Source organism: Mesorhizobium sp. M0340 (assembly GCF_040321535.1).
Lineage (GTDB): Bacteria > Pseudomonadota > Alphaproteobacteria > Rhizobiales > Rhizobiaceae > Mesorhizobium.
Genome location: NZ_JAMYRR010000018.1, coordinates 54,166 through 109,374, shown reverse-complemented (window position 1 = coordinate 109,374; position 55,209 = coordinate 54,166). Strand labels below are relative to the sequence as shown.

Sequence of the window (55,209 nt, the reverse complement as noted above, 5' to 3'; positions counted from 1 at the left end):
TGGCCCTGGGTGACGTCGACCGCGGTCTTGAACGAAGTGGTTATCGTCCAATAGATCGGGAACAGGCAGATGAAGGCCCAGAAGATGAGCGCGCCGTAGATGAAGACGCGGTTGGCGACGAAGCTCGCCGGCGAACGAATTTCGGAAGCGGCATAGTCCGTGGTCTGAACGCTCATCTTGCCGGCCCGATCAGTTGACGTTGCGCACGAAGCGGCTGGCGAATTTCAGCAGCCAGGTCACGAACATAATGATGATGATCAAATAGGCCATCGCCAGCATCGTGCCGTAGCCGACATTCGATCGATCGCGATATTCGCGGTAGATGAAGCTCGACACTGAATCGGTCGCGCCGCCCGGGCCGCCGGAGGTGACGGTGATGATGATATCGGCGAGCTTCAGCTTGAAGATGATGCGCAGGATGACTGCCGTCACCGACACCGGCAGCATCAGCGGGAAGGTGACCTGCCAGAAGGTCTGCCATGGGGTGGCGCCATCGACACGCGCCGCCTCGAGCACTTCGCGCGACATCGCCTGCAGACCGGCGAGCAGCATGATCATCATGAACGGGATGAAGGTCCAGGCGTCGAGCACCATGATCGAGATGCGGGCGGTGATCGGGTTGGAGAAGAAGGCCGGGTTTTCCCAGCCGAGATGCCGAGCCAGCGTTGCGGCAGGCCCGAAGCGGTATTCCATCAACGACTTTCCGATCATCCACGACACCGCCACGGGCGACAGCATCAACGGCAGCAGGAAGACGACGCGGAAGAATTTTCGTGCCCTAATCTGCGCGTTGAGCAGCAACGCCAGGCCGAAGGCGATGACATATTCGACGAACACCGCCAGCACGTAGAGCACCATGTTGAACAGCGCGTTGCGATAATAGGCGTCGTTCAGCATCTGCCAGAAATTGTCGAGCCCGTTGAACTTCCGGCCGCTGAAAGAACTGAGGTTCCAATCGGTCAGCGCGATGTAGAAGCCGAACAGCGTCGGGAAGATCACCATGGCAATGGTAAACAGCAGCGCCGGCAGCAGGAACAGCGCGCGCTGGCCGTCCTCGCCGCGCGTCAGCACCTGGCCGATACCGAGTGCGACACCCCACAGCACATAAGCGTAAACGACCGGCCGCCAGGTCTCGAAGCCGATGGTGTCGACATCGCTCTTGTAAAGGATTTGCAGCGCGATCACCGCCAGAAGGCCGAGCGTCGCAGCAGCCATCAGCGCCCAGCCAAGCCGTTTGCGGCTCCGCGATATCAGGTCGGATGGCACGGCGCCTGCCGGCCATTCACTTGTCGACAAAGTCTGGTCAGCCAGGGTCCGGTCAGCCACGCGTCTTGCCCGTTCACAGGAGGCTCGATGACCGGCCGAGCCGGTCGAGGCCAAGTCGGTCAAGCGGAGGTCCGGCGGCTTTGCGCTGCCGGACCAAGTTTCACGATCTCAGCCTACATGCCGAGCGAGGCCTTGTAGAGCTTGATCTGGTTGTCGCGGCCAATCTGGTCGGTGATCTTCTCCCAAGCGGCTGCGATGGCGTCGGCGCCTTCCTGCGCCTTCATCTTGCCGGCAAAGGTGTTGGCCAAAATGTCCTCGGCGGCGCTGTAGTACTGGAAGATGCCGGGGATACGCGGCTCGATCGCCGCGTTCGGATGGTTGTAGCTGTCGGCTTCCGACTTGAGATATGAGCTTATGAACGCTTCGTCGTAGCCCGCCGCCACCCATTCCGGAATGTTGAAATGCGAGTTGCGGTAGGGCTGGAAACCCGACGGATAGGCCGCGCACCAGAGCGACAGGTCCTTGCCGCCGAGATGAGCGGCGGCGGACCAGGCGGCCTTCTTTTTCTTTTCGTCGCTGTCGACGCGCGCCATGACGTAGACGCCCCAGCCGAGATAGGCGCAGTTCGGCGCATGGTTCGGGCCGCCGGCGAGCTTGTCCCACTGGCCGGTCTTGGAGTTATAGACATCGTCCGAGCCCGGCAGGATCGAGAAGCCGGTGACGTCCCCTACGACCGACGAGTCGTTGGTTTTGACGTTCGAGCCAGCGTCCCCCCACCAAACCAGCATCGACCCGGTGCCGCCGAGGAATTGAGAGAAACAGGTCTGGTTCGGGTCGGCATTGATCTGATCTTGCGGTTCGGAAGGCAATGCATCGATCACGTCCTGGATCGCGCGGACCCAGGCCGGGTTGTTGACGCGCGGTTTCATGGTGTCCGGATCGAATAGCCAGGCTTTGTCGTCGGGATGCTTGGCGTAAGCGCTGGCGCGGCTGCCGAGGAAGTAGAAGCCGAAACCGCCCCAGGGCTTGGGCGCATCGAGATAGCCATAGACGTCCTGGCCGTTCACCTGCTTGCCCTTGAGGAACTTGGTAACCGCCTGCACTTGCTGCCAGGTCTTCGGCACGCCCCATTCGCCTTCGCCGCCCCCATCCTTCCAGGCCTTGGCGAGATCGGCATCGGCGAACACATCGGTGCGGTAGTTGAAATTATGCGCGTCGCCGTCGACGGTCACACGATACTGCTTGCCGTTCCATGTGCCGACGGGGGGTTTCAGATAGGCCACCAGGTCGTCCATGTCGATCTGCGTCCTGACCCAGTCGGGCATCTCCGAAGTCAGGCCCTTGCCGCAGACGTCGCCTTCGAACGGTGCGCCCATTTCGACAATGTCGAAGTCGATAGTGTTGGTAGCGATCGCCTGCTGCAGACGCGGATTGTAGTCAGCCTGCGCCAGGTCGATCCAGTTGATCTTGGCGCCGGTATAGGTCTCCCACGGCTTCAGGAAGCCGCGAAACAGCACATTGTGCAGGTTCTGGTTGTTAAGGCCCATGAAGGTGAGTTCGACGCCGGCGAATTCGCCTTCCTTGACATTGGCCTTGGTGGCTCCCAGGCAAAGCTCGCCGACCTGCTGGAAATCGGCATCGGTCGGCTGACCCTTGCCGACGCCCGGAATCTGCAGGATCTGCGCGCGCAGGTCATCGGCGGCCGCGGCCGGGCGCGTCAGTGCGCCAAGCCCGGCGCCAGACGCCGCGGCGATGGCGGCCATGCTGGCCGCTCCCTTCAGCACGTCGCGGCGGGTGGCCCCGGCGCGGACAAGTTGGTTATAAAGGCTGACTTTCATCTCGTTCCTCCCAGAAGGTCAATCGTGAATTTGGTTCAGATGATGGAACGCCGATTATGTTCCCCAACGACAGCGACTCCCGTAAATAGCGGCCCGAATTCTCCCTCCCGCGACGCTTGGCATTCAGTACCGGACAAGCGTACCGGTGCGCCCGGAACAGGGTCATAAGCCGGACACTGTCACTATTCGCACAACGAAGTGCGGTGTCAACGTGAATGGGTTTTTTATCTATAAGAGACCGACTTGCCCTCGCCGTTTGCGTTGTTTAGCTTCACGGCAACCAAAGGGGGAATGATGGCTCAAGTCGCGATCCGCAATGTGGCCAAGGCGTTCGGAACCGTCAAGGTTCTGCACGATGTCAGCGTCGACATCGCCGACGGGCAGTTCGTGGTGCTGGTCGGGCCTTCCGGCTGCGGCAAATCCACGTTGCTGAGGATGGTAGCGGGGCTGGAAACAGTCTCCGGCGGCACCATCGCCATCGGCGAGCGCGTCGTCAACCATTTGCCGCCGGCCAAGCGCGACATTGCCATGGTATTCCAGAACTACGCGCTCTATCCGCACAAGACGGTCGAGCAGAACATGGCATTTGCTCTCAAGCTGCGCAAAACCGACCCGGCCGTGGTCACTGAGCGGGTCAAACGGGCCGCCGACATCCTCGACCTCAATCCCTACCTCAAGCGCTATCCGCGCCAGCTCTCGGGCGGCCAGCGCCAGCGCGTCGCCATGGGCCGCGCCATCGTGCGCAACCCGCAGGTGTTCCTGTTCGACGAGCCGCTCTCCAATCTCGATGCCAAGCTGCGTGTACAGATGCGCACCGAGATCAAGGAACTGCACCAACGACTGAAGACCACCACCATCTACGTCACTCACGACCAGATCGAGGCCATGACCATGGCCGACAAGATCGTGGTGATGCGCGACGGTCGCATCGAGCAGGTCGGCGCGCCGCTGGAATTGTTCGACCGGCCGGCCAACCTGTTTGTCGCCGGCTTCATCGGCTCGCCCTCGATGAACCTGCTCAAGGGCGTCGTGCGCAAGGGCGACAAGCCCGTCGTCGAGATCGCCGGGACGCCGTTCCCGATTGCTGCCAAGAGTGCCGTGGAAGATGGCCGCAATGTCGTCTACGGTGTGCGGCCCGAGCATCTCGAAATCCATCCAGATGGTGTTCCGGCGAAGATTTCGGTGGTCGAGCCGACCGGTTCCGAGACTTTGGTGTTCCTGCGCTTCGGCGAGGGCGAGATGGTGGCGCTGTTCCGTGAGCGCCACGACTTCAAGCCGGGCGACACACTGCACCTGAAACCGCGGCTCGACCAGGTGCATCTCTTCGACGCAGAGACCGGAAAGCGTCTCTGATTTCGCCCCAGCAAACTCGCGAGGAATACCATGCTCAAAGGAATCAATCCCCTGCTCAATGCCGATGTGCTGCAGGCGCTGCGGGCGATGGGTCACGGTGACGATCTGATTATCGCCGACACCAATTTCCCGTCCGATTCGGTGGCGCGCCAGACCGTGCTTGGCCGGCTGCTGCGCATCGATGCGTCGGCGCCCGACGTGGTCAAGGCGGTGCTTTCGCTCTATCCGCTGGACACCTTCGTCGACGACGCGGCCGCGCGCATGGAGATCGTCGGCAAGCCGGACGACATTCCCGCCGTGCAGCAGGAAGTGCAAAAAGAGATCGATGCCGCCGAGGGCAAGGCCTGGCCGATGATTTCGGTCGAGCGCTACGCCTTCTACGAACGCGCCAAGAAGGCCTATTGCGTCATCCAGACCGGCGAGCGCCGCTTCTATGGCTGTTTTGCCTTCCGCAAGGGCGTCGTGCCACCGGATGCGGAGTAGGGGCATGCCGGCGAAACCGATCGTCATGAAGCCGGTTGTCATATTGGGCGTCTTCGTCGCCGACACGGCCTACCGCGCCGCTCGCCAGCCGCGGATGGGCGAGACGATCCTGGGCACGTCCTTCACGCTCGGCCCCGGCGGCAAGGGCTCGAACCAGGCGGTGGCAGCCGGCCGGCTCGGCGCCGATGTCACCTTCCTTACCCGCCTCGGCGTCGATCCCTTTGCCGATATGGCGAGACAGACCTGGTCGCATGCCGGCGTGAAGAGCGCCGTCATCGACACGCCGGAAAGCTACACCGGTGCCGCCTATATCTTCATCGAGGAGACGAGCGGCAACAACGCGATCATCGTCAGCCCAGGTGCGGCGATGCTGATCTCGCCCGCCGATATCGAGGCAAATGCCGGCCTGATCCGCGCGTCCGGCGTCTTCGTCACCCAGCTTGAGCAGCCGATCGAGGCGGCGATGCGGGCGCTGGAGATCGCGCGCGGGGCAGGGGTGGCTACCATTCTCAACCCGGCGCCGGCGGCCAAGCTTCCGGACCGCATCTATACACTTTGCGACTATGTGACGCCGAACGAGACTGAGGCCGAGGAACTGACCGGCATCAAGGTGTCCTCCATCGACGATGCCCGCCGTGCCGCCGACAGTCTGCTGGGGAAAGGCGTTGGCGCTGTCATTGTGACGCTCGGCGAAAAGGGCGCGCTGCTGCACACGGCCGACCGTTCCGAGCATGTCGCAGCGGTCGCCGCCGGCCCGGTCATCGAGACCACCGGCGCGGGCGACGCCTTCAATGGCGGCCTGGCCGCAGCGCTGTCGAGCGGGATCGAACCCCTGCAAGCGGTGCGCTTCGCCTGCGCCGTCGCCGGCATCTCGGTCACGCGCCCGGGCACCGCGCCGTCCATGCCGACGCTGCAGGAAGTCGAAGCGCTGCTCGCCAAGGGGTGAAGCCCGGCGCTGCGGGATGAGACTGTGAGCAGGAGCGAATGGGTTAGACCCGGCTCTTGTCCGAGAAGCTATTGTCTTCTGGCTTGACCACAAACAGGCGGGCAGGTCGATGGATGAGGATCAATGCCAGAATTCGAAAGGAATGGACCTGGACTGGGTCACGAAAGAACATGATTTTTTGACAAATCAACGTCGACATTTCTCCGACATCAAGGGCACGTGACCCCAAGGGAGAAATGGCGCGAGTGACGGGGCTCGAACCCGCGACCTCCGGCGTGACAGGCCGGCACTCTAACCAACTGAGCTACACCCGCGCATGGACGAGCACGTGTCAGCCGTGTTCGTCGTTGGGGCGGTGGATAAGGGGTAAGCCACCGGGTGTCAAGCGGACCCGGACAGCATAACAGCAAACAGGAGAAGGTTTTTTGACAAGCCGAACTTTGTTGCCGAAACCGGCTCCCGGCCAAGCCACTGGCCGTTCATTTGTCCTTGCGAAGCCGGTCCTAACTGCTTAAAGGTCCGGCCCGGAGCGGGCGATTAGCTCAGTTGGTAGAGCGCTTCGTTTACACCGAAGATGTCGGCGGTTCGAGCCCGTCATCGCCCACCACTTTCCATCGACGTGTTCATTCAGGCATTGTCTTTTTGCAATGTCCGGTTCACACGCCTGCACTGTCAGAAAATCGTCCAACTGGCGGTTGGTAGACGCAACTATCTGGCATCGCTTATCATTTCCGCTTGATCGCCCCGCCGCATCGGAAAGACCGTGAAAGAATTCCCTCGGAAGCCTGACAATAACCAAGTAGCACGTGCTCGTCAGGCCACTGAACACGGAACCGCGCTGATTGAAGAGCTTCGCTACACGATCGCCCTGTCGCGCCGGCTGATCGAGGCGTCACATTCACTGCTGAAGAGGTCGCAGAGCCAGGGCAGGCGTCTCGAGAGTGATGGTATCGAGATTGGCTAATAGGCACGTGGTTTGTCGACGCTAAGGTCCCCGTCGTGCACATGGACCCTTCGATACTGAGTTGTCCCGGCACACGATCGACGCAACTAGTGGTTTTGTGGTTGTTGCGGTATCTCCGCTCCCAAACGCTTCACGGTCCGGGGTTGGGCGCATAGACAGTAGGACTTTGGTCTGATCGAACTTGTCTTTCCCGTGGGACCTAAGTCTGATCTGCTGGCTCGTCGGGTGGCAAACGATTGCGTTAAAGCTTACAGTAATTTAAGGGAGCACAAAAGAAAGCTAAAATCTTACTTGCACATGGGCATGGGCGGGCGCGAAAATATTCCTGGATGGCTTGCGAGTCATCTTCCGGATGATGCGGTGATCGCAGGAGATCTCGCCGATAAGATATCTAAGGAGGCTGAAGGAAACCGGCTTCCGGGCGAACGGGTTGTGGAGACAACCCGTAGCGCAGAAGACCCCTTCAAGAAGGAAAAAGGCGAACCGTATCGCCGCGCCACGATTGCGGGAATCTTGGCCAGCGGCTCATTCCTCGCGCTGTTGGTGTTAGCGATCTATCTGCTTTATGTGTTCTCGATCGTGGCCGGGGAAACGGTCGCGAATGTTCCCCTGCCGCCCACAGTGAACTAGTAGCCGCTCCGCCAACACTCGAATTAGCCCCGCACTGTGTTGATGCTGGTGACTTTCGTGTCTGCGGTGGACCACGCGAGGAAGGTTTCGTTCCCGCGGCAAAGGTGTTCACACGGGGCAACTGGCTGCTGCAGAACGGCAGCATTGTACTTCCATCGGCCTCCCGGTTCTTTGCAACTTAGGCGATTGGCTTGTCGCAGATCAGCCTGCAATCGCCGGAGCGTGAGCGATCAGTTTCGCCACATAAACACAACGCTTCGATGAATCAGCGTCCTGCACCACCTCAAATCCAATCGCCTTATAGAACTTCAGCGCACCATCGTTCTCCGGCATGACTTCGAGGTGAATGCCGGTCGAGCCGCTCGCAGCAAGGCGCTGCTCGAGGAAGGCCATCGCGCGCCTGCCGATGCCTTTCCCGCGCGCTTGCGGCAACAGGTCGATATGGCCATGCGACGGGTAGGCCGCCAGCGCAGGCGGAACAGCGAAATCGGGATGATGGACCCGGTGCCGCGCCCAGTCGCTGCCACGCCAGCGTGAGCTGTCGGGTCCCGGGTCTGCCACGCGCCGCTGTATGTCCGGGTACCAGTCTGATGCCAGGCTGGCATTGAAAGCGGCTGTTTCGGCTGCGCCAAGCAGATAGCCGGCCGCACCCGTGGGGCTATCGATAATAAAGGCCAGTTCGGGTTCGAGGACCTGGTAGGGAATGGTGTAGAGCAGGCCGAGCAGGTCCAGGTCGTCCTCTCGGCCGCTGGCGTCCTTGCCTGCATCGCCGGTCTTGAGACAGATCATCGCAAGTGCCGGATGATCGGCGGCGGTCGCCCGGCGCAGGAAGAAACCGCCACCGAAATCGAGGATCATGGCGGCAGCAGCCGGAAATCCTTGCCCTCGGGCAAAAGCTGCCCGCCGTCGACGATGATGGTCGTGCCGGTGATGTAGCCGGCGTCATCCGAGGCCAGGAACAGGAAGGCATTGGCCACATCGCGCGGGCTGCCGAGCCGGCCGAGCGGAATGGCGTCTTCCATGTTCTTGATGAAGGCCGCACCGCGGTGCTGCTCTATGCCTTCGGTGAGGATGTTGCCGGGCTCGACGCCGTTCACGGTGATGCCGTACCCCGAGAATTCGAGAGCCGCCGAACGGATGAGGCCGTTGATACCGGCCTTGGTCGCCGAATAGTGGCCATGACCGGGGCTGGTGACGTGCGGGCCGGTGATGGAGGAGGTGAACAGCATGCGGCCAAAATGCTGTGCCTTCATCGGCACCAGCACCGCGCGTGCGGCGATGAAGCTGCCACGCAAGTTCACCGCCATGACCCGGTCCCAATCGTCGGGACTCGTGTTTTCCAGCAATTGCCAAGGATAGATTCCGGCATTCTGCACCATGATGTCGAGCCGGCCGTGACGGTCGAGCGCCAGTGCAACAGCAGCCTCGGCATCGGCCATCTGCGAGATGTCGGTGCGAATGAAGGCGGCGCCAAGCTCGTCCGCAGTCGCTTGCCCGGCCTCAACCTCGGTATCGGCCAGGACCAGCTTCGCGCCCTCCTCGGCAAAGCGCTGTGCGATCGCCTTGCCGATCCCGCGTGCGCTTCCGACGATCAGCGCGACCTTATCTTCCAGACGGCCGGTCATGCCAGCCTCTGGCGAATGGTCTGCTTGAATGCATCGAGCAGCACGGCGGCGAGCACCAGCAGGCCGTGGATCACCTGGGTGAAGTTGGCCGGCAGGCCCATCAAATTGATCGCCGTGTTGATGGCCGAGAGCAGCAGCACGCCGGCATAGACGCCGGGCAAGGTGCCGACGCCGCCCTTCAGGCTGACGCCGCCGATGACGACCGCGGCGAAGGCATTGAACAACAGGCCGACGCCGAGATTGGCGGTTGCGCCGGAGGTGCGGATTGCCAGCAGCCAGCCAGCAAGACCGGCAATGGCGCCGGCGAGAACGAAGGCTATGACCAGGTTGCGGTTGACGCGGATGCCGGCGCGAAAGGTCGCAGTCTCGTTGCCGCCGATCATGACCAGGTGCCGGCCGAAGGGCGTCTTGGCCATGATCAGCGAGAAGACGATGAAACAGGCGATGGCGATCCAGGCGGTCAGCGGCAGGCCGCCCAGGCGCTGGATGGCGAACCAGCGGATTGCCGGCGCAAGGTCCTGTGCCGACCGGCCGCCGGAAATGACCAGCACCAGGCCGCGCACCCAGATGTAGGAGGCCAGCGTGATGATGAAGGCACTCATCTTCACCTTGACCACCAGGTAGCCGTTGATGACGCCGATGAGGCCGCCGACGGCAAGGGCGATGAGCAGCGAAACCGGAACCATCAGCCATTGCGGCTGCAACTGGATGCCAAGGCCGATGCCCGACGAGCAGAACAGAATGCCGACCGCCATGGCGCTGAGCGCCGCCACCGATTCGACAGACAGGTCCATATGGCCGGCGATGATGACCAGCGCCAAGCCGATCGACATGACGCCGAGCACGCTCGACGCCTCGATGATGTTCGCGAAAATGCCGAGCTGAAAATAGTTCGGGATAAGGATGGAAAAGACCACCAGCACGAAGACCAGCATGAACCAGACGAGATTGTCGAGGATGAACTCGAGGGTTTGGCGCGTGCGGGGGTTCATCTCAGGATCCGGTTGGCGCCGACCCCGAAAAACCACCCGGTTTTCGGACTATCAGGCGCGGTTGAAAATTGCTGCAGCATTCCCGTGCGCGTCCATTCGAACGCACCGGAGCTGCAGGGCAGGGCTCCGGGCCGGCATGGCCCGGAGCTTCTGGTGAGTTCGCTATTCGACCGGCTTTATGGTTTCGGTCGGCGGCTTCATGTTGCCCCAGAAGGCCGGGTTATCGACGTTTTCCTTGGTGATCGCAGCGCCGGGGATCTTGATGTTCGGCCCCCACGCTTCCTTGGTCAGGGTCGATTTCAGGCCAAGCACATCATATTCGCCTGGCTTGATCTCCTGCTGGCTGACCACCTTGTCCATGAACATCGCGACCGCCGCAGCCTGAGCGTAGAGCGGCTGCTCGACTTCGACATTGAGCCAGCCTTTGCGGATAAGGTCGAGGCCGACCGGAGCGCCGTTCGAGCTCATCAGCATGACGTCGCCCGGTTTCTTGCCGGCGGCCTCGAGCGAGGCGACGGCGGCGACCGAAAGATGCGCGGCGTGGCTGAAGATCAGGTCGATGTCGGGGTTGGCGAGCATCTGGTCGGCAACGATGGTGCCCGCGTTACTGGCCTCCCATTGCATGGCCGGCAGCGAGATGATCTTGACGTCCGGGAACGCCTTCATCTTCTCCTCGAAACCCTTCTGAATGTCGAGCGTGTAGGGGTCGCCCGGATCGCCGAGCACCTGCAGGATCTTGCCCTTCACCGAGCCGTTCTTCGCGGTCAGGAGCTTTTGCGCCTGATCGGCAGCGACGTAGCCGATCTCGACGGTTCCGGCCACCGAGGTGAAGTCGGACGGGGTCGAGGTTATCTGGCGGTCGAACTCGACGACCGGGATGCCGGCGGCACGGGCCGCCTCGACCGACGGCTTCAGCGCATTGAAATCGACGGCGGCAAGGATGATCGCCGCCGGCTTCAGCGCGATGACGTCGTTCATCTGCGATTGCTGCGCGTCGGTCTTGTTGTCGGCGTTCAGCGTCTTCATCTCGTAACCGACCTGCTTCAGGAACAGTTCCAGCGCGCTCACCGAGCCGGTCTGGAACTCATCGAGCAATGTCGGCACCATGTAGTAGACGGTGCCCTTCGACTGAGCGAATGCCGGCGTGAGCGTGGCAAAGGCCAGTGCCAGGATACCGAAGACGGAAAGAAGTATTTTCTTCATGTCGTTCGCTCCTCTTGCGCCGGACCCCTCATTTGTCCCTCAGTTCGCCGGTCCGGCACCGGCGAGCGTCTCTCCGGTGATCATGTTGATCACCGCGTCGGGACTTGTTTTGTTGCGTGCGACATCGCCAGCCACGACACCTTGCCGGATCACCACGATCCGATCGGCGACCTGGAAGGCCTGTTGCATGATATGGGTGATGATGACGACGCCGATGCCCTGGCTCGCCACCTGGCGGATCATGTCAAGGCCGCGCCGCGTCTGCTCGACGCCGAGCGCCGCGAACGGCTCGTCGAGAAGCACCAGCTTGCCGCCAAAATGCACGAACCGATTGAGCTCGATGGCCTGCCGCTGGCCGCCGGAAAGATGCTCGACATTGGTGCGAAGCGAGGGAATGCGGGTGCCGGCGCTGGCCAGTGCCTTTTGTACCACCTGCTCCATGGCGCGCTCGTCGAGTACCGGAATGCCGAGGACCTTCCTGGTGATCTCGCGGCCCATGAAGAAATTGGCGACCACGTCGACGTTGGTGCAAAGCGACAGGTCCTGGTAGACCGTCTCGATCCCAGCGGCCTTGGCCTCGGCGGGAGATTTGGCCAGGAATTCCCTGCCTTCGAACAGCATGCGGCCGGAGGTCGGCTCGAGGCCGCCGGCAATGATCTTGACCAGCGTCGATTTGCCGGCGCCGTTGTCGCCCAGAAGCGCCACCACTTCGCCCTTGCCGATCGAAAAGCTGATGCCTTTCAGCGCTTCGATGGCGCCGTAATTCTTGGCGACGTTGTCGAGCACCAGCAGCGGTTCACTCATGCCGCGATCCCCTTGTTATGCAAGAGATCCCGACCGCGTTCGCGTTCGGCGGTGAAGATCTGGCCGAAGCGCGGCGAAAGCACCCCCGAAACGGCAAGTGCGGCGGCGCCGCGCAACACCGCATGCTGGCCGCCGCGTGCGACGCTGACGCGGGGCGTCGTGCGATCGCTTCGCGCCGAGACCGAATTGGGCAGGTGCGCGGCCGCGCCGGCAAGCCTTTCGAGCAGGTCGGTGGATGCCAGTCCGCCGAGGATGATGGTTTCGGGGTCGAACAGGTTTTCGATGATGGTGACGGCGTTGCGGAAGATCGGCGCAATCTCGCTCACCCACTCGGCGTCGGCGATTTTGCGGCGCCGCAGCGCCTCGAGCGAGAGATACCGTTCGAGGCAGCCGCGATTGCCGCACGGGCACGGCTCGCCGCCCGGCACAGCGGGAATGTGGCCGATCTCGCCGGCATTTCCCCAGGCGCCGCGCAATGCGGCCCCATCATGCACCATGACGCCGCCGAGGCCGACACCGAAATAGAGATAATAATATTCGGAATATGCCGTCCCGAGGCCGTAGAGGCGCTCGCCGATAGCCGCCGCCGCCATGTCGGTTTCGAAAAAGGCCGGCAGCCCGGTCGAGGCGGCCAGCCGCTCGCGCAGCGCCACATCCTTCCAGCCGGTCATGGTGGTCGGCCCCACAAAGCTCATGGACTCCACGCCGAACGGTCCGGGCAGCGCCATGCCGATGCCGAGAACGCGGCCACCGGGCCGCAATGCCGTCAATTCGAGCACCATGGCGCCGATCAGGTCGAAAGCGTGGTCGGGCGTTGCATTTGGGGCTTCGCGGTAGGTGCTCTCGATAACATCGCCGCTTAGGTTGATCAGGGCGGCATTGATGCCCAGCGGGGTGACGTGGATGCCGACTGCATAGCCGCCTTCCGGATTGATGCGCAGCGTCGCCGGTGGCAGGCCGCGCCCCTTGGGCTCTTCGCGCAGCGACAACACGTAACCGTGCTCTTCCAGCTCGCGAACGATGGTCGACACCGTCTGCACGGTGAGCCCGACGCGTCTTGCAATGTCGCCGCGGGCAATCGGTCCGTGAAGGCGGATGGATTCGAGCACGATGCGCCGATTATACGGCCGCCCGAACTCCTGATTGGTTCCCCGCAGTGCCATGCCTTGTGCCCCCGAGAGAGGCTAGACTGGCACTGAAGATTTATTCAGTCAAATGGAATTCAAAAATAAAATTGACAGCCCGTGCAGAGCGAACCTGGCGGATGGCCGCTCAGAGGCATGGTCAATAGCGGATGGCACGGCGCTCCAGCAGAACCACGATTGCGAAGATCGCGATTGACAAGGACGACGACAGCACGATCGCCGCATAGAGCCGATCCGATTGATAGTTGAAGGTCGCCTGGATGATGAGCGCGCCGAGGCCCTTATCCGACCCGATCCACTCGCCGACGATGGCTCCGATCACGGCCGTGGCCGAAGCGATTCGTAACGAGGAGAACAGCATCGGCAATGCTCTTGGCAGGCGCAGGCTCCACAAGATCTCCCAGCGCGTGGCCGACAGCACCCGGAACAGTTCGTGCTCGTTGTCGCTGGCCGAGTCCAGCCCGCGGATCATGTTGACCAGCGTCGGGAAGAAGCAGATCACCGCCGCGATCACGATCTTCGGCGTCATGCCGAGCCCGATGGGAGCAGCCCGGCTCCCTAGAGGTACCGCTCGACCTTCTTGCCGACGGTCAGAAACCGCAGCGGATCGATTGCCTCGCCGTTGTGGCGGACCTCGTAATGCAGATGCGGGCCGGTTGAGCGGCCGCTGTTGCCAGTCTTGCCGATCATGTCTCCGGCATCGAGCTTCTGTCCGACGGCGACGTCGATTTCGCTGAGATGCCCGTAACGCGTCACAAAACCGTTGCCGTGGTCGACCTCGATCATGCGGCCGTAGCCGCCGTTCCAGCCGGCCTTGACGACCACGCCGGCTGCCGTGACCTTGGCCGGCATACCGATCGGCGCCCTGAAATCCATGCCGGAATGCAAGGCGGCCGTGCCGAGGATAGGGTCGGTGCGCACGCCGAACGGGCTGGTGACGCTATGGCCGGGCGCGGGGTTGGCGAGCGGCAGCCGCCGCGCTTCCTTTTTAAGATGATCCAGCGCATCAAGAGCCTCGTCCAACTCCTTGACCTTGCTGTCGAAGACCAACGAGCTGTCGAGTGGTATCAGCGGGCCACCGACGTCGCTCTTTTCGAAGTCGCTATCGACGGGCAGGCCGGCGGCCTCGAGCGCCTGCGAGATCGCGTCGGCGCTTTTGTAGGCATTGTCGGCAAGTGTGGCGATGCGGGTGAGCTGCTGGCTCTCGATGGCCTTCAGCGAGTTGTTGATCGAGACGAAGAGCTTGTCTGCCCGGTCGGCCGCGCTTTCGCTCGGCAGCGGATCGGCGCGGGTCGACCACAGTGAGAACGGCCTGGTGTCGTCAACGCCCACAGGAGCGGCAAGGGGGGCGGCAAGGGGGGCGGCAAGGCTGGCGACGGAATAGGCCATCGGCTGGATGCTGCCGGTCGCGGCGGCATGTTCGTCCGGCTTTGCTGTCGGCACGGGCGGCGTTGCGACCTCGTTTTCGGCTCGTTCGAGGATCGGCCCGAGGCGGCCGTGACGCAGGCTGAGCTGGCTCTGCCGTTCCAGCAGCTCGCTGACCTTGGTTTCCATCAGCTGCTGATCGAGTAGCTGGCGGCTGGTGATGCGATCGACCTGGCTGCGCAGTGCCGAGATGCGGTCTTCGTAGGCCTGCTGCATGCGCGCCTGCCGCGCCGTCGTGGCGCCGATCAGATCGTCGCGCAGCACCAGATAAGAGGTCGCCAGCAGGTAGCCAATGACGATCGCCGCTAGCGCCGAGCCGCAAAATGCCGCAAGCCACGGGTGTATGGTGAAATGCCTTATCTGGTCGCCCCGGGCGATGATGACCGTGTGGGGCTCTTTGCGTCTGCCGAAGACCGCTGACTGACTGGCTACGTTCACGGGACCAAGCTTTCGTTACGACACCAACGACGAGCCTGATTACACATTATTAGGGTTAACAAAGTTTTGCCGGATCGAACGACAGGCAAAGGTCTTCGCGCAAAACGGGTATCGCATTGCGGCGGCCTGGCGCAGCTCTCAAAGAGCGCGAACCGCGTTCAGCACCTCTTCGGCGTGCCCCTTGACGCGGACGTTGCGCCAGATCCTGGCGATGCGTCCGTCGCGGCCGATCAGGAACGTCGCCCGCTCGACGCCCATATAGGTGCGGCCGTAGAGCTTCTTTTCCACCCACAAATGGTAAGCCTCGATCACTTTGCGCTCTTCGTCGGCGACAAGATCGACGCTCAGATCGTACTTCGCCTTGAATTTGTCGTGTTTCTTGGCGCTGTCCGGCGAGAGCCCGATGACGACAGCGCCGGCCTTTTCGAACTCTGGCTTCAACTGCGAAAAGCCGATCGCCTCGTTGGTGCAGCTTGTGGTGTCGTCCTGTGGGTAGAAATAGAGTACGATGGGTTTTCCCAGCAATGCGGCGAGGCTGAGTGAACCGCCGCCGTCGCGCGGAAGATCGAATTGCGGCGCAACATCGCCCACGTCGAGGTCAGCCATACCGATGCCCTTGTTTGAAGTTACGCGCCAGGCTGCACGGATATAATGTCGAGCGGGGATTCGTCCACGATCGAATTCGTCTCAACGGAAGATTGCGTGGATCAGGAGCTACCGCAGCACGAGAAGATCAGGTTCAGGCGTGACGAGATCACCGACCTGGGAACCTTTCCGTCCGCGTGCCGCGTCCCGCCGCTCGGCCAGGCGTCGATCGGTCGCGGCGTCCGTTTGATGGCGCGGCTGTTTGCCGGCCTCGTCGCCCTTGTGCTGCTGGCTGCCGCCGGCGTCTACGCGATCGGCGTATCCGGCTTCGGCTCGGAGCGGCTTCGCGCGGAAGCCGAAACGGCAATCGAGAAATTGGCCGGCTTCGATGTCGACGTTGCCGTCGGACCGGCCCGGCTGACGCTTGACGGGTCGAGCTTCATTGCGCTGCAGGTCAGCGACGTCAGCCTCAAGACCGCCGACGGAACACCGATGGCCGACGCCGGCCGGGTCCGCTTTGGCATCCGGCTGATCCCGTTGCTTTCGGGCGAGGTGCGGCTGACCAGCGCCCGGATTTCCGACGCGCACATCGTCATGGCGGCAATGCCGTCCGGCGGTGACTGGACGGCGGAGCTGCGCAACCAGGACGGCCTCATCGATCCGGAAAAACTTTCCGCCGCCGTCTTCGCCAACCTCAACCGTGCGCTTGATGCGGTGCGCGAGGATTCGATGCGCCAGATCGATCTGCGCAACGTCGAGCTGGCACTGCCCGAGACCGGATCTGTCGAGTCGGTCACCATCGCCGACGCCTCAGTCTCGCAATCGGGACCGGGAAGCATGGAGTTTTCATCCGACGCGGATGTCGACGGCAGGGCGCTCACCATCGCCGCTTCCGCCACCCGCGATCCGGCGACGCGACGCATCACCATGCTGGACGCCAGCATCCAGGCAGCGGACGCCGACGCTGCGGCAGCAGGTGGCAAATTGGGTGCGATCGCCTTAAAGCTGGCGGGGTCGGAAGGGACCGGCGACAACGGTTCGCGGCTGACCGCTGCCCTGTCGTTGACCGGATCGGTGCTCGATCTCGGTTCGCGCGGCCTGCTTCCGGCCGATATCGATCTCGATGCGACGCTCGTCGCGGGGTCGAACAAGATCCAGGTCGACAGTTTGCTGCTGAAAACCGGCCGCTCGACCTTCGATTTCGCCGGTTCGATCGGGCCGAAGCCGGCTACCGGCACAGCCGGCGAGGAGCCATCCTATCGTTACGACCTCACCAGCGACGGTTCGACCCTGGCGCCTTCGGATTCGCCGGAGCCGGCGCTCAGCTTCATCGCCCGTATTGCCGGCGTCTACCAGCCGACGAGCCAAAAGCTGATCGCCGAGCAGATCGGCGTCCGGTCCGGACCGGGCAGCGAAGTGCTGGGCACGGCTTCGGTTTCATTCGTCGCCAACCAGGCGCCGGGCATATCGGTGGCGCTCAATGTCCACGACATGCCGGTCTCGCACGTCAAGCAATTATGGCCGTGGTTTTCGGCGCGCAATGCCAGGCTGTGGGTGCTTAAGAACCTGTTCGGCGGTCGCGTCGTCGATGGCAGCCTGCAGTTCCAGGTTGTACCCGGACGGCTCGGCAACGGCGTGCCGCTTTCCGCCGATGAAGTGTTCGGCCGGTTCCAGGTCGAAGGATCGCGCTTCGACACGGCCGGCCGCATTCCGCCGATCCGCGATGCCGTCGGCGTCGTCGGCTTCCACGGCAACGACGTCGACGTCGCGCTGTCGTCGGGTAGCGTCTATATGCCGAGCGGCCGCACCGTGGCGGCAAGCAACGGCACGCTTACCGTCAAGGCGGCGAACCATCCGCCGGTGATCGGCGCGCTCGACATCGATGTCGCCGGCGAGGCGCCGGCAATCGCCGAACTGGCATCGTTTGATCCGATCAACGCCATGCGCCATGTCGGCCTGCTGCCGGACGACCTGTCCGGCACGGTGACCGGCCACGTCAAGGCTGATATTCCGCTGCAGTCCGGTGTCGACTCGTCCAAACTCGATTGGCTGGTGGCGCTCGACTACAAGGACCTGTCGCTGGGCAAGCCGTTCGAGGGCCAGACGGTCAGCCATGCCGACGGCTCGATCACGGTCGCGCCCGACCGGGCGGTGATCTCGGCCAAGGCACTGCTCAACGGGATTCCGGCCGAGCTCGACCTGATTGAGCCGCTGAGGGATGGCGGCCCGCCGCGCAGTCGTAAAGTAGCGCTGGTGCTCGACGACAAGACGCGCGCCAGCGCCATGCCTGGCCTGTCGACGCTGCTTTCCGGAACCATCAAGGTGGCGATCGACAAGAGCGGCGCCGGCAACCAGAACGTGTCGGCCGACCTGACCAATGCCAGGCTGGACCTTCCCTGGGCCGGCTGGAGCAAGGGCCCCGGCATTCCCGCCAAGGTCGTCTTCGCCATGGCGAAGACCGGCGACACCACGACGCTGTCCAATTTCGAACTCGACGGCAAGACCTTCTCCATCGACGGCAGCGCCGTGCTGATTAACGGCGCCTTGTCCTCGGCCCGGTTCAGCAAGGTCACGTTGAACAGGGGCGACGACGTCGCCGTCTCGGTGAAGCGGTCGGGCAAGGCCTATGCGGTCGAGGTCAGCGGCAGCGCGTTGGACGCACGCTCGCTGATCAAGCAATTCACGTCCGATGTCGATACCGCGACGAAGACCACCGGCGTCGATGCGATCTCGGTCAGCGCCGACGTCAGCTCCCTGACCGGCTTCCACGACGAGGTGCTGTCGAATCTGAAGCTCGACTACAGCGCCGCCGGCTCCAGAGTGAACGGGCTCAAGGTGAGCGCCACCGCAAGTTCGGGAGCCGCGATCACCGTGAGCAACACGACCGGCGGCGGCCTGCGAACGCTCAACATGAAGTCGGCCGACGCCGGCGCCATACTGCGCTTCCTCAACATCTACGAGCACATGGAAGGCGGCTCGATCACGCTGGCGCTCACCGGGGCTGCCGACGGGCCGATGAAAGGCCAGGTCGACGCCAGGAATTTCGTTGTCGTCAATGAGCCGAAGCTCGCCTCGATCGTGTCGACGACGCCGGCGGGCGACAGCCGCAGCCTCAACGAGGCGGTCAAAGGCAATCTCGACACGTCGAGGGTGAAATTCGAGCGCGGCTTCAGCGAGATCGACAAGGGCAGTGGCTATCTGAAGCTGCGCAACGGCGTGCTGCGCGGCTCGCGCATCGGCACCACCTTCCAGGGCACGCTCTACGACCAGAACAACAACATGGATATGACCGGCACGTTCATGCCGGCGTACGGCGTAAACCGCATCTTCGGCGAACTGCCGCTGATCGGTGCGCTGCTCGGCAACGGCCGCGACCGCGGCCTGATCGGCGTCACCTACAGGCTCAAGGGCAACGCCAACAAGCCTAACCTGGAGGTCAATCCGCTATCGGTGATAGCGCCCGGGATTTTCAGGTCGATCTTCGAGTATCGGTGAGGTCAAAACCCAATTACCTCGAGCGACCGAGTTTTGATCTCAACCGGCCGCTCGTCCGCCCGCGAATTCACGCCCATGATCCAAAGGCGACTGACGTCAGCCCGGGCTTAAATGGCCGCTTTGCGCCGCAATCTCGGCCATTGAGGTGACTGTTACCATTGCCTGACAGCAGACATAGTTAGTGACCATGATGGAGGTCGCGGTTGCGCCATTTCTGGACATTCGGAACTAGCCATAAAGCAGACGTCGGTGCGAGTTCAGGATCACTCCTCGCCAGCGTGCCTTCGAGGAACGGCATTCATGATGGCCTCCGCCAGTTCTTCGAGGACGGAGGTATCGCCGTTCGATGCGGCAAATAGCCTGAACTCCGCTTCTGGTAACTCTGGCAGACCGTGGCTTTCGGGTACCCTGACCAGGCCGTTTCTCAGCTGACTGGCGATCATCGGCGCTACAGCAAAGCCTGAGATGGCAGCCGCCCTCAGGCTGGAGTTGCTTGCGCAGATCATCACCGTGCGCTGGCTGATCCCGGCCTTGGCAAGCCGTTCAAGAGCAACTTCCCTGTAGGGGCAAGGTTCCGGCAACACAGCCAACGGCAGCGGGTCCGGAAGATTCACGCCGGTACGATCCGCCCATGCCCAGACAAGAGGCTCGCGCCACAGGAGGCGCCCCATCTCCTCACCCTCACATTGTGATCCGAGCACCAGTTCGATGTTGCCCTCCTTCATCTTCGAGAGGAGCGCACTCGGAATCCCGACTTGCACCTCGACCTGCAATCCGGGGCGATCAGCGCCGAATGCCTGCAAGGCGCGAAGGATGGGGACCTGTGCGAAGTCTTCCGAGAGGCCGACGCGAACTCTGCCGTGAAAGGGTGCCTGCGCCAGATCGGCCAAAGCATCCCGGTTAAGGGCGAGCATCGCCCGGGCATAGGCGAGCAGGCGCTCGCCATCGGGTGTCATCTCCAGCGAGCGCGTCGTCCTGTTGAGTAAGGGCTTTCCGACCTGCTCCTCGAGACGGCGCAGGTGCCCACTGACGGCCGACTGCGTAAGGTTCAGTCGCGCTCCTGCCCGACTGAAGCCGCCTTCGTCGAACACGGCGACGAACGTCCTGAGCAGGACCAATTCCAACATATATTGTGATCCATGATGAATATCGTCGATAATCTCAATTTCTATATCGAATTGAAATATGACGCAATGTGGTTCATCACAATGAGCAAGGGTGGTCCATGACCAAGCTACTGCATATCGTTTCCTCGCCCCGCAAAGAGCGTTCCGCCTCGCGTGAGGTCGCCGACGCCTTTGTTCAAACCTATCGTGCTCGGCGACCCGACTTGGAGATTTCAACGCTCAACCTATGGGATGTCGACCTCCCCGAATTCGGTGAGGACGCGATGTTGGCCAAATATGCGGGGCTCAGCGGCGCGCCGCTTACCCCTTCTCAACAGCATGCATGGGCCACATTGCAAGAGTTGGCGCAACAACTGCACTGGGCGGATATTGTCCTGCTGTCGACGCCTCTGTGGAATTTCAGCATTCCTTACAAGCTCAAGCACTTCATCGACCTGGTATCGCAGAAGGACATCCTTTTCTCGTTCGATCCTGAACGCGGGTTCGGAGGACTGCTCCGGGATAAGATCGCAGTGGTCGTCTACGCGCGAGGTCTCGACTATGCAGCGCAATCTATCACTCCGGCGCAGCGCTTCGATTTTCAAAAACCTTATATAGAAGCGTGGTTGCGCTTCATCGGTATCGAAGATGTCCGCAGTCTAATTATCCAGAAGACCCTCTTTGGACCCGATATTGATCATGCGGCTCGCCAGGATGCGCGAGAGGCCGCGTCACGGCTGGCGGAAGACCTCCTGTCACGCACAACAGAGGCGATTGCATGATTATGAAGCGCTTGCTGCGGACAAGCGCGTTGATAACCCGTTCTGACCCCAGCTTGCACGTGCATCCCCGTCCACCCGGCATAACAACTTTGGAGAACGGACGTCCGCAACGTCGCCTAAGCCGGGGCAGGCGCACCGATTCTAGCTACGTCCGCTTTCAGGCAATGGATCAGTCCCGGCAAGGACCGTTTTGGATCAGATCAGGAGGCTGCTCGCGCGGAACTTAATGTCAGCTTGTATAAATCTCGCTTCTACGAGCAGGCGGCCCGCTTCCGGCCCCGAACAAGACGTTCATCGAAGCGCCGCAGAACGTCCGCAATTTGCGCTACCTGCTCCTTCCGATCGATGAGACGAATGGCATCTCGGCCATTCTCGGGAGCTAGCTGATTAACCTCGGCCGTGATTCCGAACCTAAGGTCCAGCGCCGCAAGATGAAACCGGTTTCGGAAAAGATCTAACAGGAAGGGCGGGCCCTGGTCAGACCGGCCGCACCAGAACGTGCTTCTTCTTGCCGAGGGACAGCTTTGCGACGTTTTCCGGCCCCAGATCCTGCAGCGTCACCATCCTGCGATCGTCTGACACGGGCTGATCGTTAAGGCGCATGGCGCCGCCCTGGATATGCCGCCGTGCCTCGCCGTTGGACGCAGCCAGCCCGGCGGTGACGAACAGCGACAATATGCCGACGCCGGCTTCAAGATCGGCCCTGCCCACCTCGACTGTTGGCAGTGTTTCGGCGAGCGCCCCTTCTTCGAACGTCTTGCGCGCCGTTTCGCTGGCCTCCTCTGCCGCCTCGCGGCCATGTAGCATGGCGGTGATTTCGGTGGCGAGGATCTTCTTGGCTTCGTTGATCTCCGAGCCGCCGAGCCGTTCGAGGCGCGCGACCTCGGCGAGCGGTAAGGTCGTGTAGAGCTTGAGGAAACGGCCGACATCGGCATCCTCGGTGTTGCGCCAATATTGCCAGAACGCGTACGGGCTCAACATCTCCGCATCGAGCCAGACCGCGCCCGAGGCGGACTTGCCCATCTTGGCGCCAGAGGAGGTGGTGAGCAGCGGCGTCGTCAGCGCATAGAGCTGCGCGCCTTCCATGCGATGGCCGAGATCGATACCGTTGACGATGTTGCCCCACTGGTCGGAGCCGCCCATCTGCAGCCGGCAACCGAGGCGCTTGTAGAGCTCGACGAAGTCGTAGGCCTGCAGGATCATGTAATTGAATTCGAGGAACGATAGCGACTGCTCGCGATCCAACCGGAGCTTGACCGAATCGAAGGCCAGCATGCGGTTGACCGAAAAATGCCGGCCGACATCGCGCAGGAAATTGACGTAGTTGATATCCATCAGCCAGTCGGCATTGTTGATCATGACGGCGTCGGTCGGGCCGCTGCCGAATTTGAGGTAGGGCGTGAAGTTGCGGCGGATGCCGGCGAGATTGGTCTCGATGTCCTGCGGCGTCAAAAGCTTGCGCGCCTCGTCCTTGAACGACGGATCGCCGATCATCGAGGTGCCGCCGCCCATCAGCGCGATCGGCCGGTGGCCGGTCTGCTGCAGCCAGTAAAGCATCATGATCTGGATCAGCGACCCGGCATGCAGGCTCCTCGCGGTGGCGTCGAAGCCGATATAGGCGCTCACCGTTTCCGTGGCGAAAAGCTGGTCGAGGCCGGCATCGTCCGAGGTCTGGTGGATGAAACCACGCTCGCTCATGGTGCGCAGGAAATCGGATTTGAAGGCGGACATTTTCTTTCCCGAAAAGCTTCCGGCCGAACGCGGCCCGGCTATGCATGAAGGCGGGCGTTTAGCACTCAAGCGCGATCAGCAAAAGTGGAATCCGGTTTTGCGTCCGATCACGCTTCGGATGGTTTTGCGCGATCAGCAAAAGTGGAATCCGGTTTTGTGTCCGCGCGGATAGCGTGCGGCCTGCTTGCGTCATTGTTTCGGCTGGCGTAATGAGGCGCCGCGCCAGCGGGGCTCTTCCTCTGGACCGCCCGGCATCGATCGAATGCCATATCCTGTGACAGAGTCGAGATGCCGGAGATATCCATCGTCATTCCTTGCCGGAACGAGGCGGCGAACCTGCCGCTTCTGCTCGACGAGATCGGCATTGCCATGGCCGGGCGGGACTTCGAAGTCATTGTCGTCGACGATGGCTCGACAGACGATACGCCTTCGGTGCTTGCAGCAGAAGCAGCGCTTCGCCGGTTTCCGCTGCGCCATCTCAGGCATGAAAAATCCGCCGGACAGTCGCTTTCGGTGCGCTCAGGCGCCTGGGCGGCGCGCGGCAATATCGTCGCCACCATTGACGGCGACGGCCAGAACGACCCCGGCTATATCCCAGTGTTGATCGACGCGTTGCGGCAGGCTGGTCCCGAAGTCGGGGCCGCGCAGGGACAGCGTCTGAAGCGCCGCGACAGCAAGATCAAGCAACTGGCGTCGCGTTTTGCCAACGGGCTGAGAAAAGCCATCCTGCACGACGAGACGCGGGATACCGGCTGCGGCCTCAAAGCGATTCACACCGACATTTTGCGGAAATTGCCCTTCTTCGACGGCACCCATCGCTTTGTTCCAGCGCTGGTCATCCAGGAGGGCTACCGCGTCGTCCATTGCGATGTCGTCGACCGCTCCCGCCGTCACGGCAAATCGAATTACGGCATCTTCGATCGCGGCCTTCAGGGCGTGCTCGATCTTGCCGGCGTCTGGTGGTTGCGCCGCAGACGCCGCAGAATGCCCAAAGTAGAGGAAATCAGGCATGGGTAATGTGCTTCAGGAATTGGCGACCTGGCTTCACGATGTTTTCGTCAAGCAATTCGATGCCTGGGTGCTGCTCGGCTTCGTCGCCCAGTTCTTCTTCACCATGCGCTTTCTGGTGCAGTGGGTGGCGTCGGAAAAAGCCAAGCGCAGCGTCGTGCCAATTGCTTTCTGGTTCTTTTCGCTGTTCGGCGGCGGCCTGCTGCTGATCTACGCCATCCAGCGTCAGGATCCGGTGTTCATCGCCGGCCAGGCCATGGGCCTGTTGATCTATATCCGCAATCTCTGGCTGATCGCCAACGAGCGCAAGGCGGCGATGACCAAGATCGATTGAGCCCGCCACCGGCCTGAACCGGTCGAGCAAGCAAGCAAGATTACTTGCCGTCCAGCCCGCCGTAGGACCTTACCAGATGGACCATGTCGGCCGAGTTGGCGGTCTCGCTCTCGAGCCCCTCGGCGACACCGACGCGGTCGGCGGCCGGGCGGTTCTGGCTGACTTTCCACTTGCCGCTGATTTCGGTGATTTCGATTTCCAGGCCGACGATGCCCTTGATCTGTGACTGGATGAAGGGTGCCGGCGCGTCGGTCACCGCCCACGGCGCCGAGCGGCCGCCCTCCTGCGACATCGTCAGATCGGAAATCTGCTCGGCCAGCCAATCCTGGTCTTCGATCACCGTGACGATGCCGCGGACCTGGACGATGGCGTAGTTCCAGGTCGGCACCACCTTGCCGGTTTCACGCTTGGTCTCATACCAGGACGGCGTCACATAGGCATCGGCGCCCTGGAAGACGACCAGCACCGGCACCAGGGGATTGTCGGCCAAAAGCCGCCATTGCGGATTGGCCTTGGCCAGATGGGCGCGCAGCCTGCCGTTCGGCGGCACATCCGCGTTGAGCAGGGAGGGCGCATCTAGAAGAAAGGGAATTGCGTTGGCGATCGGCCCCTCGGCGCCGTTCGAGACCAGCAGGCCAAGCGGATGCGACCGGATCAGCCCGTGCAGGACGTCCTGCCGGGTTTCCTGGAAGTGGGGCGGTTGGTACATCGCCGACTATCTCAGCCGCTTCGGCCGTGGGTCGGACAGTTCCCCGGCCAGCCGGCGGTCGAGGTAGTCCGCGCATTCCTCGATCAGAAGCTCCGCATGGTTGGCAAAGAAATGGTTGGCGCCGGGCAAGGTCTTCTGGGTGATGGTAATGCCTTTTTGCGTGTGCAGCTTGTCGACCAGGCCCTGCACGTCCTTGGGCGGCGCGACCTTGTCGGCGTCGCCGTGGATGATCAGGCCGGACGACGGGCATGGCGCCAGGAACGAGAAATCATAGGTATTGGGCTGGGGCGCGACCGAGATAAAGCCCTCGATCTCCGGCCGGCGCATGAGAAGCTGCATGCCGATCCACGAGCCGAACGAATAGCCGGCAACCCAGCAACTCTTGGAATCAGGATGCAGCGACTGCACCCAGTCGAGCGCTGCCGCAGCGTCGGACAACTCGCCGGTGCCGTGGTCGAACTCTCCCTGGCTGCGGCCGATGCCGCGGAAATTGAAGCGCAGCGTGGTGAAATTGCGCTTCTGGAACATGTAGAAGAGGTCGTAGACGATCTTGTTGTTCATCGTGCCGCCGAACTGGGGGTGCGGGTGCAGGACGATGGCAATCGGCGCGCTCTTTTCCTTCGAGGGCTGATAGCGACCCTCCAGACGGCCGGCCGGACCGGTGAAAATGACCTCAGGCATGAAATACTCCACTTGGCATAAATTGCGCGGCGCCCGGAACAACTTTTCCTCTGGCCCCAGTTTTCCCTAGGCCTTGACGCAGGGCGAGCGTCTTTCTAGAAGCTAGTTTAGAATTGTTCAAAACTGGGCGGCCAAAACTGTGGCTCGGCCACCCGCGCCGCAAGCCGCGTAAATAGGACGTCTTGCCTTGCAATTTCAAGGAAATAACGCGCTATCTTCGCGGAACGGCTTTTGAAGGGACCAGTTGGACGGAAATGGCCGGAGCACGCGCCTATCTCGACTACAATGCCAGCGCGCCGCTGCTTGCCGCCGCGCGCGCGGCGGTGGTCGCCGCGCTCGACGTCGCCGCCAACCCGTCCTCCGTCCATGCCGAGGGCCGCGCTGCGCGGCGGCTGATCGAGGATGCCAGGCGCAATGTGGCGCGACTGGTCAACGCCAGGGCCGAGCATGTCGTATTCACCTCCGGCGCGACGGAAGCGGCCTCGACGCTGCTGACGCCGGACTGGCAGATGGGGCGCGGTGCTGTCCGTATGAGCCGGCTCTATGTGTCCGAGGCCGATCATCCTTGCCTGCTGAACGGCGGGCGTTTCCCAGCGGCGCGGGTGATACGGATCGGCGTCGACGCCGACGGCTTCGTCAGGCTCGACGTTTTGGCCGAGGCTCTCGCCCAGCATGACAAGGCCGAAGGCTTGCCGCTGGTGGCCATCCACGCTGCCAACAATGAAACCGGCGTAATCCAGCCGGTCGGCCGCATCGCCGAAATCGTCAAGGCGGCGGGTGGCATCCTGGTTGTCGATGCCGTGCAGGCAGCCGGCCGCATTACGCTCGATATATCAGAGGCTTACGCAGACTATTTTATTCTCTCGTCGCACAAGATCGGCGGCCCCAAGGGCGTCGGCGCCATTGTCGCGGCGTCGGACCTGATGATGCCAAAACCGCTGGTCAGCGGCGGCGGCCAGGAAAAGGGCCATCGGGGCGGCACCGAAAACCTGGCGGCGATTGCCGGGTTTGGTGCGGCCGCTAGCGAAGCGTCTGCCGGCTTGCAAACGATCGAAGCGGTGCGGCAGCGTCGCGACGAAATCGAGGCGATCGTTAAAACGCTTGTTCCGGACGCCGAAATCTTCGGAACCGGCGCTGCAAGGCTTGCCAATACCACATTCTTCGCTATTCCCGGCATCAAGGCCGAGACGGCGCAGATCGCCTTCGACCTTGCCGGTGTGGCGCTGTCGGCCGGATCGGCCTGTTCGTCGGGCAAAGTCGGGCCGAGTCACGTGCTGAAAGCCATGGGTTACGGCGATAGCGTTGGCGCGTTGCGTGTGTCCATCGGCCACGCGACCAGCGCCAAGGATATCGAGCTGTTTCGCGCGGCGCTGGCGACGATCGTTGCACGGCAAGCCGGTAGGGAAAAGGCGAACAGGGAAAAGGCCGCCTGAGCGCGGCGAAGGAATATTTGGGCCTTGTGGCCTGGTAGAGCCGTGCGTTCGAATTTGGCCGGGTGAATTTCCGGCATGAACGCACTATATGAAACTTACGCCGCCGCGGGTGCCCAAGGGTGCTCGTTCGCGGTGCCATAGTTTGAAAACTGCCGGGCCTTGACCCCGGCGTGGATGGAGAACGCTGATGCCTGCTGTGCAGGAGACGATCGATCGAGTTCGAAAGATCGATGTCGACCAGTATAAATACGGATTCCAGACCGAAATCGCGATGGACAAGGCCCCCAAGGGCCTGAGTGAAGACATTATCCGCTTCATTTCGGCCAAGAAGGACGAGCCGTCCTGGATGCTGGAATGGCGCCTGGAAGCCTATCGCCGCTGGCTGACGCTGGACGAGCCGAAATGGGCGCGCGTCCACTATCCCAAAATCGATTTCCAGGACATTTATTATTACGCGGCGCCCAAGAGCACGCCCGGCCCGACTTCGCTCAGCGAGGTCGATCCCGAACTGCTGAAGGTCTACGAGAAGCTCGGCATTCCGCTCAGGGAACAGGAAATCCTCGCAGGCGTGCAGAAGACCGATGCCTCGGAGCTCGAGGAAGCCAGCGACAACGTCTACAAGTCCGGCCGCGTCGCCGTCGATGCGGTGTTCGATTCCGTCTCGGTCGTGACCACTTTCAAGAAGGAACTGGCGCAGGCCGGCGTCATCTTCTGCTCGATCTCGGAAGCGATCCGCGAGCATCCGGAGCTGGTGAAGAAATATCTCGGCTCGGTGGTGCCGACCACCGACAATTTTTACGCCACCCTGAATTCTGCCGTGTTCACCGACGGTTCGTTCGTCTTCGTGCCCAAGGGCGTGCGCTGCCCGATGGAATTGTCGACCTATTTCCGCATGAACGAGAAGAACACCGGCCAGTTCGAGCGCACGCTGATCATCGCCGAGGAGGGGGCTTACGTCTCCTATCTCGAAGGCTGCACGGCGCCGCAGCGTGACGAGAACCAGCTTCACGCCGCGGTGGTCGAACTGATCGCGCTCGACGATGCCGAGATCAAATATTCGACGGTGCAGAACTGGTATCCCGGCGACGCCGAGGGCAAGGGCGGCATCTATAATTTCGTCACCAAGCGCGGCGACTGCCGCGGCCATCGGTCGAAGATTTCGTGGACGCAGGTCGAGACCGGTTCGGCCATCACCTGGAAATATCCGAGCTGCATCCTGCGCGGCGACGATTCCAGCGGCGAGTTCTATTCGATCGCGGTGTCGAACGGCTACCAGCAGGTCGACAGCGGCACCAAGATGATCCATCTCGGCAAGAACACGTCGAGCCGCATCATCTCCAAGGGCATTGCCGCCGGCTTCTCGCAGAATACCTATCGCGGCCAGGTCTCGGCGCACCGCAAGGCGACCAACGCCCGCAACTTCACCAACTGTGACTCGCTCTTGATCGGCGACCAGTGCGGCGCGCACACCGTGCCCTACATGGAAGCCAAGAATTCGACTGCACAGTTCGAGCATGAGGCGACGACGTCGAAGATTTCCGAGGATCAGAAATTCTACGTCATGCAGCGTGGCATTCCGGAAGAAGAGGCGATCGCGCTGATTGTCAACGGTTTCGTCAAGGACGTCATCCAGCAGCTGCCGATGGAATTCGCCGTCGAGGCGCAGAAACTGATCGGCATCAGCCTCGAGGGGAGCGTGGGGTGATGAGCTCTGGCTTTGCGTGGTCATCTGTGAGCTTGGCACCATCATCTCCGGATTTGGCGCCGTCATCCTCGGGCTTTGCGCCGACGTTACTGAGTTTCGCTCCGTCATCCTCGGGCTTGTCCCGAGGATCTACCGGCCTCTCAATACGGATCGCGCCACACCTCTGTTGGACAGCGGATCCTCGGGACAAGCCCGAGGATGACGGAGCGAAACTCAGTAACGTCGGCGCGAAGTTCAAAGATGACCGCACAAATTTTAAGGATGGCGGTGCCTTGCGTAGGTCGTCAGCAGGAAAATGACCGGCTTTGTTTACATGATGTCCGATAAGCCGCGCGGAGTTATCTACACTGGCGTAACCAGTGATTTGCATGCGCGAGTGTGGGAACACCGTAATGATGTGCACCGGGGTTTTACCTCGAAATACAAGGCAAAGAATCTGGTTTGGTTCGAGCGGCACCCGAACATCGTTCTCGCGATTCAGCGCGAAAAGTCTTTGAAGCGCTATCTCCGCGAATGGAAGACGGATCTGATTGAAGGTCTAAACCCGACTTGGCTGGATTTGTATGAGAGCATTGATGAGATTGAGAATGTCTATCAGCCTCATCCGAGCACGATGATGTGGACTAACTACAATTAGATGATGTGGAGTAACTACAATTAAAAGACCGGTGGATGTTTGAGTACTGCGGCCGGGCGCCGAAGCCTTGGAGCAGTTGTTAAATCGAGTTTAGCCGGGCAGACGGCTACGGATAGGACGAATGGAATGCTTGAAATCAGAAACCTCCATGCCCGTATCGTCGATGACGGCACCGAGATCATCCGCGGCCTGAATCTTTCGGTGAAGGCCGGTGAGGTCGCCGCCATCATGGGGCCGAACGGCTCGGGAAAATCGACGCTGTCCTATATCCTTGCCGGGCGCGAGGATTATGAGGTCACCGAGGGCGACATCCTCTACAACGGCCAGTCGATCCTCGACATGGATCCGGCCGAGCGCGCTACCGCCGGCATCTTTCTCGCCTTCCAGTACCCGATGGAGATACCGGGCGTGGCGACGATGGAATTCCTGAAAGTGGCGATGAACGAGCAGCGCAAGGCGCGCGGCGAGGAACCGCTGAAGATCCCGGAATTTCTGAAGCGCGTGAAGGAAGCTGCCGCCTCGCTCAACATGGACATGGCGATGCTGAAGCGGCCCCTCAATGTCGGCTTTTCCGGCGGCGAGAAGAAGCGCGCCGAGATCCTGCAGATGAAGCTTCTCGAGCCGAAGCTTTGCGTCCTCGACGAGACCGATTCCGGCCTCGATATCGACGCGCTGAAGATCGTCGCGGACGGCGTCAACACGCTGCGCTCGCCGGACCGTGCCATCGTCGTCATCACCCACTACCAGCGCCTGCTCCAATACATCGTGCCGGATACGGTGCACGTGCTCTACAGGGGCCAGGTGATCAAGTCGGGCGACAAGTCGCTGGCGCTTGACCTCGAGGCCAATGGCTATGCCGGCGTGATCGGGCAAGCCGCGTGAGATGCCAGCAGGCCCGGAAGGCAAGCCAAACAAGGCGATACTGATGAATATGCACACGACACCCCAGCGAACACCGGCCGAAACGGCGCTGATCGACGCCTTTGGCGAGCGGCTGTCGCTGCTGCCCGGCGACGGCGCGGTGATGCTGAAGCGCGACGACGCCATCGAAGCGATCAAGAGCGGCCTGCCGACGCGGCGCGTCGAATCCTGGCACTATACGGACCTGCGCCGGCTGCTGATTTCGGTGCCGGACTTCGATCCGGCAGCGGTCGCGAAAGCCATTGCGCCGATCGTCGAGGGCTCCAGCGTTTTGCCGGTGCTGAACGGCGTTTCGAGTATGAAACTGCCCGATATCGAAGGCGTTGCCGTGCAGCGCCTGTCGGAGAAGCTGACCGACGGCAGCGCAGCATCTGGGCTTGAGTCTTATGGCAGCGACGACGCCATCGGCGCGCTCAACACCGCCTTTGTCGCCGACGGCTATTTCGTCGACATCGCCGACGGTGCTCAACTGGATAAGCCGGTCGAATTGCAGAATTTGCAGGCCGGCGGACAGTCGCATGTGCGGCTGACCGTCCGCGTCGGCACCGGCGCCAAGGCTGTCGTCGTCGAGCGCCAGACGGGCGAGGGGGCGGCACTGGTCAGCTCGGTCAGCCAGCTTGTGGTTGGCGAGGGCGCCGAAGTGACATGGCTGGTCGTGCAGGAGCAGCCGGATACGGCGACGCATCTCGCCCAGTTCAAGGCGCATCTCGGCAAGAACGCGAAACTGACGCTGTTCGTCATGAATGCCGGCGGTAAGCTTGTCCGCCAGGAGGTCGTTGTGAAGACGACCGGCGAGGGCGCCGACTTCACGCTGCGCGGCATCAATCTGCTCGCCGGTGACACCCATACCGACGTCACCATGGTGCTCGACCATGCCGTGCCGCACACCGCCTCGACCGAAGTCATCCGCAACGTGGTGACCGGCAGAGCGCGCGGCGTTTTCCAGGGCCGCATCAATGTCCACCAATATGCGCAGAAGACCAACGCCAAGATGGCCTGCAACACGCTGCTTCTGTCGGATGACGGCGAGTTCTCGACCAAGCCGGAGCTTGAAATCTTCGCCGACGACGTCGTCTGCGGCCATGGCGCGACCGTCACCGAGATCGACCACGGCCATCTGTTCTATCTGATGGCGCGCGGCATCGACGAGAAGACCGCGCGCGGCCTGCTGGTCAAAGCCTTCGTCGCCGAAGTGATCGAGGAACTGGACGACGAGGCCATCGTCGAGGCGCTGGAAGCACGGCTCGACAACTGGTTCGTGGCGCACGGGTGAGTGGCTCAAGATTCCGGCGTCATCCTCGGGCTTGTCCCGAGGATCTGCCGCGTGGGACCAGGAACTGGCAAAATCCGAGGGCTAGTAGATCCTCGGAACAAGCCCAAGGATGACGGTCGAGACGATGGACCAGAAAGTCGAAAACATTCCTTACGACGTCGAGGCGATCCGCCGTGACTTCCCGATCCTGTCGCGGCAAGTCTACGGCAAACCGCTGGTCTATCTCGACAATGGCGCCTCGGCGCAGAAGCCGCAGGCCGTGCTCGACGCTATCCAGCACGCCTATTCCCAGGAATATGCCAACGTGCACCGCGGCCTGCATTTCCTGTCCAATGCCGCGACCGACGCCTATGAGAAGTCCCGCGAGACGGTGCGCCGTTTCCTCAACGCACCGAGCACCGACAACATCGTCTTCACCTCGAACACCACGGCAGCGATCAACACGGTCGCCTACGGTTTCGGCATGCCCAATATCAGCGAAGGCGACGAGATCGTGCTCTCGATCATGGAGCACCATTCCAACATCGTGCCGTGGCATTTCATCCGCGAACGGCAGGGCGCGAAACTGGTCTGGGTGCCGGTCGACGATCTCGGCGTCTTCCACATCGAGGAATTCGAGAAGCGGCTGACCGACCGCACAAAACTGGTTGCCATCACCCATATGTCGAACGCGCTGGGCACGGTGACGCCGATCAAGGAGATCGTGCGCATTGCCCATGCCCGCGGCATTCCGGTGCTGGTCGACGGCAGCCAGAGCGCCGTGCATATGCCGATCGACGTGCAGGACCTCGACTGCGACTTTTTCGTCTTCACCGGCCACAAGGTTTATGGCCCGTCGGGCATCGGCGTGCTCTACGGCAAGAAGGATATTCTGGAGCGCATGCGCCCGTTCATGGGTGGCGGCGAGATGATCGAGGAGGTGACGCAAGACATCGTCACCTACAACGACCCGCCGCACCGTTTCGAGGCCGGCACGCCGCCGATCGTGCAGGCGATCGGGCTTGGTGCTGCGCTGGAATACATGGAAAAGATCGGCCGTGAGCGCATCGCAGCGCACGAGGCCGATTTGAAGGACTATGCGCATCAGCGGCTGCGCGCCATCAACTCGCTGCGCATCTTCGGCGATGCGCCCGGCAAGGGCGCCATCATCTCGTTCGAGCTGCAGGGCATCCACGCCCATGACGTGTCGATGGTTATCGACCGGCAGGGCGTGGCGGTCCGCGCCGGCACGCATTGCGCCCAGCCGCTGTTGAAACGCTTCGGCGTAACATCCACATGCAGGGCATCGTTCGGCATGTATAATACCAAGGCCGAAGTCGACGCTTTGGCCGATGCGCTGGAGAAGGCGCGAAAGTTCTTCGGGTGACGATTATGGATGATGCCAGCCACACCGCCGAGAGCACAGTTCCGGATTCCACCACCAACGCGGCGGTTTCCGGGTCAACGATTCCTGCCGACGAACTGGCGCGGCTGACCGACGATATCGTCTCGGCGCTGAAGACGGTCTACGACCCGGAAATCCCGGCCGACATCTATGAGCTCGGCCTCGTCTACAAGATCGATATCGAGGGCGACCGCTCGGTCAAGATCGACATGACGTTGACTGCACCCGGCTGCCCGGTGGCCGGCGAAATGCCGGGTTGGGTGGAAAATGCCGTCGGCGCCGTCGAAGGCGTTTCCGGTGTCGAGGTCAACATGACCTTCGACCCGCCTTGGTCGCCTGACCGCATGTCGGAAGAGGCACAGGTGGCGGTGGGGTGGTACTAGCATCCGACCAGACAGAGGCTGGCGCACTTGCGCCGGGTACAAAACTTCACCATTTTAGGTGAGGAATCATTCGGCAGGCCTTGAACCTGCAAGAATGGAGAAGGAAAAACATGGGACGCTTCGCCGTCATCACGATGACCGAAAAGGCTGCCGACCGGGTGCGCGAGATCGTCGCCACGCGTGAAAATGCGCATGGCATTCGCCTTGGCATCAAGAAGGGCGGCTGTGCCGGCATGGAATATACGGTCGACCTGGTGACCGAACCCAACGCCAAGGACGACCATATCGAGCGCGACGGCGCCCACGTCTATGTCGCGCCCGAAGCAGCGCTTTTCCTTTTCGGCACCGAGATGGATTTCGAGCAGACGACGCTGCGCACCGGCTTCACCTTCCACAACCCAAACCAGAGTTCGGCTTGTGGCTGCGGCGAATCGGTTGAACTGAAGCCGGCCGATTTGAAGGCCTTGGCTGAAGCGCGCGCTTCCGCCTGATCTTTCCTTCTCCTCCGTTCACGGGGAGAAGGGACCTAATCCACCCACATTCCTGTTCGTTTGTGCCAGTCGGCAATTGACTCTTCCGGGTAGACGTCGAAGACCTTGTCCCTTTTGCCGATCTCCGGCTCGACCCAGTTCGCCTTGTATTTCAGCATGAGATGCACCTTCTCCGGCGGCTTTGGCAGGTCTGTGTCGATCGCCGAGGCGAAGGGATGCACCAGCTCCGGCCAGGTCGGGTCGTAGAGCCAGAGCGCCGTCCCGCATTTCGTGCAGAAGTTCCGCTCGCCCGTCGAGGTTTCGCGGTGCGGGTGCTCGTCGTCCTCGATCTCGGCGCGGTAGACGCCGAGATAGCGCTTGCCCTGGATTTTCAACGTTTTGTAATCGGCGCCGAGATTGATGGCGAAACCGCCACCGCCCTGCTGCTTGCGGCAGATCGAGCAGTAGCACAGCATGAACGGCACCGGCGTGTGGCTTTCCACCTCGAAACGCACGGCATTGCACCGGCAGGAGCCTTTGAGCAGAAGCGGCATGAGAAACTCCGACGAAATTGATTTGAACTTGTCAGGATGGTGCCGGTTGCGGCGATGACAAGGGGAAATCCGGATGACATGATCGCCGCATGGACAATGAGCGCATCGAAGAGCTTTTCGAAGGCCTTGGCCCGGTTAGCATCCGCAAGATGTTCGGCGGCAAGGGCATCTATTTCGACGGCGTCATCGTCGCCGTCGTCATCCGTGATGAATTGATGCTGAAGGCTGACGCGGAAAGCGCGCCTGAATTCGAAGCGGCCGGCTGCCGGCAATGGACCTATACCGGCTCACGGCACGGCAAGCTGGTGTCTATGCCGTATTGGAGCGTTCCCGACAGTGCCTTCGATGATCCGGATGAGATGGCGATCTGGGCACGCCGCGCCTACGAGGCAGGACGGCGCGCCGGAAAATAGGCTGCGTCATGGCTTCGGCAATTCCGGGCCGCACTTCATGCCAGGTCCCGCGCCTCGGGCACGAGCGCCAGCGCCTCGGCAAAGCTGGCACTGGTGAAGGCGGCGCTCTCGATGGCGAGCGCCGCAGCGGTGACACCTTCACGCAACGCTTCGCGCAGCTTCAGGCCACGCAGCAGGGCAGCGATCGTGGCGCCGGCCAATGCGTCGCCCGCGCCTGTGGCATCTGTCCGCTTTTTCAGCGGCGGTGGCAGGATCGAAAATACGCCGGTTTGGTCGAAACCGAGCACCGGACCGTCGCCGGCGGTGATCACGCCACCTTTCAGGCCGGCGCGCCTCAGCCCGTCGACGACGCCTTGATCGTCAGCATCGATGTCAACGCCGGCGATCACGCCGGGCTCGTGCCGGTTCATGAAGGCCAACGCTAGAAGTCCGAGCACCGGCGTCAGCCGCGCCGCTCTGCTGGGCGAGACGGCAAGCGCAAACACCGGCTTGCCGGCGGCGAGTGCCGCCAGCCGCTCCAACGCGGAAGACGGCAGGTTGGCGTCGCACAGGATCGCATCGGCCGAACCGATAGCTTCGCGCACCTTGGCGCGGCGGATTTGCTTGGGAAGCGCCAGCTCGTAGAGCACCATGTCGGCAAGGCCGGCGATCAGCCCGCCATCGCTATCGATCAGCATCGTTTGGCTTGGCGTTGCCCGGTCGAGGAACACCGCCGACAGGTCGGCAATGCCGGCCTCAGTGACGGCGCGTAAAACCGTGTCGCCAAGGGCATCGCCGCCGCGCACCGAAAGCAGCGAGGCCGAGGCGCCGCGCCGCACCGCCCAGCGCAAGGCGTTGAAGACGGCGCCGCCAACATGCTCGCGCATCGTGCCGGGGTTCAAGGCGGCTGGCGCGAAGGCGCCGGCAACCCGGCCGCGCCGCTCGATATAGGCGCCGCCCACGGCCAGGATCGTCGGGGAGTTCATCATGCCGGCAAAATGCCCTTTGCTGTTGCCCGGGAGGAGACTAGGTCGCTGGGCGGAGCCCTGCAATCGCGGGTGCGATTCGGTTGGTGACGGCAGCGGCGCCGCATCCGAGGCCGGATACATCCGGAGGCAAAATTACGAAACAAAAAAAGAACAAATATGGATATCCGTTATTTTTCAAATCCTTGCCGCTCATTGACAAATGAGAACAAACAAGGTACATTCTTTTAAGGATTGCGGGATTGTCCGGCCTCCATTGACGACCACGGGGTGATGTATCATGGCTCAGAATTCTTTGCGGCTTGTAGAGGACAAAGCGGTGGACAAATCAAAGGCTCTGGATGCGGCGCTGTCGCAAATCGAGCGTGCCTTCGGCAAGGGCTCGATCATGCGGCTCGGCGCAAACGAGCAGGTCGTCGAGATCGAAACGGTGCCGACCGGCTCGCTTGGGCTGGACATCGCGCTTGGCGTCGGTGGCCTGCCGCGCGGCCGCATCGTCGAGATCTACGGGCCGGAAAGCTCGGGCAAGACCACGCTGGCGCTGCACACGGTGGCCGAAGCCCAGAAGAAGGGCGGCATCTGCGCCTTCGTCGATGCCGAGCACGCGCTCGACCCGGTCTATGCCCGCAAGCTCGGCGTCGATCTCGAAAACCTGTTGATCTCGCAGCCCGATACCGGCGAGCAGGCGCTGGAGATCTGCGACACGCTGGTGCGCTCCGGCGCCATCGACGTGCTGGTGGTCGATTCGGTGGCGGCGCTGACGCCGCGGGCGGAAATCGAAGGCGAGATGGGCGATTCGCTGCCCGGCCTGCAGGCGCGCCTGATGAGCCAGGCACTGCGCAAGCTCACCGCCTCGATCTCGCGCTCCAACACCATGGTCATCTTCATCAACCAGATCCGCATGAAGATCGGCGTCATGTTCGGGTCGCCCGAGACGACGACCGGCGGCAATGCGCTGAAATTCTATGCTTCGGTTCGCCTCGACATCCGCCGCATCGGCTCGGTCAAGGATCGCGACGAGGTCGTCGGCAACCAGACCCGCGTCAAGGTGGTCAAGAACAAGCTGGCGCCGCCCTTCAAGGTGGTCGAGTTCGACATCATGTATGGTGAGGGCGTCTCCAAGACCGGCGAGCTGGTCGATCTCGGCGTCAAGGCCGGCGTGGTCGAAAAGTCGGGCGCCTGGTTCTCCTACAATTCGCAGCGTCTTGGCCAGGGCCGCGAAAACGCAAAACTGTTCCTGCGCGACAATCCCGACACGGCGCGCGAGATCGAGCTGGCGCTGCGACAGAATGCCGGGCTGATCGCCGAGAAATTCCTTGAAAACGGCGGCTCCGAAAGCAGCGACGACGGTTTCGAGGACGACGCTGGGGTGATGTAGGGCAAGCGACGCCTCACGGAGCCTCAGCCGGGTTTCGATTTGATGTTTTGATTTTGAGTTTGCGTAATCGATGCGTTTCGAACCGCCGGCCCCGTGCCGGCGGTTCGCGTTTGATGGCGGGGCAGAAGCCATTTCAAAGCGCTGGTGAAAGCGGGAATTTGAGCCCATTTGGTGTTTCTGGACAGGCTGCGGTGCGACCGCTAAAAGGCCATGTCTATTTTCCGCCGGCAGCCGGCGGTTCTCTCGAAAAGGCAGTATTTCATGAGTGGCGTCAACGAGATCCGGTCGGCATTTCTCGACTATTTTCGCAAGGAAGGTCACGAGGTCGTCGCGTCAAGCCCGCTGGTGCCGCGCAACGACCCGACGCTTATGTTCACCAATGCCGGCATGGTGCAGTTCAAGAACGTTTTCACCGGTCTGGAGAAGCGGCCCTATTCGCGCGCCACGACTGCCCAGAAGAGTGTTCGCGCCGGCGGCAAGCACAACGACCTCGACAATGTCGGCTACACTGCGCGCCACCTGACCTTCTTCGAGATGCTCGGCAATTTCTCCTTCGGCGACTATTTCAAGGAGCGCGCCATAGAGCTTGCCTGGAACCTGATCACCAGGGAGTTCGGGCTGAAGAAGGACAAGCTGCTGGTCACCGTCTACCACACCGACGACGAGGCGGCCTCGTACTGGAAGAAGATCGCCGGCCTTTCGGACGATCGCATCATCCGCATCGCGACTTCGGACAACTTCTGGGCAATGGGTGACACCGGGCCTTGCGGGCCGTGTTCGGAGATATTCATCGACCGTGGCGAGCATATCTGGGGCGGCGCCCCCGGCAGCCCCGAGGAGGATGGCGACCGTTTCCTCGAATTCTGGAACCTGGTGTTCATGCAATATGAACAGGTGACGAAGGAACAGCGCGTCGACCTGCCGCGTCCGTCGATCGACACGGGCATGGGCCTCGAGCGCATGGCCTCCATCCTGCAAGGGGTTGAAAGCGTCTTCGAAACGGACCTGTTCCGCCACCTGATCGACGCTGCGTCGTCGGCGCTTGGCAAAGGTCCGGATGCGGACACCGTCGCATCGTTCCGGGTCATCGCCGACCATTTGCGTTCGTCCTGCTTCCTGGTCGCCGACGGCGTGCTGCCGTCCAACGAAGGACGCGGCTACGTGCTTCGTCGCATCATGCGCCGCGCCATGCGCCACGCGCAGTTGCTCGGCGCCCGCGATCCGCTGATGTGGCGCCTGGTGCCGTCGCTGGTCCGCGAGATGGGCCAAGCCTACCCGGAACTGGTGCGCGGCGAACAGATGATCACCGAGACGCTGAAGCTTGAGGAAACTCGTTTCCGCAAGACGCTGGTGCGCGGCTTGGGGTTGCTTTCGGAGGCGACGGAGAAGCTGGCCTCCGGCGACATGCTGGATGGCGAGACAGCGTTCAAGCTCTACGACACCTATGGCTTTCCGCTCGATCTGACGCAGGACGCGCTGCGCCGGCGCAACATCTCGGTCAACCTTGCCGGCTTCACCGAGGCAATGGAGCGGCAGAAGGCGGAGGCACGCAAAAGCTGGGCTGGTTCCGGTGAGGCCGCAACCGAGACGGTATGGTTCGCGGTGCGTGAGGATATCGGCGCCACCGAATTCCTGGGTTATGAGACCGAGCAGGCCGAAGGCCTTATCCAGGCGCTGGTCAAGGACGGCAAGACCGTCGACACTGCCGGCAAAGGCGACGCCGTTGCCGTGGTTGTCAACCAGACGCCGTTCTATGGCGAGTCCGGTGGCCAGATGGGCGATACCGGCGTCATTTCGGGCGACGGGTTCTCGATCGAGATATCCGATACCCAGAAGAAGGCCGATGGGCTTTTCGTCCATCTCGGCAGGGTGGCCAATGGCACTGTCAAGACGGGCGCGACCGTCGAGCTGAAGGTGGACCACGCGCGGCGCTCCAGGCTGCGCGCGAACCATTCCGCCACACATCTGATCCATGAGGCGCTGCGCGAGGTGCTGGGTACCCATGTGGCGCAGAAGGGCTCGCTGGTCGCGCCCGAGCGTCTGCGCTTCGACATTTCGCACAACAAGCCGATCTCGCCGGACGAACTCGAAGAGGTCGAGCGCATGGCAAACGAGATCGTCGTTCAGAACGGCCCGGTGATCACGCGACTGATGTCTGTCGACGACGCCATCGCCGAGGGCGCCATGGCGCTGTTTGGCGAGAAGTATGGCGATGAAGTGCGCGTCGTTTCGATGGGCACGGGCTTGCATGGCGCCAAGGCCAACCGGCCTTATTCGGTCGAGCTATGCGGCGGCACGCATGTCAGGGCGACCGGCGATATCGGCCTGGTGCGCATCGTGTCCGACAGCGCGGTCGCTGCCGGCGTGCGCCGCATCGAGGCGTTGACCGGCGAGGCCGCCAGAAAGCATCTCGACGAACAGGACAAGCGGCTGAAGGCGGCCGCCGCCGCGCTGAGGATTTCGGCGGCCGATGTGCCGGCCCGCATCGAGGCGCTGCTCGACGAGCGCAAGAAGCTCGAAAAGGAGCTGACAGAGGCGCGCAAGAAGCTGGCGCTGGGCGATCGCTCGCCAGCTGGTGTGCCTGCGGAGAACGAAACCATTGCCGGTGTCGGTTTTCTCGGCAAGGCGGTATCGGGCGTCTCGCCAAAGGATCTGAAGCCGTTGGCCGATGCCGGCAAGAAGTCCCTCGGCTCCGGTGTCGTCGTCTTTGTCGGCGCCGGCGAGGACAACAAGGCGAGCGTCGTCGTCGCCGTTACCGATGATCTGACCGGCCGCTTCAGCGCCATCGATCTGGTGCGCGTCGCGTCCGCGGCATTGGGCGGGCAGGGCGGCGGCGGGCGACCCGATATGGCCCAGGCCGGCGGCCCGGACGCGTCGAAGGCCGAAGACGCGATCGCTGCGGTGAAGGCGGCGCTGGAAGCTGCGTGAATCTGCACCAGTAAGGACAGGCCGAAGTGGCAGCGGGGATGATGTGGCAACGTTGACCATGTATCAAGTCGACGCTTTTGCCGAACGGGCTTTCCAGGGCAACCCTGCTGCCGTTCTCATTTTGGAGGACTGGCTATCGGACGACGTGATGCAAGCCATCGCAAACGAGAACAATCTTGCTGAAACCGCGTTTGCGCGGCCGAGTGGCGAGGGTTGGGATTTGCGCTGGTTCACGCCGGTTCATGAAGTCGACTTCTGTGGCCATGCTACTCTTGCGGCCGCCCATGTGCTGAGTACGGAATACGATGGTCAGGGCGAAATGGCCTTCGCCACCCGGGTGGGCGAGCTGCGGGTTTCCCGACGGGAAGGCGCCTATCAGCTCGATCTGCCGTGTTTTCCGCCGCAGCCCGTCGAGGACGAGCTGAACTCGGCGCTGCAAGCGATATTGCCTCAGCGGCCGGCTGCGAGCTTCCGCAATTTCGAGAACCTGTTTGTCGAGCTTGCCGACGAGACAACCGTGCGATCTTTCGTTCCCGATCTGCTCAGGATCGGACGTTTTCATCCTCTCGGCCTGGTCATTACCGCGCCTGGGCGAGCCCATGATTTCGTCTCGCGTTATTTCGTACCCGGAGCTGGCATTCCCGAGGACCCGGTGACTGGCTCCATTCACGCGACATTGGTGCCGTACTGGGCTGAAAAGCTCGGCAAGACGCATGTGTCGGCATTCCAATGCTCGCAGCGCGGCGGGCATTTGCTATGCGAGCTGGCCGGAGATCGCGTGCTGATCACAGGCTGTGCGAAGACCTTCATGAAGGCGGAGATCTACCTTCCCGATTGAGCGGTATTTCGCAGTGGGTCGCCTTCGGCGAAGCTGCCGATCTCCCCCCTTGCGGGGGAGATGCCCGGCAGGGCAGAGGGGGGTGCTGTCCCTCCGACTGCCAGCCCAATCGGAGCCACGTTCTCAGGCCGTTCCCAATTGGAAAGGATCAGTCGAAGGTTAGAGATCCTTCACACCCCCCTCTGTCCTGCCGGACATCTCCCCCGCAAGGGGGGAGATTGGATGTCACTTCGGCTTTCGCTAATCACCAGAAGGCCTATTGCCGAATGCTTGTCTCCTCACTCTGCCTTTTCGGTCTTCGCAAAACCCGCACGCGCCGCGATGCGCGCATACCAATCTCGAATCTCGGCAAACTCCGCCAGCAGGGCTTGCCCCTCGGCGGCCTTGACGAAATAGCGGATGATTGGCGCGGCGTGCAGGTCGGCCAGCGTCAGGTCCGTCCCCAACAGCCAAGGCCCTTCGGCTTTCAGCGACGACAGCTCCTGCAATGCCGTTCTCGCCTGCCGCAACCCGTTGGCGATCACGGCTTCGTCGGGTGGCGTTTTCTCCAGCCGCTCGACCGCGACATCCCAGACCATGGCCCTGTAGGCGTAGGCGTCGAGCAGGCCGGTGATCTGGTTCATGCGTGCTCGAGGCCGGGCTCCGACCGGCTGCAGTACCGGGCCGTCAAAGGCTTCGTCGACATAACGGGCAATCGCGCCGGTCTCGTAGAGGCGAAAGCCGTCATGTTCGAAGGCCGGGATGCGGCCGAACGGCTGGTGCTCGAAGTACCAGCCGGGAATGCCGTCCGCGGCAAAGACGTCGACGGGCACCAGCTCATAGCCGACGCCCTTTTCCTCGAGCACCAGCCGCACGATGCGCACATAGACGCTGTAGTCCGCGCCGTAGACGACGGGCTTGCCCATGTCGCGGGCTCAGGCCATCGCCTTCTGCAAATTCTCGTCGATCTTGTCGAGGAAGCCAGTGGTCGAAAGCCATGGCTGGTCGGGGCCGATCAGCAGCGACAGGTCCTTGGTCATGAAGCCGGACTCGACCGTCTGGATGCAGACCTTTTCCAGGGTCTCGGCAAAGCGCTTCAGTTCGGCATTGTCGTCGAGCTTGGCGCGGTGCGCGAGGCCGCGCGTCCAGGCAAAGATCGAGGCGATCGAATTGGTCGACGTCTCCTCGCCCTTCTGGTGCTGGCGATAGTGGCGGGTAACGGTGCCGTGCGCGGCTTCCGCCTCGACGGTCTTGCCGTCCGGCGTCATCAGCACCGAGGTCATCAGGCCGAGCGAGCCGAAGCCTTGCGCCACCGTGTCGGACTGAACGTCGCCGTCATAGTTCTTGCAGGCCCAGACATAGCCGCCCGACCATTTCAGGCTGGAGGCCACCATGTCGTCGATCAGCCGGTGCTCGTACCAGAGCTTCTTCGCCTTGAATTCGGCTTCGAACTCCGCCTCGTAGACCTCCTGGAAGATGTCCTTGAAGCGGCCATCATAGGCCTTGAGGATTGTGTTCTTGGTCGAGAGGTAGACGGGGTAATTTCGCAGCAGGCCATAGTTCAGCGAGGCGCGGGCGAATTCGCGGATAGATTCGTCGAGATTGTACATGGCCATGGCGACGCCGGCGCTGGGTGCGTCGAACACATCGTGCTCGATCACCTGGCCATCCTCGCCGACGAATTTGATCGTCAGCTTGCCCTTGCCGGGAAAGCGGAAGTCGGTGGCGCGGTACTGGTCGCCGAAGGCGTGGCGGCCGACGATGATCGGCTTGGTCCAGCCGGGCACCAGCCGCGGCACGTTCTTCATGATGATCGGCTCGCGGAAGATGGTGCCGCCGAGGATGTTGCGGATGGTGCCGTTCGGCGACTTCCACATCTTCTTCAGCTTGAATTCCTCTACGCGCTGCTCGTCGGGCGTGATCGTCGCGCATTTCACGCCGACGCCGTATTTCTTGATGGCGTTGGCCGAATCGATGGTCACCTGGTCGTTGGTGGCGTCGCGGTGCTCGATGCCGAGGTCGTAATATTCGAGCTTGACGTCGAGATAAGGGTGGATCAGCTTGTCCTTGATGAACTGCCAGATGATGCGGGTCATCTCGTCGCCGTCGAGTTCGACGACCGGGTTCGCCACCTTGATCTTCGCCATGAAAGAATGCCTCGCTTTTGGGGAACGGAACGGCCTTGCCCGCACGGCTGCCGGCCCTGGATGCGGCCCGTATATCAAAGGCTTTTTGGCCGCGCAAACGGCGAACCGCGCCGTAGTGCCGGCATTCCTTGCCAAAGCTTCATTTTCGCCGCCAAATGTGGCAGGGGACTGCGAAATGCCGCAAACAGCAGTTCACTGACAACCATGGCCGCTACCCAGGATCCCGACACCCCTCTTGCCTCCGGAACGCCTGCGTCCGGACCGGCGATCATCCTGGTCGAGCCGCAGCTCGGCGAGAATATCGGCATGGTTGCGCGCGCCATGGCCAATTTCGGCCTTGCCGCGCTGCGGCTCGTCAATCCGCGCGACGGCTGGCCGAGCGACAAGGCGCGTGCCGCCGCAAGCCGCGCCGACCACGTCATCGATGCCGTCACGGTGTTCGACGACCTGGCCTCGGCGGTCGGCGATTTGAACTTCGTCTTCGCCACCACCGCGCGCGCGCGCGACAATTTCAAGCCGGTGCGCGGTCCGGTCGAGGCGGGCAGGGCGCTGCGGGCGCGGCAGCGGGCCGGCCAGCGCACCGGCATCCTGTTCGGCCGCGAGCGCTTCGGCCTCTATAATGACGAGGTCGGCCTTGCCGACGAGATCGTCACCTTCCCCGTCGATCCAGCCTTCTCCTCGCTCAACATCGCCCAGGCGGTCCTGCTGATGTCCTATGAATGGATGAAGTCCGGCCTGGAAAACGAGACCATGACCAACTTTTCCGGCCCTGAAATGCCGCCGGCTGCCAAGGAAGAATTGCACGGCCTGTTTGCGTATCTGGAAGGTGCACTGGAGGCGCGCGGCTATTTCCGCCCGGCAGCGAAGAAGCCGAAGATGGTCGACAATTTGCGCGCAGTGCTGACCCGCCCCGGCTTCGCCGAGCCGGAGCTCAAGGTGCTGCGCGGAATAATATCATCGCTGGACAGGTTCTCGCCGGCCATGCCGCGCGGCGACGGATCGCCCGGCGACGATCCAAGGCGGCTCCCGGCGGCTGCGGCACGCGCTGCGAGGGCGAAAGACAAAGACTAGGCGCGCAAATGCAGGCGTCTTACCAGTAACCGAATTTTATTTGGTTTGATCCATGGTTTTCGAAACGATGGATCTCGGATGTTTAGCTCAAATATCGGTCGTCTTCGCTTTTTCTTCTATTCCGTGGGTCTGCTGGTTGCGGAAATCGCGACCTTTGTGCTGTGTGTCGTGCTGACCATCGGTATCGAGGGCTTGGCCAATTCGAAACCAGGTCCTTCCAGGGAAGGTCTGGCCGCGGCCGTTCTCGTCGCCTCGCTGGTGATCGTTCTGTTGCGCGCGAATTTCGCCTGGCGTCGAAGCCGCGACGCGCAAGGGTCCGGTTGGATCCTTTGGTCGTATATCGTGTTCTCGACCCTGTTTGCGATTCTGCAGGCCGGCACTGTTCTTGTCGTAAAATTCGACGGCGAAGATTCGCATTCCGGCCTTAACTTGCTGGGATTAGCTCTTGTCGGGCTGTGGGCCGTTATCTTGGCGGCCAAGCCGGCGGGCGGTGGCTCTTCGGATATGGCATCATCCCTGAGTTTCGACGATTTCGACCCGCCCGGGCCGCTGCGCCGCACCGCGGCGCCCCGTTCAGCGTCAGCCGCGGGCGTGACGGCCCTGGCTCCAGCCTACGCCATGCGCGCCGCGCCGGTGCCGTCGAACCATGCTGCATCTCAACCTGCATCTCCGGCAACCGGCCGGCCGCGGGCCGGCGGCTTCGGCAAGCGGGGCCTTGTGTGACCCGTCTCGCCGCATCAAGGCCATGATGGTTCCACATAGAAGCGGCCGGGACAAAGCATCATTGGCCGAAGCAAAATGCATGGGCCGGCCTTCTCTCGTGATCTCGTTTGTAATTCCCCAGCCCTTAGTGTTTCCCAGCCCTTAGTGACTCAATGACCATGACCGATCCGTCGAGCGCCCGTCCGATCCTGATGTTCGATTCCGGCATTGGCGGCCTCACCGTGCTGCGTGAGGCGCGCGTCCTGATGCCTGACCGCCGCTTCATCTATGTCGCCGACGACGCGGCGTTCCCCTTCGGCGCCTGGGAGGAAACGGCGCTGAGAACACATATTCTGGAGTTGTTCGCCAGGCTGCTCGAACGGTTTTCGCCGGCCATTTCGGTCATCGCCTGCAACACCGCCTCGACACTGGTCATCGATGCGTTGCGCGAGCGGTTTCCCGGCCACCCTTTCGTCGGCACCGTGCCGGCCATCAAGCCGGCGGCGGAACGCACGCGCTCAGGCCTCGTTTCGGTGCTGGCGACGCCCGGCACCGTCAAGCGCCAGTACACGCGCGACCTGATCAGCAAATGGGCGCAGAAATGCCACGTCCGCCTGGTCGGCAGCGACAGGCTGGCTGGATTGGCCGAAGCCTATATGCGCGATGGTTTTGTCGACGAGGACGCCGTGCGCGCCGAGATCGCGCCGTGCTTCGTTGAGCATGACGGGCTGCGCACCGACATCGTCGTGCTTGCCTGCACCCATTATCCTTTTTTGGCCAACCGCATGCGCAAGACAGCACCTTGGCCGGTCGACTGGCTCGACCCGGCCGAGGCGATCGCACGCCGCGCGCTGTCGCTGCTTGCCGATACCGAGGCCGCTTATCGCAGAGAGGCACTGCCGGAAGGGGCCGACCTTGCGTTCTTCACCTCGAACAGCGCCGATTTTCCGACGCGCCGGCTGATGCAGGGATTTGGCCTGGCGATATCCTGACCGCAAGCAATTTTCGCTTTGGGAACATCACACCAGACAATGCGTTTTCCTCTCATCGGAAACGGGAGAAACCATCATGCCAGCCACCTCAAAAGCCCAGCAGAAAGCGGCCGGCGCGGCATTGTCAGCCAAGCGCGGCGAGACCAAGAAGGGCGCGCTCAAAGGTGCGTCGAAGGGAATGTATAAATCCATGAGCGAAAAACAGCTCGAGGAATTCGCCGAGACCAAGCGCAAGGGCCTGCCGGAAAAGAAGTCGAAACACTGATCGACTGACCATTCTGGCAGCGGATGCCGGCCAACAAAAGGCCCGCGGCTGAGCCGCGGGCCATGAAGTCTCAACGGGCGAGGGCGAAAATTACCAGTTCCAGCCGCAGCGCCGCACTTTGTAGCGGATGACCTTGCGATGACCGTGGCGCCATACCACCTTCTTCTTGACCACGATGCGGCAGATCTGGTGATGCCTGTGCCCATGCCAATGCCGGGCCTGCGCTGGCTCGGGCACAGCCGCCATCGTGCCGGCCATCACCGCGGCTCCTACCAACGTAAGGAAGAACTTCTTCATGCGAATTCCTGCTCCTCTGACTTCAGTCCCTTCCTGATGCCGCTGGCGCAACCTCCCGCCACATCCGGCACGTTCTACAACCGTAACACTATCCAGTTCGGCGATTCGCGCCAGCCAGAAGCTTGACAGCGGTTAAATCTCCGTTTAACCAGCCCACCAACACCGGGCCGCAATGCCCGGTGGTTTTCTTTATGTGTGCAAGACGTTTGGGCAGCCGGTTTTACTTTCCCTATGTCTTGTTTGAAATGACGTGTCCCGTGGGTTTTCCGTCGCGTTGCGTGGAAAACCCTGTCAGGTCTCGAAAACGGAGGCCAGAGGAGGGCGCGTTTCCTTCACCCGGACCATGAGGTTCCGGGTGTGTTGTTTTGAAAGGGAATGCGATGAGCAAGCGCGAATCCGCGAAGTACAAGATCGACCGCCGTCTTGGCGAAAACATCTGGGGCCGCCCGAAGTCCCCAGTCAACAAGCGTGAATACGGCCCCGGCCAGCATGGCCAGCGCCGCAAGGGCAAGCTTTCCGATTTCGGCCTGCAGCTGCGCGCCAAGCAGAAGCTGAAGGGCCACTATGGCGACGTTTCGGAGAAGCAGTTCCGCAAGGTCTATGAAGAGGCGGACCGCCGCAAGGGCGACACCTCGGAGAACCTGATCGGCCTGCTCGAATCACGCCTCGACGCCGTCGTCTACCGCTCCAAATTCGTGCCGACCATCTTTGCGGCGCGCCAGTTCGTCAATCACGGCCACGTCAACGTCAATGGCAAGCGCGTCAACATCGGCTCGTACCGTTGCAAGCCGGGCGATGTCATCGAAGTGCGCGAGAAGTCGAAGCAGCTGGTCATCGTGCTGGAATCGGTGGGCCTGGCCGAGCGCGACGTGCCCGATTACATCGAGGCCGACCACAACAAGATGACCGCGACTTTCACGCGGATCCCCGGCTTGGCGGATGTTCCGTTTGCCGTGCAGATGGAACCGAATCTGGTCGTCGAATTCTATTCGCGTTGATCGGCGCGTTCGTCACGACACAACCGAAGGCCGCCCCTCCAGGCGGCCTTTTCTTTTCTTCGCCCTTTTCAGGGACGTGAGTCGGAAATCGATTTCGATTTTCGATCCGATGCGCTACTGCGGGCGGCAACAGGACTTCAGGGCCGACGCGCCGTGAACATGCAGCCAGACGCCAAAACGCTTGACCCGATCGCCGACGCCGAAGGCGGCTTTCATCCGCTGTTTGCCGATGTGCCGTCCTCCGTCGAGTTCAACAAACTGCGCAAGCGGCTGTTGCGGCTTGCCCGCCAGGCGATCGACGACTTCGCCATGATGAGACCCGGCGACCGTTGGCTGATCGCTCTGTCGGGCGGCAAGGATTCCTACGGCCTGCTTGCCGTGCTGCTCGATCTCAAATGGCGCGGGCTGCTGCCGGTCGAGCTGTTGGCCTGCAATCTCGACCAGGGCCAGCCAAACTTTCCCAAGCACATATTGCCCGATTATCTCGACAGCTATGCCATTCCGCATCGCATCGAATATCAGGACACCTATTCGGTGGTCACCGACAAGCTGGCCGAGGGCAGCACTTATTGCTCGCTGTGCTCGCGGCTGCGGCGCGGCCATCTCTATCGCATTGCCCGCGAGGAGGGCTGCTCGGCGCTGGTGCTCGGCCACCACCGCGAGGACATACTGGAAACCTTCTTCATGAACCTGTTCCATGGCGGGCGCCTGGCCGCCATGCCGCCGAAGCTGCTCAATGACGAAGGCGATGTCATGGTGCTGCGGCCGCTCGCCTATTGTGCGGAAGCCGATCTCGAGAAATTCGCTGGCGCCATGAAATTCCCGATCATTCCGTGCGATCTGTGCGGTAGCCAGGAAGGTCTGCAGCGCAACGCCATGAAGGCGATGCTCGACGACATCGAGAAGCGCATGCCCGGCCGCAAGGACACGATGATCCGCGCCATGACCAATGTGCGGCGTTCGCATCTGCTCGACAGGAAACTGTTCGATTTCGCCGCCCTCAACGAAACCCTCACCACCAGGCGTCCCGATGACATTTGAAGATAGCGCGATCGACTGGCTTGCCGACCTTCTGTCGGAAGCCGCCGTCGCCGAGATCATGCCGCGCTTTCGCCGGTTGAGCGAGGGCGACGTCCGTCGCAAGACCTCAGCCGCCGATCTCGTCACCGAGGCCGACGTCAATGCCGAACGGTTCATCACCGCCATGCTGCGCCAGCGTTATCCCCACGCAATGATCGTCGGCGAGGAGGCCTGCTCCGACGACCCGACGCTGCTCGACGGTCTCGGCGATGCCGAACTCGCCTTCGTCATCGACCCGGTCGACGGCACTTTCAACTTCGCCTCCGGCGTGCCGCTGTTCGGCGTCATGCTTGGCGTCGTGGTCAAGGGCGAGACTGTCGCCGGCATCATTCACGATCCCGTCGGCAAGGATTGGCTGATCGGCGTTAGTGGCGCCGGCAGCCATATCCGCCATGCCGATGGCAATCTGGAAAAGGTCCATGTCGCCAAACCGGCGCCGATGTCGGAAATGACCGGTGCGGTCTCATGGCACTATGTGCCCGAGCCGGACCGCTCACGTTTGGCGCGCAACCAGACCAAGTCGCTATCGCAGTTCAATTATCGCTGCGCCGCCCACGAATACCGCCTGCTGGCCAGCGGCCACGGCCATTTCGTCGTCTACAACAAGCTGATGCCTTGGGACCACTTGGCCGGCGTGCTGATCCATGCGGAGGCCGGCGGCCATGCCGCGCGCTTCGACGGCAGCGCCTATCTGCCGTCGCATGTCGGGGGTGGCCTGCTGGTCGCGCCGGACCGGGAGAGCTGGCGGGAGCTGCGCCGCGAGCTCTGGGCAGAATAGCTCTTCGCTGCCAAAGGTGCCCAATCTTGTGCGAAACCGGAGATCTCGAATGAAACCTCGGTCCGCAATTGTCGCAACGGCCTTTGCCCTTGCCTTGGTTGGCGCACGCGCAATGTGCATTAAACCGGCGGGTTATGCGGCTGGAATAGTCTGCCGCGCTCGGCCAGCAGAATCATCAGCAGGGCCGCCACGGACACGCTGCAGAACCCGGCGGCCAGCGGCGTCACCGTGCCGTTGAAGGCTTGGCCGATCAGCGTGCCGAGAATGCCGCCAAGAAATGTCTGCATGAACCCAAGGATCGACGACGCAGTGCCGGCCAGGTGCCCCAGCGGCTCCATAGCGAGCGCGTTGAAGTTCGCGCCGAGCGCGCCGAACGGGACCATGGCGCAGGCAAAGAAGGCAATGAAGAGCCAGAGCGGCATCTTCATTTCGACGGAAACGACCAGCCAGGCAAGGCTGATTGCCAGAAACAGCAGCAGCGCGCTTTGCGACAGGCGGCGCATGCCGATACGGCCGACGAGGCGCGAATTGAGGTAGTTCGAAAACGCAAGCACGCCGGCAACCCCCGCGAAGATGACCGGGAACATCTCACCGACATTGAACACGCTGACATAGATCTGCTGGGCCGAGGCGATGAAGCCGAACATGGCGCCGAAGATGAAGGTGCTGGCGAAGGCGTAGCAGAGCGCGATGCGGTTGGTGAGAACGATGCGGAAGCCGCCGATGATGGAGGACAGCGTCAGCGGCCGGCGATATTCGGGGTGTAGTGTCTCGGGCAGGCGCAGCAGCGACCAGGCGGACACGATCAGCGCGCCGGCTGCCATGGTGACGAAGATCACATGCCAGGTCGCAAACAGCATGATGAACTGGCCGATACCGGGCGCGACGACCGGAATGGCCATGAACACCATGAAGATCAAGGACATGACTTCGGCCATGCGCCTTCCGTCGAACGTATCGCGCACGATCGAGACGGCAATGACGCGCGTCGCCGCCGCGCCGACGCCTTGCACGGCCCGGCATAGCAGAAGCGTGGCGAATGACGGGGCGATTGCCGCAGCGCCGGCCGCCACGACGTAGATCACCAGCCCAGCGACAAGAGGCGCGCGGCGCCCGAAACGGTCCGAGATCGGCCCGAAGAACAGCTGTCCGCCCCCAAAGCCAAGGATATAGGCGGTGACCACATATTGCCGGTGGTTTTCATTTTCGACGCCAAGCGAAGCGCCGATCTGCTGCAGCGCCGGCAAAATAATGTCGATGGCCAGCGAATTGAGCGCCATCAGCGCCGCGCACAGCGCGATGAATTCCCAGCGCGGAATGGGCAAGGTGCTTGCCTTTTGCTGCGCTTGTGCTTGCTGATCCACGGCCAGTCCGATCCTCAACGAAAATGCGCCGGCTGGCCGACGCATCCATTCGTTGATTGCCCCGATGTCGGGCAGAACTTTTTGCCAAGGTGGGGGCTGCCCCGGCGCTTATCGTTTGACCCCGAAAATCGCAGTCAGGAGGTCATACGCAGAAACAGAAATCAGGCGGCGCCTTTGACGCTGACGCCTTTTTCGACGAGGAAGGTCTGCAATTCGCCCGCCTGGAACATCTCGCGGATGATGTCGCAGCCGCCGACGAACTCGCCCTTGACGTAGAGCTGCGGGATGGTTGGCCAGTTGGAGTAGTCCTTGATGCCTTGCCGCAGTTCGGCCGACGTCAGCACGTCGACGCCCTTATAGTCGGCGCCGATATAGTCGAGGATCTGCACGACCTGGCCGGAAAATCCGCATTGCGGAAAGCCGGGGGTGCCCTTCATGAAGAGAACGACGTCGTTGCCCTTCACTTCATTGTCAATGTAATCGTTGATGCCGCTCATGGAATACCCTTTCATGCCTGTGGGAGTCAGGCTCGAACATTACCCTTCAAATAAACCCATGGGTTGCGCGAAACAAGATGTTTGCCGCCTTGCCATGCAAATGGCGCAAAGGAAGGTCTGATCTTGGGCCAAGCCGTTGGCCACCATTCGTCCCGAGGCGTGATGAAAAGACGATATCTCGCCGGGGTCGTCCTCGCCGTTCTGTTCGCCGCACTGTCCTTGATCTGGTGGGCCAAGTCGCCGAGACAGCCACCTCTCGTCGTTGGCGGTGAATTACCGGCGCCGTGCCGCGACGCGAGCTTCGAGGCGGTCGCCTATGTCGTCTGCGAAATCGATCTGCGCCGCTATGACATCGGTGTGTTCCACGCAGGCATTGACGGCAAGGCTTTCGGTTCACTGGACAAATTCGACAAGGCGATGGCGGATCAGGGCCGGCCGGTGCTGCTCGCCATGAACGCCGGCATGTATCACCAAGACCTGACGCCGGTCGGCCTTCTCGTCGAAGACGGCCGGGAGAAGGCGCCGATCAACGCCGCCGACAGCGAAGGCAATTTCTTCCTGAAACCGAACGGCGTCTTCCTGGTCCGGAAGGTGGCAAGGCGGCGGTCATCGAGACAAGCGCCTATGTTGCGACCAGACTGGACGTGATGTTTGCCACGCAATCCGGCCCGATGCTGGTGATCGACGGCCGGCTTCATCCCCGCTTCGAGCAAAACGGCACATCGCGCTATATCCGCAATGGCGTCGGCGTGCGTGACGAAAACACTGTCGTGCTGGCGATCTCGCGCTCTGAGGTCAGCCTCGGCAGCTTCGCCCGACTGTTTCGAGACGCGCTCGATTGTCCCAGCGCGCTTTTCTTCGACGGGGCCGTTTCGGCGCTGTCGAACGGCGAGCGGATGATTGTGGGTGGAAACTATCCAGCCGGGCCGATCATCGCCGTGACCGGTAAGAAGCTTGCGAGCCGGTAACTGCAAGAGAGCTCAGTCCGGCACGCTGGTCTGCAGGGCAAGCGCGTGCAGCACGCCGCCCATGTTGCCCTTCAGCGCGTCATAGACCATCTGGTGCTGCTGGACGCGGCTTTTCCCGCGAAAGCTTTCGGCCACAACCTCAGCCGCATAATGGTCGCCGTCGCCGGCCAGGTCGCGAATGGTCACCTTGGCGTCCGGAATGCCTTCCTTGATCAGCCGTTCGATGTCGTGGGCGTCCATTGCCATATGAGGATTCCTTGTTCAGGTCGTGATCTCATAGATATGGTCGAAAAGGCGGATGAACCACACCGAAACGGCCCCGCTTGATCACATCACGGGTCCACGACCTCATTTGCCATGAAGCGAGGGAACCAGGATTCGTGGGCGGCGGTCAATTCGCTGACCGGTATCGCACGCGCCTCGCCCAGCTTCAATTCGCTGCCGCCGGTCGAGCCGATCCACGGTGCAAAAATGCCGAGTTTGCTTTGTTGTTCGCGAATGGCGTCCCATTCCTCGCTCTGCGGATCGATCGACAGCGTCAGCAGGTAGCGGCCCTGATCCTCGCCGAACCAGACGGGGATCGGATCCGTACCGATCAGGCCGGGAATGGTCGCGCCGATGCTGGAGGCCATCGCCATCTCGGCCAGCGCCACCGCGATGCCGCCGTCGGAAACGTCATGCGCCGCGGTAACGACACCGGAGCCGATCAGCGCCCGCACATGGTCGCCGACCCGCTTCTCGTGATCGAGATCGACCGGCGGCGGCGGGCCGTCGGCGCGGCCATGGATGTCGCGCATATAGGCGGACTGGCCAAGATGCGTGCCCCACATGGTCGGCGCGCCGACCAGCACGATCATCTGGCCTTCGGCGGCAAAGCCGATCCGCACCATTTTCGACCAGTCGGCAATCAGCCCGACGCCGCCGATGGTTGGTGTCGGCAGGATGCCTTGGCCGTTGGTCTCATTGTAGAGAGAGACGTTGCCGGAGACGATCGGAAAGCCAAGCGCCCGGCAGGCATCGCCGATGCCTTTCACGGCACCAACCAGCTGGCCCATGATCTCCGGCCGTTCCGGATTGCCGAAATTGAGGTTGTCGGTGGCCGCGAGCGGCAGAGCGCCGGTGGCGGTAAGATTGCGCCAGCATTCGGCAACGGCCTGTTTGCCGCCCTCGTAAGGGTCCGCCTCGCAATAGCGCGGCGTCACGTCGGAGGAGAAGGCGAGCGCTTTGGTCGGGTGGCCATCGACGCGCACCACACCGGCGTCGCCGCCGGGAAGCTGCAGGGAATTGCCCTGGATCAGCGTGTCGTACTGCTCCCACACCCAGCGGCGCGAGGAAAGGTCCGGTCCCCCCAGCAGCTTGAGCAGTGCGTCGGCCACATCGGCTTGAGGTGCATCGCCGGCCAGCGGCGCCGGCTTCTTCGGTTCGACCCAGGGACGGTCATATTCCGGCGCCTGGTCGCCGAGATCCTTGATCGGCAGGTTGGCAACCTCGTCGCCCTGGTGCAGCACGCGGAAGCGCAGATCGTCGGTGGTCTTGCCGACGATGGCAAAGTCTAGGCCCCATTTGTGGAAGATCGCCTCGGCCTGTTTTTCCTTTTCGGGGCGCAGCACCATCAGCATGCGCTCCTGGCTCTCCGAAAGCATCATCTCATAGGCGCTCATGCGCTCTTCACGCACCGGCACCTTGTCGAGATCGAGCTCGATGCCGAGGTCGCCCTTGGCGCCCATCTCGACCGCCGAGCAGGTGAGGCCGGCCGCACCCATATCCTGGATGGCGATAACGGCGCCGGACGCCATTAGTTCGAGGCAGGCTTCGAGCAGGCATTTTTCGGTGAACGGATCGCCAACCTGCACGGTGGGGCGCTTCTCGTCGATCTTGTCGTCGAACTCAGCCGAGGCCATTGTGGCGCCGCCGACGCCGTCGCGGCCGGTCTTGGCGCCGAGATAGACCACCGGTAGGCCGACGCCCTTGGCCTCGGACAGAAAGATTGCGTCTGTCTTCGCGAGGCCCGCGGCAAACGCATTGACCAGGATATTGCCATTGTAGCGGGCGTCGAAATTGACCTCGCCGCCGACCGTCGGCACGCCGAAGGAATTGCCATAGCCGCCGACGCCGGAAACGACGCCGGCAACGAGGTGCCTTGTCTTGGGATGATCCGGCGCGCCGAAGCGCAGCGCGTTCATCGCCGCGATCGGTCGCGCGCCCATGGTGAAGACATCGCGCAGGATGCCGCCGACGCCGGTCGCAGCGCCCTGATAAGGCTCGATATAGGAGGGGTGGTTATGGCTCTCCATCTTGAAGACGACGCAGGCGCCGTCGCCGATGTCGACCACACCGGCATTCTCACCCGGGCCCTGGATGACTTGCGGCCCGGTGGTCGGCAGCGTGCGCAGCCACTTCTTCGAGGATTTGTAGGAACAATGCTCGTTCCACATCGCCGAAAAAATACCAAGTTCGGTAAAGCTCGGTTCGCGCCCGACCAGGTCGAGGATGCGCTGGTACTCGTCGGGCTTCAGCCCGTGCGCGGCAATGAGTTCAGGAGTAATCGGCACGGAATTGGAAATGGTCATGATCGGCAATTGTGTCCTTGAGATCGAGTCCCGTCTTATCGCAAGCTTTGCAGCCGATACACCCCGTCGGATGACTAAAACGATGGAAAGCAACAGCTGACGGCAAGTAGCGAAAGATCGCCACTCGACCCGCCGGTTTCAAGCCGGTTCAGGAAAAGCTGTCGTAGCCGGCGCGGCCCTCGTCCAGAAGCCGCCGGATCACCGCGACGCCGTGCGCGATATCGTCCCGCTGTCGCGGCTGCGAGATGCCAAACCGCACGCCATGAAAGGCCTGTTCGGAACGCCCTGCCTTGAACTCATCCTCGTCGTCGATGAGCACGCCATGTTCGAGGCAAGCCTGTTTGAAGGTGCCGGACAGCCACGGGTCGGGCAAAGTGAGCCAGACGAACGGCACATTGTCCAGCGCCTTGAAGTCGAAGCCGTCGAGTGTCTCGCGCACGATCGCGATGCGCGCACCGATCTCGGCAATGCTGCGCTTGCGCATCTCGGCGGCCTGACCGGACAGCACCAGCCGGCTGCCCACCTCCGCCAGCAGAAAGGGCAGGCCGCCCGTCATCATCTTATGGGCGACCCGGATGCGGTGACGGTAGGCCGGCGGGCAAGCGAGCCAACCGCCGCGAACACCCGCCGCGACCGATTTCGACAGGCCGCCGGCAACGATGGTCCGTTCGGGAGC

General features: G+C 62.2%; 56 protein-coding genes, 2 tRNA genes and 1 pseudogene (2 of these 59 cut by a window edge). 32 read left to right on the top strand and 27 right to left on the bottom strand.

What is annotated here, in order from left to right; genetic code table 11:
• From NKI79_RS23800 to NKI79_RS23790, 3 genes are all read right to left on the bottom strand, one after another.
• On the bottom strand, positions 1-176 hold the beginning of the coding sequence (locus NKI79_RS23800; RefSeq protein WP_352804993.1) for a carbohydrate ABC transporter permease. Its footprint begins 742 nt before the window's first position; the window shows 176 of its 918 coding nt (coding positions 1-176); its start codon is at positions 174-176; its stop codon lies beyond the left edge, outside the window.
• Positions 177-189: 13 nt separating this feature from the next.
• On the bottom strand, positions 190-1,311 hold the full coding sequence (locus tag NKI79_RS23795; RefSeq protein ID WP_352805023.1) for a carbohydrate ABC transporter permease: 1,122 nt from the start codon (positions 1,309-1,311) through the stop codon (positions 190-192).
• A 128-nt stretch (positions 1,312-1,439) separates the two neighbouring features.
• Complete coding sequence (locus NKI79_RS23790) at positions 1,440-3,104, bottom strand: ABC transporter substrate-binding protein (RefSeq protein ID WP_352804990.1); 1,665 nt, start codon at positions 3,102-3,104, stop codon at positions 1,440-1,442.
• A 294-nt stretch (positions 3,105-3,398) separates the two neighbouring features.
• Between NKI79_RS23790 and NKI79_RS23785 the strand changes: the two genes are divergently transcribed.
• From NKI79_RS23785 to rbsK, 3 genes are read left to right on the top strand one after another with little or no spacing between them, the layout of a single operon-like run.
• Positions 3,399-4,457, top strand: coding sequence for an ABC transporter ATP-binding protein (locus tag NKI79_RS23785; RefSeq protein ID WP_254817606.1), 1,059 nt, complete (start codon positions 3,399-3,401; stop codon positions 4,455-4,457).
• A 30-nt stretch (positions 4,458-4,487) separates the two neighbouring features.
• Entirely contained in the window at positions 4,488-4,940 is a 453-nt protein-coding gene (locus tag NKI79_RS23780; protein ID WP_254817607.1) for an RbsD/FucU family protein, read from the top strand.
• A gap of 4 nt (positions 4,941-4,944) precedes the next feature.
• Positions 4,945-5,886, top strand: coding sequence for a ribokinase (gene rbsK, locus NKI79_RS23775; protein WP_352804986.1), 942 nt, complete (start codon positions 4,945-4,947; stop codon positions 5,884-5,886).
• A 237-nt stretch (positions 5,887-6,123) separates the two neighbouring features.
• On the opposite strand, the gene NKI79_RS23770 is transcribed toward rbsK, so the two are convergent.
• Positions 6,124-6,200, bottom strand: a tRNA-Asp gene (locus tag NKI79_RS23770).
• Positions 6,201-6,417: 217 nt separating this feature from the next.
• Between NKI79_RS23770 and NKI79_RS23765 the strand changes: the two genes are divergently transcribed.
• From NKI79_RS23765 to NKI79_RS23755, 3 genes are all read left to right on the top strand, one after another.
• Positions 6,418-6,493: transfer RNA gene (locus NKI79_RS23765), tRNA-Val, on the top strand.
• 156 nt (positions 6,494-6,649) lie between these two features.
• Positions 6,650-6,850: a hypothetical protein gene (locus tag NKI79_RS23760; RefSeq protein WP_352804983.1), complete on the top strand. Its 201-nt coding sequence runs from the start codon at positions 6,650-6,652 to the stop codon at positions 6,848-6,850.
• Between the two features lie 303 nt (positions 6,851-7,153).
• Entirely contained in the window at positions 7,154-7,480 is a 327-nt protein-coding gene (locus NKI79_RS23755) for a hypothetical protein (protein ID WP_352804980.1), read from the top strand.
• 201 nt (positions 7,481-7,681) lie between these two features.
• Here NKI79_RS23755 and NKI79_RS23750 read toward each other — a convergent pair whose 3' ends face one another.
• From NKI79_RS23750 to NKI79_RS23710, 9 genes and pseudogenes are all read right to left on the bottom strand, one after another.
• Complete coding sequence (locus NKI79_RS23750; RefSeq protein ID WP_352804977.1) at positions 7,682-8,338, bottom strand: GNAT family N-acetyltransferase; 657 nt, start codon at positions 8,336-8,338, stop codon at positions 7,682-7,684.
• Complete coding sequence (locus NKI79_RS23745) at positions 8,335-9,105, bottom strand: SDR family oxidoreductase (RefSeq protein WP_352477327.1); 771 nt, start codon at positions 9,103-9,105, stop codon at positions 8,335-8,337. The genes NKI79_RS23750 and NKI79_RS23745 overlap by 4 nt, the downstream gene beginning before the upstream one ends.
• Positions 9,102-10,097: an ABC transporter permease gene (locus NKI79_RS23740; protein ID WP_254817612.1), complete on the bottom strand. Its 996-nt coding sequence runs from the start codon at positions 10,095-10,097 to the stop codon at positions 9,102-9,104. The genes NKI79_RS23745 and NKI79_RS23740 overlap by 4 nt, the downstream gene beginning before the upstream one ends.
• Before the next feature lie 162 nt (positions 10,098-10,259).
• Positions 10,260-11,300, bottom strand: coding sequence for a sugar ABC transporter substrate-binding protein (locus NKI79_RS23735; RefSeq protein WP_352804974.1), 1,041 nt, complete (start codon positions 11,298-11,300; stop codon positions 10,260-10,262).
• 39 nt (positions 11,301-11,339) lie between these two features.
• Positions 11,340-12,104 (bottom strand): ATP-binding cassette domain-containing protein, encoded by a 765-nt coding sequence (locus NKI79_RS23730; RefSeq protein ID WP_352804971.1) that lies wholly within the window; start codon positions 12,102-12,104, stop codon positions 11,340-11,342.
• Positions 12,101-13,267, bottom strand: a complete 1,167-nt coding sequence (locus NKI79_RS23725) for an ROK family transcriptional regulator (protein WP_352506457.1) — start codon at positions 13,265-13,267, stop codon at positions 12,101-12,103. The genes NKI79_RS23730 and NKI79_RS23725 overlap by 4 nt, the downstream gene beginning before the upstream one ends.
• A gap of 121 nt (positions 13,268-13,388) precedes the next feature.
• Positions 13,389-13,787, bottom strand: a pseudogene (locus tag NKI79_RS23720) (ABC transporter permease); the annotation flags it as partial.
• A 20-nt stretch (positions 13,788-13,807) separates the two neighbouring features.
• On the bottom strand, positions 13,808-15,112 hold the full coding sequence (locus tag NKI79_RS23715; RefSeq protein WP_352804968.1) for a M23 family metallopeptidase: 1,305 nt from the start codon (positions 15,110-15,112) through the stop codon (positions 13,808-13,810).
• 138 nt (positions 15,113-15,250) lie between these two features.
• Positions 15,251-15,718, bottom strand: a complete 468-nt coding sequence (locus NKI79_RS23710) for a peroxiredoxin (protein ID WP_352804965.1) — start codon at positions 15,716-15,718, stop codon at positions 15,251-15,253.
• Positions 15,719-15,814: 96 nt separating this feature from the next.
• Here NKI79_RS23710 and NKI79_RS23705 point away from each other — a divergent pair, with 96 nt between their 5' ends.
• Positions 15,815-19,192 carry a hypothetical protein gene (locus NKI79_RS23705; RefSeq protein ID WP_352804963.1) on the top strand — a complete coding sequence of 1,126 codons (3,378 nt, stop codon included), beginning with the start codon at positions 15,815-15,817 and terminating at the stop codon, positions 19,190-19,192.
• Positions 19,193-19,455: 263 nt separating this feature from the next.
• On the opposite strand, the gene NKI79_RS23700 is transcribed toward NKI79_RS23705, so the two are convergent.
• On the bottom strand, positions 19,456-20,316 hold the full coding sequence (locus NKI79_RS23700) for a LysR family transcriptional regulator (RefSeq protein ID WP_352804962.1): 861 nt from the start codon (positions 20,314-20,316) through the stop codon (positions 19,456-19,458).
• Between the two features lie 101 nt (positions 20,317-20,417).
• Here NKI79_RS23700 and NKI79_RS23695 point away from each other — a divergent pair, with 101 nt between their 5' ends.
• Positions 20,418-21,080, top strand: a complete 663-nt coding sequence (locus tag NKI79_RS23695; protein WP_352804959.1) for an FMN-dependent NADH-azoreductase — start codon at positions 20,418-20,420, stop codon at positions 21,078-21,080.
• Positions 21,081-21,557: 477 nt separating this feature from the next.
• Here NKI79_RS23695 and tyrS read toward each other — a convergent pair whose 3' ends face one another.
• Positions 21,558-22,811: a tyrosine--tRNA ligase gene (tyrS, locus tag NKI79_RS23690; RefSeq protein ID WP_352804956.1), complete on the bottom strand. Its 1,254-nt coding sequence runs from the start codon at positions 22,809-22,811 to the stop codon at positions 21,558-21,560.
• Here tyrS and NKI79_RS23685 point away from each other — a divergent pair.
• The 3 genes from NKI79_RS23685 (at position 22,798) to NKI79_RS23675 (ending at position 24,153) form a co-directional block, all read left to right on the top strand.
• On the top strand, positions 22,798-22,983 hold the full coding sequence (locus NKI79_RS23685) for a hypothetical protein (protein WP_352649116.1): 186 nt from the start codon (positions 22,798-22,800) through the stop codon (positions 22,981-22,983). The genes tyrS and NKI79_RS23685 overlap by 14 nt on opposite strands.
• Positions 22,984-23,099: 116 nt before the next feature.
• On the top strand, positions 23,100-23,828 hold the full coding sequence (locus NKI79_RS23680; RefSeq protein WP_352649118.1) for a glycosyltransferase family 2 protein: 729 nt from the start codon (positions 23,100-23,102) through the stop codon (positions 23,826-23,828).
• Positions 23,821-24,153, top strand: a complete 333-nt coding sequence (locus tag NKI79_RS23675) for a lipid-A-disaccharide synthase N-terminal domain-containing protein (protein ID WP_352804954.1) — start codon at positions 23,821-23,823, stop codon at positions 24,151-24,153. The genes NKI79_RS23680 and NKI79_RS23675 overlap by 8 nt, the downstream gene beginning before the upstream one ends.
• 40 nt (positions 24,154-24,193) lie before the next feature.
• Here the strand turns inward: NKI79_RS23675 and NKI79_RS23670 are convergent, their stop codons facing one another.
• Together NKI79_RS23670 and NKI79_RS23665 are read right to left on the bottom strand one after the other, a co-directional pair.
• Positions 24,194-24,862, bottom strand: a complete 669-nt coding sequence (locus NKI79_RS23670; RefSeq protein WP_352804952.1) for an FMN-binding negative transcriptional regulator — start codon at positions 24,860-24,862, stop codon at positions 24,194-24,196.
• Positions 24,863-24,868: 6 nt separating this feature from the next.
• Positions 24,869-25,543 carry an alpha/beta hydrolase gene (locus tag NKI79_RS23665; protein WP_023674683.1) on the bottom strand — a complete coding sequence of 225 codons (675 nt, stop codon included), beginning with the start codon at positions 25,541-25,543 and terminating at the stop codon, positions 24,869-24,871.
• A 254-nt stretch (positions 25,544-25,797) separates the two neighbouring features.
• On the opposite strand from NKI79_RS23665, the gene NKI79_RS23660 reads away from it, so the two are divergent.
• From NKI79_RS23660 to sufA, 8 genes are all read left to right on the top strand, one after another.
• A complete protein-coding gene (locus tag NKI79_RS23660) occupies positions 25,798-26,976 on the top strand; it encodes a cysteine desulfurase family protein (protein ID WP_352804949.1) in 1,179 nt (392 codons plus the stop codon).
• A 187-nt stretch (positions 26,977-27,163) separates the two neighbouring features.
• A complete protein-coding gene (gene sufB / locus NKI79_RS23655; protein ID WP_254817626.1) occupies positions 27,164-28,681 on the top strand; it encodes a Fe-S cluster assembly protein SufB in 1,518 nt (505 codons plus the stop codon).
• Positions 28,682-28,976: 295 nt separating this feature from the next.
• Positions 28,977-29,318, top strand: coding sequence for a GIY-YIG nuclease family protein (locus tag NKI79_RS23650; protein WP_352804946.1), 342 nt, complete (start codon positions 28,977-28,979; stop codon positions 29,316-29,318).
• A gap of 126 nt (positions 29,319-29,444) precedes the next feature.
• On the top strand, positions 29,445-30,200 hold the full coding sequence (gene sufC, locus NKI79_RS23645) for a Fe-S cluster assembly ATPase SufC (protein WP_254817628.1): 756 nt from the start codon (positions 29,445-29,447) through the stop codon (positions 30,198-30,200).
• 43 nt (positions 30,201-30,243) lie between these two features.
• Positions 30,244-31,512, top strand: coding sequence for a Fe-S cluster assembly protein SufD (gene sufD, locus NKI79_RS23640; RefSeq protein ID WP_352804943.1), 1,269 nt, complete (start codon positions 30,244-30,246; stop codon positions 31,510-31,512).
• Between the two features lie 124 nt (positions 31,513-31,636).
• Positions 31,637-32,878 (top strand): cysteine desulfurase, encoded by a 1,242-nt coding sequence (locus NKI79_RS23635; protein ID WP_352805020.1) that lies wholly within the window; start codon positions 31,637-31,639, stop codon positions 32,876-32,878.
• Between the two features lie 5 nt (positions 32,879-32,883).
• On the top strand, positions 32,884-33,279 hold the full coding sequence (locus NKI79_RS23630) for an SUF system Fe-S cluster assembly protein (RefSeq protein WP_352804941.1): 396 nt from the start codon (positions 32,884-32,886) through the stop codon (positions 33,277-33,279).
• Positions 33,280-33,389: 110 nt separating this feature from the next.
• Complete coding sequence (gene sufA, locus NKI79_RS23625; RefSeq protein ID WP_352804938.1) at positions 33,390-33,770, top strand: Fe-S cluster assembly scaffold SufA; 381 nt, start codon at positions 33,390-33,392, stop codon at positions 33,768-33,770.
• A 35-nt stretch (positions 33,771-33,805) separates the two neighbouring features.
• Here sufA and NKI79_RS23620 read toward each other — a convergent pair whose 3' ends face one another.
• Positions 33,806-34,303 (bottom strand): GFA family protein, encoded by a 498-nt coding sequence (locus NKI79_RS23620; protein WP_352804935.1) that lies wholly within the window; start codon positions 34,301-34,303, stop codon positions 33,806-33,808.
• Between the two features lie 89 nt (positions 34,304-34,392).
• On the opposite strand from NKI79_RS23620, the gene NKI79_RS23615 reads away from it, so the two are divergent.
• Positions 34,393-34,716: a TfoX/Sxy family protein gene (locus NKI79_RS23615; protein WP_254817632.1), complete on the top strand. Its 324-nt coding sequence runs from the start codon at positions 34,393-34,395 to the stop codon at positions 34,714-34,716.
• A gap of 35 nt (positions 34,717-34,751) precedes the next feature.
• Here the strand turns inward: NKI79_RS23615 and NKI79_RS23610 are convergent, their stop codons facing one another.
• Positions 34,752-35,684 carry a carbohydrate kinase family protein gene (locus NKI79_RS23610; RefSeq protein WP_352804933.1) on the bottom strand — a complete coding sequence of 311 codons (933 nt, stop codon included), beginning with the start codon at positions 35,682-35,684 and terminating at the stop codon, positions 34,752-34,754.
• A 277-nt stretch (positions 35,685-35,961) separates the two neighbouring features.
• Here NKI79_RS23610 and recA point away from each other — a divergent pair, with 277 nt between their 5' ends.
• The 3 genes from recA (at position 35,962) to NKI79_RS23595 (ending at position 40,825) form a co-directional block, all read left to right on the top strand.
• The gene (recA, locus tag NKI79_RS23605; RefSeq protein WP_023674696.1) at positions 35,962-37,059 is read left to right on the top strand and encodes a recombinase RecA; all 1,098 of its coding nucleotides are present in this window, start codon (positions 35,962-35,964) and stop codon (positions 37,057-37,059) included.
• A gap of 261 nt (positions 37,060-37,320) precedes the next feature.
• Positions 37,321-39,987 (top strand): alanine--tRNA ligase, encoded by a 2,667-nt coding sequence (gene alaS / locus NKI79_RS23600; RefSeq protein ID WP_352804930.1) that lies wholly within the window; start codon positions 37,321-37,323, stop codon positions 39,985-39,987.
• Positions 39,988-40,045: 58 nt separating this feature from the next.
• Complete coding sequence (locus NKI79_RS23595; protein ID WP_352804928.1) at positions 40,046-40,825, top strand: PhzF family phenazine biosynthesis protein; 780 nt, start codon at positions 40,046-40,048, stop codon at positions 40,823-40,825.
• Between the two features lie 278 nt (positions 40,826-41,103).
• Here the strand turns inward: NKI79_RS23595 and NKI79_RS23590 are convergent, their stop codons facing one another.
• Both NKI79_RS23590 and NKI79_RS23585 read right to left on the bottom strand, forming a co-directional pair.
• Positions 41,104-41,730 carry a glutathione S-transferase family protein gene (locus NKI79_RS23590; protein ID WP_352804925.1) on the bottom strand — a complete coding sequence of 209 codons (627 nt, stop codon included), beginning with the start codon at positions 41,728-41,730 and terminating at the stop codon, positions 41,104-41,106.
• 9 nt (positions 41,731-41,739) lie between these two features.
• Positions 41,740-42,951 (bottom strand): NADP-dependent isocitrate dehydrogenase, encoded by a 1,212-nt coding sequence (locus NKI79_RS23585; protein ID WP_352804923.1) that lies wholly within the window; start codon positions 42,949-42,951, stop codon positions 41,740-41,742.
• 204 nt (positions 42,952-43,155) lie between these two features.
• Between NKI79_RS23585 and NKI79_RS23580 the strand changes: the two genes are divergently transcribed.
• The 4 genes from NKI79_RS23580 (at position 43,156) to NKI79_RS23565 (ending at position 45,981) form a co-directional block, all read left to right on the top strand.
• Positions 43,156-44,022 carry an RNA methyltransferase gene (locus NKI79_RS23580; protein WP_352804921.1) on the top strand — a complete coding sequence of 289 codons (867 nt, stop codon included), beginning with the start codon at positions 43,156-43,158 and terminating at the stop codon, positions 44,020-44,022.
• A 45-nt stretch (positions 44,023-44,067) separates the two neighbouring features.
• On the top strand, positions 44,068-44,745 hold the full coding sequence (locus NKI79_RS23575; RefSeq protein WP_352804918.1) for a hypothetical protein: 678 nt from the start codon (positions 44,068-44,070) through the stop codon (positions 44,743-44,745).
• A 158-nt stretch (positions 44,746-44,903) separates the two neighbouring features.
• Positions 44,904-45,716: a glutamate racemase gene (gene murI, locus NKI79_RS23570; protein ID WP_352477507.1), complete on the top strand. Its 813-nt coding sequence runs from the start codon at positions 44,904-44,906 to the stop codon at positions 45,714-45,716.
• A 76-nt stretch (positions 45,717-45,792) separates the two neighbouring features.
• Positions 45,793-45,981 carry a DUF3008 family protein gene (locus NKI79_RS23565; RefSeq protein ID WP_023674705.1) on the top strand — a complete coding sequence of 63 codons (189 nt, stop codon included), beginning with the start codon at positions 45,793-45,795 and terminating at the stop codon, positions 45,979-45,981.
• Positions 45,982-46,071: 90 nt separating this feature from the next.
• On the opposite strand, the gene NKI79_RS23560 is transcribed toward NKI79_RS23565, so the two are convergent.
• Complete coding sequence (locus NKI79_RS23560) at positions 46,072-46,278, bottom strand: hypothetical protein (RefSeq protein WP_352804916.1); 207 nt, start codon at positions 46,276-46,278, stop codon at positions 46,072-46,074.
• A 380-nt stretch (positions 46,279-46,658) separates the two neighbouring features.
• On the opposite strand from NKI79_RS23560, the gene rpsD reads away from it, so the two are divergent.
• From rpsD to NKI79_RS23545, 3 genes are all read left to right on the top strand, one after another.
• Positions 46,659-47,276, top strand: a complete 618-nt coding sequence (gene rpsD, locus NKI79_RS23555) for a 30S ribosomal protein S4 (protein WP_254817640.1) — start codon at positions 46,659-46,661, stop codon at positions 47,274-47,276.
• A gap of 153 nt (positions 47,277-47,429) precedes the next feature.
• A complete protein-coding gene (gene ttcA, locus NKI79_RS23550) occupies positions 47,430-48,317 on the top strand; it encodes a tRNA 2-thiocytidine(32) synthetase TtcA (RefSeq protein ID WP_352804914.1) in 888 nt (295 codons plus the stop codon).
• Positions 48,307-49,134 carry an inositol monophosphatase family protein gene (locus tag NKI79_RS23545; RefSeq protein WP_352804911.1) on the top strand — a complete coding sequence of 276 codons (828 nt, stop codon included), beginning with the start codon at positions 48,307-48,309 and terminating at the stop codon, positions 49,132-49,134. The genes ttcA and NKI79_RS23545 overlap by 11 nt, the downstream gene beginning before the upstream one ends.
• A 119-nt stretch (positions 49,135-49,253) precedes the next feature.
• Here the strand turns inward: NKI79_RS23545 and NKI79_RS23540 are convergent, their stop codons facing one another.
• Both NKI79_RS23540 and grxD read right to left on the bottom strand, forming a co-directional pair.
• Complete coding sequence (locus tag NKI79_RS23540; protein WP_352805018.1) at positions 49,254-50,453, bottom strand: multidrug effflux MFS transporter; 1,200 nt, start codon at positions 50,451-50,453, stop codon at positions 49,254-49,256.
• A gap of 206 nt (positions 50,454-50,659) precedes the next feature.
• A complete protein-coding gene (gene grxD, locus NKI79_RS23535) occupies positions 50,660-50,995 on the bottom strand; it encodes a Grx4 family monothiol glutaredoxin (RefSeq protein WP_023674712.1) in 336 nt (111 codons plus the stop codon).
• Positions 50,996-51,157: 162 nt separating this feature from the next.
• Here grxD and NKI79_RS23530 point away from each other — a divergent pair, with 162 nt between their 5' ends.
• Positions 51,158-51,643, top strand: coding sequence for a hypothetical protein (locus NKI79_RS23530; RefSeq protein ID WP_352804908.1), 486 nt, complete (start codon positions 51,158-51,160; stop codon positions 51,641-51,643).
• Entirely contained in the window at positions 51,643-51,963 is a 321-nt protein-coding gene (locus NKI79_RS23525) for a phosphodiester glycosidase family protein (RefSeq protein WP_352804905.1), read from the top strand. Before NKI79_RS23530 ends, NKI79_RS23525 begins: the two co-directional genes overlap by 1 nt.
• Before the next feature lie 12 nt (positions 51,964-51,975).
• Here NKI79_RS23525 and NKI79_RS23520 read toward each other — a convergent pair whose 3' ends face one another.
• The 3 genes from NKI79_RS23520 to NKI79_RS23510 form a co-directional block, all read right to left on the bottom strand.
• A complete protein-coding gene (locus NKI79_RS23520; protein WP_023674714.1) occupies positions 51,976-52,209 on the bottom strand; it encodes a BolA/IbaG family iron-sulfur metabolism protein in 234 nt (77 codons plus the stop codon).
• A gap of 86 nt (positions 52,210-52,295) precedes the next feature.
• The gene (gene purL / locus NKI79_RS23515) at positions 52,296-54,533 is read right to left on the bottom strand and encodes a phosphoribosylformylglycinamidine synthase subunit PurL (RefSeq protein WP_352804903.1); all 2,238 of its coding nucleotides are present in this window, start codon (positions 54,531-54,533) and stop codon (positions 52,296-52,298) included.
• Between the two features lie 148 nt (positions 54,534-54,681).
• Positions 54,682-55,209: the final stretch of an aminotransferase-like domain-containing protein gene (locus NKI79_RS23510; protein ID WP_352506428.1), read on the bottom strand. 885 nt of this gene lie beyond the right edge of the window; the window shows 528 of its 1,413 coding nt (coding positions 886-1,413); its start codon lies off the right edge, out of view; its stop codon occupies positions 54,682-54,684.

What these genes read in the sequence shown, in the direction of transcription:
- NKI79_RS23790 (WP_352804990.1), bottom strand. Translation starts at nt 3,104, where the DNA reads ATGAAAGTCAGCCTTTATAACCAACTTGTCCGCGCCGGGGCCACCCGC.
- NKI79_RS23785 (WP_254817606.1), top strand. Translation starts at nt 3,399, where the DNA reads ATGGCTCAAGTCGCGATCCGCAATGTGGCCAAGGCGTTCGGAACCGTC.
- NKI79_RS23780 (WP_254817607.1), top strand. Translation starts at nt 4,488, where the DNA reads ATGCTCAAAGGAATCAATCCCCTGCTCAATGCCGATGTGCTGCAGGCG.
- rbsK (WP_352804986.1), top strand. Translation starts at nt 4,945, where the DNA reads ATGCCGGCGAAACCGATCGTCATGAAGCCGGTTGTCATATTGGGCGTC.
- NKI79_RS23755 (WP_352804980.1), top strand. Translation starts at nt 7,154, where the DNA reads ATGGGCGGGCGCGAAAATATTCCTGGATGGCTTGCGAGTCATCTTCCG.
- NKI79_RS23750 (WP_352804977.1), bottom strand. Translation starts at nt 8,338, where the DNA reads ATGATCCTCGATTTCGGTGGCGGTTTCTTCCTGCGCCGGGCGACCGCC.
- NKI79_RS23745 (WP_352477327.1), bottom strand. Translation starts at nt 9,105, where the DNA reads ATGACCGGCCGTCTGGAAGATAAGGTCGCGCTGATCGTCGGAAGCGCA.
- NKI79_RS23740 (WP_254817612.1), bottom strand. Translation starts at nt 10,097, where the DNA reads ATGAACCCCCGCACGCGCCAAACCCTCGAGTTCATCCTCGACAATCTC.
- NKI79_RS23735 (WP_352804974.1), bottom strand. Translation starts at nt 11,300, where the DNA reads ATGAAGAAAATACTTCTTTCCGTCTTCGGTATCCTGGCACTGGCCTTT.
- NKI79_RS23730 (WP_352804971.1), bottom strand. Translation starts at nt 12,104, where the DNA reads ATGAGTGAACCGCTGCTGGTGCTCGACAACGTCGCCAAGAATTACGGC.
- NKI79_RS23725 (WP_352506457.1), bottom strand. Translation starts at nt 13,267, where the DNA reads ATGGCACTGCGGGGAACCAATCAGGAGTTCGGGCGGCCGTATAATCGG.
- NKI79_RS23710 (WP_352804965.1), bottom strand. Translation starts at nt 15,718, where the DNA reads ATGGCTGACCTCGACGTGGGCGATGTTGCGCCGCAATTCGATCTTCCG.
- NKI79_RS23695 (WP_352804959.1), top strand. Translation starts at nt 20,418, where the DNA reads ATGACCAAGCTACTGCATATCGTTTCCTCGCCCCGCAAAGAGCGTTCC.
- tyrS (WP_352804956.1), bottom strand. Translation starts at nt 22,811, where the DNA reads ATGTCCGCCTTCAAATCCGATTTCCTGCGCACCATGAGCGAGCGTGGT.
- NKI79_RS23680 (WP_352649118.1), top strand. Translation starts at nt 23,100, where the DNA reads ATGCCGGAGATATCCATCGTCATTCCTTGCCGGAACGAGGCGGCGAAC.
- NKI79_RS23675 (WP_352804954.1), top strand. Translation starts at nt 23,821, where the DNA reads ATGGGTAATGTGCTTCAGGAATTGGCGACCTGGCTTCACGATGTTTTC.
- NKI79_RS23670 (WP_352804952.1), bottom strand. Translation starts at nt 24,862, where the DNA reads ATGTACCAACCGCCCCACTTCCAGGAAACCCGGCAGGACGTCCTGCAC.
- NKI79_RS23665 (WP_023674683.1), bottom strand. Translation starts at nt 25,543, where the DNA reads ATGCCTGAGGTCATTTTCACCGGTCCGGCCGGCCGTCTGGAGGGTCGC.
- NKI79_RS23660 (WP_352804949.1), top strand. Translation starts at nt 25,798, where the DNA reads ATGGCCGGAGCACGCGCCTATCTCGACTACAATGCCAGCGCGCCGCTG.
- sufB (WP_254817626.1), top strand. Translation starts at nt 27,164, where the DNA reads ATGCCTGCTGTGCAGGAGACGATCGATCGAGTTCGAAAGATCGATGTC.
- NKI79_RS23650 (WP_352804946.1), top strand. Translation starts at nt 28,977, where the DNA reads ATGACCGGCTTTGTTTACATGATGTCCGATAAGCCGCGCGGAGTTATC.
- sufC (WP_254817628.1), top strand. Translation starts at nt 29,445, where the DNA reads ATGCTTGAAATCAGAAACCTCCATGCCCGTATCGTCGATGACGGCACC.
- sufD (WP_352804943.1), top strand. Translation starts at nt 30,244, where the DNA reads ATGAATATGCACACGACACCCCAGCGAACACCGGCCGAAACGGCGCTG.
- NKI79_RS23635 (WP_352805020.1), top strand. Translation starts at nt 31,637, where the DNA reads ATGGACCAGAAAGTCGAAAACATTCCTTACGACGTCGAGGCGATCCGC.
- NKI79_RS23630 (WP_352804941.1), top strand. Translation starts at nt 32,884, where the DNA reads ATGGATGATGCCAGCCACACCGCCGAGAGCACAGTTCCGGATTCCACC.
- sufA (WP_352804938.1), top strand. Translation starts at nt 33,390, where the DNA reads ATGGGACGCTTCGCCGTCATCACGATGACCGAAAAGGCTGCCGACCGG.
- NKI79_RS23620 (WP_352804935.1), bottom strand. Translation starts at nt 34,303, where the DNA reads ATGCCGCTTCTGCTCAAAGGCTCCTGCCGGTGCAATGCCGTGCGTTTC.
- NKI79_RS23615 (WP_254817632.1), top strand. Translation starts at nt 34,393, where the DNA reads ATGGACAATGAGCGCATCGAAGAGCTTTTCGAAGGCCTTGGCCCGGTT.
- NKI79_RS23610 (WP_352804933.1), bottom strand. Translation starts at nt 35,684, where the DNA reads ATGATGAACTCCCCGACGATCCTGGCCGTGGGCGGCGCCTATATCGAG.
- recA (WP_023674696.1), top strand. Translation starts at nt 35,962, where the DNA reads ATGGCTCAGAATTCTTTGCGGCTTGTAGAGGACAAAGCGGTGGACAAA.
- alaS (WP_352804930.1), top strand. Translation starts at nt 37,321, where the DNA reads ATGAGTGGCGTCAACGAGATCCGGTCGGCATTTCTCGACTATTTTCGC.
- NKI79_RS23595 (WP_352804928.1), top strand. Translation starts at nt 40,046, where the DNA reads ATGTATCAAGTCGACGCTTTTGCCGAACGGGCTTTCCAGGGCAACCCT.
- NKI79_RS23590 (WP_352804925.1), bottom strand. Translation starts at nt 41,730, where the DNA reads ATGGGCAAGCCCGTCGTCTACGGCGCGGACTACAGCGTCTATGTGCGC.
- NKI79_RS23585 (WP_352804923.1), bottom strand. Translation starts at nt 42,951, where the DNA reads ATGGCGAAGATCAAGGTGGCGAACCCGGTCGTCGAACTCGACGGCGAC.
- NKI79_RS23580 (WP_352804921.1), top strand. Translation starts at nt 43,156, where the DNA reads ATGGCCGCTACCCAGGATCCCGACACCCCTCTTGCCTCCGGAACGCCT.
- murI (WP_352477507.1), top strand. Translation starts at nt 44,904, where the DNA reads ATGACCGATCCGTCGAGCGCCCGTCCGATCCTGATGTTCGATTCCGGC.
- NKI79_RS23565 (WP_023674705.1), top strand. Translation starts at nt 45,793, where the DNA reads ATGCCAGCCACCTCAAAAGCCCAGCAGAAAGCGGCCGGCGCGGCATTG.
- NKI79_RS23560 (WP_352804916.1), bottom strand. Translation starts at nt 46,278, where the DNA reads ATGAAGAAGTTCTTCCTTACGTTGGTAGGAGCCGCGGTGATGGCCGGC.
- rpsD (WP_254817640.1), top strand. Translation starts at nt 46,659, where the DNA reads ATGAGCAAGCGCGAATCCGCGAAGTACAAGATCGACCGCCGTCTTGGC.
- NKI79_RS23545 (WP_352804911.1), top strand. Translation starts at nt 48,307, where the DNA reads ATGACATTTGAAGATAGCGCGATCGACTGGCTTGCCGACCTTCTGTCG.
- grxD (WP_023674712.1), bottom strand. Translation starts at nt 50,995, where the DNA reads ATGAGCGGCATCAACGATTACATTGACAATGAAGTGAAGGGCAACGAC.
- NKI79_RS23530 (WP_352804908.1), top strand. Translation starts at nt 51,158, where the DNA reads ATGAAAAGACGATATCTCGCCGGGGTCGTCCTCGCCGTTCTGTTCGCC.
- NKI79_RS23525 (WP_352804905.1), top strand. Translation starts at nt 51,643, where the DNA reads ATGTTTGCCACGCAATCCGGCCCGATGCTGGTGATCGACGGCCGGCTT.
- NKI79_RS23520 (WP_023674714.1), bottom strand. Translation starts at nt 52,209, where the DNA reads ATGGCAATGGACGCCCACGACATCGAACGGCTGATCAAGGAAGGCATT.
- purL (WP_352804903.1), bottom strand. Translation starts at nt 54,533, where the DNA reads ATGACCATTTCCAATTCCGTGCCGATTACTCCTGAACTCATTGCCGCG.